Genomic DNA, 54398 nt, shown 5'->3' with positions numbered 1-54398 from the left:
TGCAGCGAGGCATCGCCCGCCATGGCGCGCAAGAGCGGCCCGCCCCAGGCCTCCATGCGCGCCAGCGAAGGGGATGCCTCAGCAGGCATGGGCGGGCTCGTCGCGCAGCGCCAGTTCCTGGCCGAAGCAGCGCTGGAAATACTCGGCCACGATGGCCCGCTCGGCCGGCTCGCACTTGTTGAGGAAGGACAGCTCGAAGGCCAGCCGCAGGTCGTGGAAGATCTGCGCGTTCTCGGCCCAGGTGATGACGGTGCGCGGCGACATCAGCAGCGACAGGTCGCCCACCGCAAAGCCCTTGCGCGTGAGCGCGGCCAGCGCCACCATGGCGGCCACCTGCTCGCGCCCCTGCGGCGTGGCCAACTGCGGCACGCGCGCCAGCACGATGGCGGCTTCCTCGGCCGGCGCCAGGTAGTCCAGGCTGGTGACCAGGTTCCAGCGGTCGAGCTGGGCGTGGTTGAGCATCTGCGTGCCGTGGTACAGGCCGCTGAGGTTGCCCTGGCCCAGGGTGTTCATGGTGGCGAAGAGGCGGAACTGCGCATGCGGCTGGAGCACGCGCTTTTGGTCCAGCAGGGTGAAGCTGCCCTCGCGTTCGAGCACGCGCTGGATGACGAACATCACGTCGGGCCGGCCCGCGTCGTATTCATCGAAGACCAGGGCCACGGGCCGCTGCAGCGCCCAGGGCAGGATGCCTTCCTGGAACTGCGTGACCTGGCGGCCCTCCTGCAGCACGATGGCGTCCTTGCCCACCAGGTCCAGCCGGCTGATGTGGCCGTCGAGGTTGACGCGCACGCAGGGCCAGTTCAGTCGCGCCGCCACCTGCTCGATATGGGTGGACTTGCCCGTGCCGTGCAGCCCCTGGATGACCACGCGCCGGTTGTGCGCAAAGCCGGCCAGGATGGCCAGCGTGGCCTGCGGGTTGAAGCGGTAGGCCGGGTCCACGGCCGGCACATGCTCGCTGCGCTCGGCAAAGGCCGGCACCTGCATGTCGGTGTCCAGGCCGAAGGTCTCGCGCACGCCAAGTGTGCGCGTGGGATGCATCAGGGTCAGCTCAGTCATCGTCAGGGGCTCCCGGGGGGACTTCGTCGTTGATGCGCGCAATCGCCTCGGCCGCCGCGCGCAGTTGGGGAAGAAAGGACAGCGCCCGCTCGCGGGTGAAACGCATGATGGGCGCCTGCACGGCCAGCCCCATGTTCGAGGGGCCGCCCTGGATGGAGGGCACGAGCACGCCCAGGCACAGCAGGCCGGGCAGGAATTCCTCGTTGTCGAAGGCATGGCCCTGGGCGCGCACCTGGTCCAGTTCGGCGTCCAGCGCGTCGAAGGCCGTCAGCGTGTTGGCCGTGAAGCCCTCCAGCGGCACGGCCGACAGCAGCCGCCTGCGCTGCGCGGGCGCCATCTGGCTCAGGAACAGCTTGCCCGTGGCCGAGCAATGGGCCGGCACGCGCGAGCCCGGGTGCAGATAAAAGCGCAGCGGCGCGGGCGTCTCCACCCGGTCCAGGTAGAGCACCTCGCTGCCCGAGAAGGCGGTGATGTTGCAGCTCTCGCCGATGTCGCGCACCAGCTGGGCCAGCACCGCATGGCGTGCGCCATGCGTGGTGTTGTTGAGCAGCACGCTCTCGGCCAGCCGCATCAGCCGCCGGCCCGTGCCGTAGTGCCGGCCATTGCCCTCGCGCTGCAGGATGCCCGCGCCCTCGAGCTGCTGGAGCATGCGGTGCATGGTGGGCTTGGGCAGGCCTGTCTCCTCGACCATGGTCTGCAGCGTGAAGGGCTCGTTCTTCTGCGCAATCGCCTCCAGCAGCGCGAACAGCCGCAGGTTGGGCGTGTCGCCATCGATACGGGCAGGGATGGGGTCACGGGTGTTCATGGTGTTGGTCATCATATGTTCTTCAATTTTTCGAGTCAATTTGTTCCGAAAAAAGAAATTTGTTTGACATCCGGGCGAACTCAGTCCTAGACTTGCGCCGTGATTTCTTTTTTCGGAACTAAAAGTTCCATTTTCAAGGAGACAACATGACTGCAGCCAACAATCGTACGGTGGTCGAAGGCGTCCAGAAGATGACCCCTTCCGAAGCCTTTGTGGAGACCTGTGTGGCCAACGGCGTCACGGAGATGTTCGGCATCATGGGCTCGGCCTTCATGGATGCCATGGACATCTTCGCGCCCGCCGGCATCCGCCTGATCCCCGTGGTGCACGAGCAGGGCGCGGCCCACATGGCCGATGGCTATGCGCGCGTCTCGGGCCGCCATGGCGTGGTGATCGGGCAGAACGGCCCCGGCATCAGCAACTGCGTGACCGCCATCGCGGCCGCCTACTGGGCCCACAGCCCCGTGGTCATGATCACGCCCGAGACCGGCACCATGGGCATGGGCCTGGGGGGCTTTCAGGAAGCCAACCAGCTGCCCATGTTCCAGGAGTTCACCAAGTACCAGGGCCATGTCTGCAACCCCAAGCGCATGGCCGAGTTCACGGCCCGCTGCTTTGACCGCGCCATCTCCGAGATGGGCCCCACCCAGCTGAACATTCCGCGCGACTACTTCTACGGCGAAGTGCAGTGCGAAATCCCCAAGCCCATGCGCGTGGAGCGCGGCTCGGGCGGCGAAAACAGCCTGCAGGCCGCCACGGAACTGCTGGCCACGGCCAAGTTCCCCGTGATCCTGGCCGGCGGCGGCGTGGTCATGGGCGATGCGGTCGAGGAATGCAGGCAGCTGGCCGAGCGCCTGGGCGCACCCGTGGTCACGGGCTATCTGCGCAATGACGCCTTCCCCGCCAAGCACCCGCTGTGGGCCGGCCCGCTGGGCTACCAGGGCTCCAAGGCCGCGATGAAGCTCATCGCCCAGGCCGACGTGGTGATCGCGCTGGGCTCGCGCATGGGCCCCTTCGGCACCCTGCCCCAGCACGGCATGGACTACTGGCCCAAGAACGCCAGGATCATCCAGGTCGAGGCCGACCACACCAACCTGGGCCTGGTCAAGAAGATCTCGGTCGGCATCCACGGCGACGCCAAGGCCGTGGCGCGCGAGCTGGGCCGCCGCCTGCAGGGCCAGACCCTGGCCTGCGACGCCACCAAGGCCGCGCGCGCCGACACCATCGCCACCGAGAAGGCGGCCTGGGAGAAGGAGCTGGACGAGTGGACGCATGAGCGCGACCCCTACAGCCTGGACATGATCGAAGAGGCCAAGGGCGAGCGCACGCCCACGGGCGGCCAGTACCTGCACCCGCGCCAGGTGCTGCGCGAGCTGGAAAAGGCCATGCCGCCGCGTGTGATGGTCTCCACCGACATCGGCAACATCAACTCCGTGGCCAACAGCTACCTGCGCTTCGACGAGCCGCGCAGCTTCTTCGCGCCCATGAGCTTCGGCAACTGCGGCTATGCCCTGCCCACCATCATCGGCGCCAAGTGCGCGGCGCCCGACCGCCCGGCCATCGCCTACGCCGGCGACGGCGCCTGGGGCATGAGCATGGTGGAGATCATGACCGCCGTGCGCCATGACATTCCCGTCACGGCCGTGGTCTTCCACAACCGCCAGTGGGGCGCGGAGAAGAAGAACCAGGTGGATTTCTACAACCGCCGCTTCGTGGCCGGCGAGCTGGAAAGCGAGAGCTTCGCGGCGATTGCCAGCGCCATGGGTGCCGAGAGCATCGTGGTCGACCAGATCGAGGACGTGGGCCCGGCGCTGCAAAAGGCCATCGACCTGCAGATGAACCACGGCAAGACCTGCGTGATCGAGGTGATGTGCACGCGCGAACTGGGCGACCCGTTCCGCCGCGATGCGCTGGCCAAGCCCGTGCGCTTCCTGGAAAAGTACAAAGATTTCGTCTGAAGCTGTCTGACACCCCCTGAGGCGCTGCGCGCCTTCCCCCTCTCTACCCGCTGCGCGGGGGAGGGGGACGACACCCTCGGTGCGGGGCGGCCCTTCCTCGGTGTCCCTGGGATGGGCCGCGCCGGTTTCATGCGCCTGGGTGAAGCGCAAGGCCCTCGAAAGCCGATTCCCAGATTCCCTGCGTTGCTCGCGCCGGGCCCTGTACTTTCCCGCAGGAGCTTTCATGGTCCCCCCACTTTCACTCGCCGTGGCCGCCGATGATGCGCCCGCCACGCCCCGTCCCCATCTCCAGCACTTGCTGGACCAGGCCAAGGCGCAAGGCCCCATTCCGGTGGCCGTGGCCTATCCCTGCGATGCAGGCTCGCTGCAGGCGGCCATGCAGGCCGCGCAGGCGGGCCTGATCACGCCGCTGCTGGTGGGCCCCGAGGCACGCATCCGGGCGGCGGCCCAGGCAGCCGGGCTGGATCTGGCGGGAGCGTCCATCCACTCCACAGCCGACGACCCACGCGCGGCGGCGGCCCAAGCGGCGGCGCTGTGCGGCAGCGGCCAGGCCCGCGCGCTGATGAAGGGCAGCCTGCACAGTGACGAATTGCTGGGCGCCGCCGTGGCGCGCGAGGCCGGCCTGCGCGGCAGCCGCCGCGCCAGCCATGTGTTCGTGATGGACCTGCCGGGCTTCGAGCGCCCGCTGCTGATGACCGACTGCGTGGTCAACATCTTCCCCTCGCTGATGGACAAGCGCGACATTGCGCAGAACGCCATCGACCTGGCCCGTGCCATCGGCATTGCCCGGCCGCGCGTGGCCGTGCTCTCGGCGGTGGAGACGGTCAATCCCGCCATCCCCGGCACCATCGACGCGGCCGCGCTGTGCAAGATGGCCGACCGGGGGCAGATCAGCGGCGCCATCCTCGACGGGCCGCTGGCCTACGACAACGCCATCTCGCTGCGCTCGGCGCATCACAAGGGCATCGTCTCCGATGTGGCCGGCCAGCCCGACGTGCTGCTGGTGCCCAGCCTGGAGGCAGGCAACATGATCTACAAGCAGCTGGTCTACATGGCCGACGCCGAATGCGCGGGCCTGGTGCTGGGCATGCGCGTGCCCATCGTGCTGACCAGCCGTTCGGACTCGGTGGCCAGCCGCATCGCCTCCTGCGCGCTGGCCGTGCTGGCCGATGCGGCGGGCGGCAAGGAGCAGCCATGAGCCAGGTCCAAGCCCCTTTGGCAGCACAGCCGTCCGTGCCGCGCATGCTGCAATGGCTGAAGCTCCTGCCCGGCACGGGCCTGTCGGGCGTGATTGCGCTGGCAGCCACCTTCGTCTCCACCCTGCACGGCGGGCCGCAGCTGCTGTTCGCGCTGTTCTTCGGCGTGGCCTTCCACTTCCTGAGCCAGGACGCGCGCGCCAAGCCCGGCATCGAGTTCTGCGCACGCGGCGTGCTGCGCCTGGGCGTGGGCCTGCTGGGCGCGCGCATCACAGCCACGCAGATCGCGGGCCTGGGCTGGACCACGGCGCTGATCGTCATCGCCGCCGTGGTCACCACGCTGCTGTGCGGCACGCTGCTGGGCCGGCGCCTGGGCCTGACGCGCCCGCAGGGCGTGCTGTCGGGCGGCGCGGTGGCCATCTGCGGCGCCTCGGCCGCGCTGGCCATCTCCTCGGTGCTGCCGCGCGACAAGGACAGCGACCGCTTCACGCTCACCGTGGTGGTCACGGTCACGGTGCTGTCCACGGCCGCCATGGTGCTGTACCCGCTGGTGGCGCGCGCCCTGCACCTGCCGCCCGAGCTGGCGGGCCTGTTCATCGGCGGCACCATCCACGACGTGGCCCAGGTGGTGGGCGCGGGCTACACCATCGACCAGGCCACGGGCGACTACGCCACCATCGTCAAGCTGTTCCGCGTGTCCATGCTGGCCGTGGTGGTGGTCATGGTCTCGGCCCTGTTCAAGCGCCAGCGCGAGGCTGCGGCCGAGCAGCACCACGGCAAGAAGCCGGGCCTGGTGCCCTGGTTCCTGTGGGTGTTCGTCGCGCTGGTGGCCATCAACTCGCTGGGCTGGGTGCCGCCAGGCCTGCAGCACCAGTTGAGCGACCTCTCGCGCAACTGCCTGGTGCTGGCCATTGCGGCCCTGGGCCTGAAGACCTCGTTCCAGCAACTGGCGCAGGCCGGCTGGCGGCCTTTTGCACTGCTGGTGGTGGAGACGCTGTGGATGGCGGCCTTTGTGCTGATCGCCATCGAGATCGAGATGCGCTGACGCCTGCACAGGCCCTCGCTGGTAGAGGCCCGCCTTGCGCGGGCCTTTGTCATGGCGCCGCCACACATCGCTTGATGGGCATGCACCAGGATGATACATTCGCACACAAATTTTTGATCCACCTCAACGACCCACCGCGCCGTGAACGTTTTTCGCAAGCAAGCCGGCAGATTCCGCAGGCTTACCGCCACCCAAGTCCTCACCCTTCTGCGCAGGCAGCAACCCCGGCAAGCCGCCTTGCTGCGGCTGCTGCCCTGCCTGGTGATGCTGGCCGTGTGCGCGGTGCTGCTGGATTCCCTGCTGCCCATTCCGCTGTGGGCCGTCGTCAGCCTGACCGTGGTCATGGCCGCCTACACCGCCCACAACTGCCAGGCCTTTGTCGCCACCCAGCGCAGAAAGTCCACGCTGCGCCATCTCGCTCGCTCCTGCCTGCTGCACGCCGGCTGAACACAAGTTCCCCTGGGTGCCGCGCGTCAGGCACCGCCTCTGGCATAGGCCGTCAGCGCCTGGGCCACAGCCTTGAAGACCACGGCGCAGCGCTCGCTCTTGCGCAGGTCCTCATGCATGGCCACCCAGGTATCGAGCTTCCATGAGAATGCCTGCGGCAGCACCCGCACCAGGCCCGGGTCCCTGGCCGCCAGCGCCGACTGGCAGATGCCGATGCCAAAGCCGGCGCGGATGGCGCCCAGCTGTGCCAGGTCGCTGTCCGAGCGCAGCGCCATGGCCTCGCGCGTGAACATCGGAAACTGCTGCTGAAACCTGCGGATGAAGGCGTTCTCATGGTCGAAGCCGATGAGCGAATGCCCGGCCAGGTCCTCCAGCGAATCCGGCACGCCATGTCTGGCCAGATAGCTCTCATGGGCATGCAGCCCCAGCTCGATGGCCCCGATATGGCGTGCCACCAGCGCCTCCTGCTGCGGCCGGAACATGCGCACGGCCACATCGGCCTCGCGGCGCAGCAGGTCGTCCACCGCGTTGGACAGCACCAGTTCGATGGCCAGCTCAGGGTGCGCCGCGCGCAATTGCGCAAGCACAGGCGGCAGCACCTCCACCCCCACCACCTCGCTGGCCGTCAGCCGCACCGTGCCACGCACGCCCGAGCCATGGCTGGCCGCCACGCGGCGCAGCGCGGCCGCCGTCGCTGCCATGCTGGCGGCATAGGGCTGAAGCTCGTAGGCCGCTTCCGTGGGCGCGAAGCCATCGGACGAACGGGTGAACAGTTGCAGGCCCAGCGCCGACTCCAGCCCGTCAATGTGCCGGCCCACGGTAGGCTGCGCCAAGCCCATGGCCCGGCCCGCCGCCGACAGCGACCCGGACTCCAGCACCTGCAAAAAGCTGCGATACCACTCCCAGTGGGGTTCCGACATCTCTGATCCATTCATTTATGCATGGACACCAGAAGATTCTAGGCAATTTTCCTTTTGCAGCGTGTTGCGGACACTGGCGTGGTCACCACAGGACCCGCCCCATGCCATCCATTGCACTTTTCGGCGCTGCAGGCGCCATCGGCCAGAGCCTGGCCGCCGCGCTCAGACAACAGGGCCGCGCCTATCGCGTGGTCGGCCGCAACGCAGCCAGCCTGCGCCAGACCTTCGGCGCCGATCCCCTGGCCGAGATCGCCACCTGGAACCCGGACAGCGCCGGCTCCATCGAGGCTGCCGCCCACGGCGTGGACACGCTGGTCTACCTGGTGGGCGTGAACTACTGGCAGTTTGAATTGCATCCCGAGCTGATGCGCAAGACGCTGGAAGGCGCCATTGCCGCGGGCGTGCGCCGCGTCGTGCTGATCGGCACCGTCTATCCCTACGGCAAGGCCCGCACCCTTGCCGTGGAAGAAGACCATCCGCGCGAGCCCCATACCTTCAAGGGCCGCATGCGCAAAGCCCAGGAGGACCTGCTGCTGCAGGCCCATGCGCAGGGCCGCATCGAGGCCACCGTGTTGCGCCTGCCCGACTTCTACGGCCCCGGAGTGCACAACAGCCTGCTGCACGGCGCCTTCGAGGCGGCGGCCCACGGCGGCCGGGCCGACATGATCGGCCCGCTGGACCGGCCGCACGAGTTTGTCTACGTGCCTGATGTGGGCCCCGTCGTCGCGCGCATCATCGACACGCCGCAGGCATTCGGCAGGGTCTGGCACCTGGCTGGCGCGGGGGTGACCACGCAGCGCGACATCGTCTTGGAGATCGAACGCCTGAGCGGCAGGCCGCTGAAACTGCGCGTCGCGGGAAGGACCGCGCTGCGCCTGGCCGGCCTGTTCAGCCCCTTGATGCGCGAACTGGCCGAGATGCACTACCTGCTGACCGATCCGCTGATCATGGACGACTCGGCCCTGCACGCCCTGCTGGGCCCCATCGCCAAGACGCCCTACGCCCAGGGCATACGCGCCACGCTGGACGCCGCCATGGCGGGTGCGGGCTCAGGTGTGAACGCCAGCCCGCAGCAGGCCACGGCCTGAAAACAAAAAGGCCCTGACAGCAGAACTGTCAGGGCCTTTGTCTATCTGGCAGGGGAGGAAGGACTCGAACCCTCGCATGCCGGAATCAAAATCCGGTGCCTTTACCAACTTGGCGACTCCCCTAGAAGACGTAAATTCTAATACGTTTTTTTGGCCCGAAATCCAAAACTCCAAAAATTTCGACTCAGCCAAAGATGTCTTCATTGCGCAGCCAGGGCTCCCTCAAGACAGCGAAGTATCGCCTCCCGCCCCATCGCCGTGAAACAACCGATGAAGACGAACACGGACTCCGAGACCCCGGCCCCAGGCAGGCTGGCAATGCGCAAGCGCCCACCCACCACGTGGATTTCCTGGGCGCTGTCCTGCCCGCCCAGCCGCACGATGCCCTTGGCCCTCAACAGCGGGACAGGCAGCGTACGCAGAGCCTGCCGCAATCGCTGCCGGTCAAAGCAGCCACGCGTTGCGTAGGAAAAGCTGCCCACATCGGCCAAGCCGGCCGTATCCCCGGCCTGGCTTTTCCAGGAGCCCCCCGCTTGCAGCAGGCCTTGCGGGCGGCGTGGCGCGGCAGCCGCATCAAGGAACACGGCCAGGGGTATCTGGCCATGGCGGGCCGCCAGCACCACGGCACCGGGCGCCATGCCAGCCACGCGCGCGGCCACCTTTTCGGTGGCATATGCGCCGGCCAGATCCGTCTTGGTCAGCACCAGCGCCGTCGCACCGGAGATCTGGCGGCGAACCATGTCTCCGACCAGCGGGTCGCGCAGTTGCTCATCGAGGCCCTGGGCATCCACGACCACCAGGATGGCGTTGAGCTGCAGCGCGGGGTCGAGCATGCCGACCTGGGCGATGCGCACGGGATCGGAGACGCCGCTGCACTCGATGACCAGCAGGTCCGGGCGGTCGGGCCGCGCGCCCACGGCGGCCAGGGCCTCGGCCAGCCGCCCGCCGATGGAGCAGCAGATGCAGCCGTTCTCCAGCTGCAGCACGTCGCTGCTGCGCGTGCGGATCAGGGCGGCGTCGATGTTGATCTCGCCGAAGTCGTTGACCAGCACGGCCACGCGCAGGCCATCGGCGCGCTCCAGCAGCCGGTTGAGCAAGGTGGTCTTGCCTGCGCCCAGGTAGCCGCCCACGACGACCATGGGAATGGGCGCCCGCTGCGCCGCGGCGGCCGGCGTGCTCATGGCCGGGACCCGGGCGCGGGGAAGATGCGCCCGCCCAGCACGGTGCCCCAGACCTTCACGTCCTTGAGGGCGGCGGGCGCCACCGCGCGGGGATCGTCCTCCAGCACGGCGAAGTCCGCCAGCTTGCCGGGCTCGATGCTGCCCACGCGCTGCTCCTGCCTGAGGGTGCGCGCCGCGCCCATGGTGATGGCGTGCAAGGCATCGTCCACCGAAAGGCGCTCGGCCTCGCCCAGCACGCGGCCTGAAGCGGTTTCGCGCTGCACGGCGCACCAGGCGGTGAACAAGGGATTGATGGGGGTGATGGGCGCATCGGAATGCATGGAAAAGTCCATGCCCAGGCGCCGTGCCGTGCCCGCCGCATTCATGCGTGACGCCCACTCGATGCCCACGGTCTGCCCGGCATGGGCATCGCCCCAGTAATAGAGATGGTTGGAGAAGAAGTTGACGCACAGCCCCAGGCGCGCAGCGCGTTCCAGCTGGGCGCTGTCGGCCAGCTGGCAGTGCTGCAGGGTGTGGCGATGGTCGGCGCGCGGGTGCCTGGCCAGCAGGTCCTCGATCACATCCAGCACCACCTCGGTGGCCTCGTCTCCGTTGGTGTGGATATGCAGTTGCAGCCCGGCCAGGTGGAAGGGCTCGAACAGCGCGGGCAGCTGCGACGGCGGAATCAGCCACAGGCCGTTGGGCTGCCCGCCCGCGTAGCCGGGGGCGCGCAGGCGCGCGGTGAAGCCCTGGATGGAGCCGTCCACGATGAACTTGACGGGGCCGAACTGCAGCTTGTCGCTGGCCGTCGATGCGGCAGCGGCGTGCACGCGCGCGGCGCCGCCTTCCGGGTTGCGCTGCGGCGCAAAGGCCGGGACGATGCGCAGCGGATAGGCCGCGTCGCCCGTCACCTCGCGCAGCGCGGCCAGGCCCCGGGGAGAGAGATCGCTGACCAGGTCGGTGGCCGTGGTCACGCCCGCGAGCTGGGCCACGCGGCCGAACTTCCAGATCGCCTCGCGCTGCTCGGCTGCGGCCAGGGAGAGCGCGCTGCCGATCACCTTCTGCACGGGGTACATGGCGGCAAACTCCTGAAGCTCGCCCGTGGGCTGGCCTTCGGCGTCCCTGTGGATGCCGTCGATGTCGGTGTCCTCGTCGATGCCGGCCAGGGCCAGCATGGCCGAGTTCACGTTCATCAGGTGCACGCTGGCATGCAGGATGACGATGGGCCGCCTGCGCGAGACGCGGTCCAGCTCGCGCACCGACAGCCGGGCGCTGCCGAAGAGGATGGGATCGAACCCCCAGGCCAGCAGCGTGGCCTGCGCATCGGGCAGCGCGCGCTCGGCCTCGGCCAGGCGGGCCAGCACGGCCTCCAGCGTGCGCAGGCCGGGCCACAGGCGGCCGTCGGGATCGCGGCGGTCAAAGTAGCCCAGGTAGACCGCATCCCACATGGCGCCTTCCATCAGGTGGCTGTGGGCCTCGATCAGGCCGGGCATGAGCACCTTGCCGCGCAGGCGGTCGATGCGTTCGGCATCGGGCCAGGCGGCCATCTCGGCCTCCCCGCCCACCGCCAGCACCGTGCTGCCCCGCACGGCCACGTGGGTGGCCTGCGGCCGGGCCGGGTCCATGGTAAGGATGGTGCGCGCCGCGAAGATGCGCACGCGCCCGCTGGTTTCGTGGTTCATGGGGATGCTTCCCTCAGGCGGTCTTGACGTGTGCCGCACGCGGCAGGCAGTGGACGATGGCCGTGACCAGCAGGTTCAGCGCCAGGCTGATGAAGCCCAGGTTGATGCCACCGAAGTCCGGTTGCTGCAGGTACAGCACGATGGCCAGCGCCTGCCCGCAGACGATGCCCAGGGCAATGGCCAGGGGCCGGATGCGCCAGCCAAACAGGATGGCCATCATTCCCGGGAAGAACTGCGTCACGCCGTAGTAGGTGGTGTTGATCAGGGTCAGCATCAGGTTGGGGGTGAGCAGCGTCATCACGATGGACAGCACCAGGTAGATGACGATCACCACCTTGGCGCCCTGCTTTTGCTTGGCCTCGGGCAGGCCGGGCAGCAGGTTGCGCGCCACGATGGGGCCGATGGCCAGACAGATGCCCGCCAGCACCAGCAGGCCCGACAGCGCGGCGCCGGCCGCCACCAGGCCCAGCAGCCAGTCGGGCAGCAGGCGCACGGCAGCGGCGAAGAAGGCCTCGTTGGGCGATGCCAGTTCCAGGTTCTGGCTGATGGCGTAGTACGAGGCCAGCACCAGGAACGGGTACATCAGCATGTACAGCGGCATGGCGATCTGGGTGCGGCGGATGGTGTGCGAACTCTTGGCCGTGAAGAAGTTCTGCACGGCGAACGGCATCATGTAGAAGCCCAGCGCCTGGAACAGCATGGTGCTCATGGAAAAGCGCAGCTGCGTATCGGTCATGTGGTTGCTGACCTTGGCGCTGGCGGCGGCGAACACATCGCCCACCCCGGCGTGCCAGCCCACGGCCACGCCCGTGGCGATGATGGCCACCACCATGAGGATGTCCTTGAGGATGGCGATGTAGGCCGAGGCACGCACGCCCGAGATGGCGATGTAGGTGAAGGCCAGGCCCGCCGAGATCAGCAGCAGGTGCAGCGGCTGGAAGTTCCAGCCCAGCCCCTTGAGCGCCGCCACCAGCCCCGTGAACTGCAGCTGGCCCCAGGGCAGCAGGAACAGGATGGCCGAGCCGGCCACGATCAGCTCCAGCGCGCGGCTGCCGAAGTGGCCCTTGAACAGGTCCGGCAGGGTGATGGCGTTGTGGCGCAGGCCTGCCTTCCAGATCATGGGGCCCAGGAAGTAGCCCAGCGGATAGGCCAGCAGGATGTAGCCCAGGAACCAGACGCCATAGGTCGGCCCCTTGGCGTAGATGCCGCCCGGAAAGCCGACCATGGTGCCGATGCTGTAGATCTCGCCGGCAGCCAGGAAGAACACCAGGTAGGCGCCGAACTGGCGAGAGGCGACGAAGAAGTCATGCACGCTTTGCGCACCCTTGCCCGTGCGCGAGCGGATGGCCAGGTACAGCGACAGTGCGATGAAGCCCAGAAAGACTGCGGTGGTCATGGCAGCGCTCCCTTCAGGCCGACTGCACGTCGTCGGCTTCGTGGCGGTCGAACACCAGCCAGCACACGAGCATGCACAACGAGGTCAGCACGAACCACACGAAGATCCACAGGTAGATGAAGGGCACGCCGAGCAGATGGCGATCGACCGACGCGACCCAGGGAAGCAGGCCGATCACCGCGATGTACGGGATGCCTATGCCGATGAACAGCTTGAGCATGGTTTGTCTCCTTTTGCTCCGATGAAAGAGTTGGCGGTTGCGGCCGCTCTATAGGACGTTTCAATGTCCATGGATGCGATCTTAGGAAACGCCTACCTATAATTCAAATGAGAAATCTGTCAACAAACCATGAGGACTGCGCATGGATACCCAGAAGCTGCGGCACTTGCTGGCCATCGTCGAGCACGGCACTTTTTCGGACGCGGCGCGCGCCGTGCACCTGACCCAGCCGGCGCTGAGCCGCAGCATCCGCGCGCTGGAAGACGAGCTCCGGGCACAGCTGTTCGACCGGGGGGCGCGGCGCGCCCGGCTGACGGTCTTCGGCGAACTGGTGGCCGAGCGCGCACGCCGCATGCGGCTGGAGGAAACCCAGCTGCGGCGCGACCTGGAGCTGCTGCGCGGCGGCCAGGAGGGCGCACTGGCCATTGGCGTGGCGCCGGCCCCGGCAGCGCTGCTGCTCAAGCCCTTTCTGATCCACATGGCGCAGGCGCATCCGCGCATCAAGGTGCGCACCGAGATGGGCGCCACCAGCGCGCTGCTGGAGTTGCTGCGCAATGAGTCGATAGACGCCATCGTCGGCGACGCCTATGTGCTGCGCGCCGCCGATGACGTGGACATGGAGCTGCTGGGCGAGCTGCCCGCCGGCCTGGTCTGCCGCGCGGGCCACCCCGTGCTGCAAAACCCCCGCATGGACGAGATCCTCCGCTACCCCCTGGCCACCACCACGCTGAGCACGGCCATGGCGCGGCAGCTGGCCGAGCTGTGGGACCAGGGCGCCGAGCCCGACAAGCTGTTCACCCTGCACTGCAACGACCTGGAACTGCTGCGCAGCGTGACCCTGGCCACGGACACCTTGCTGTTCGGCGTGCTGTCCATCACGCGCCAGGAGCGCGCCAGCGGCGCCATGGCCGAAGTGCCCCTGCCCGCCGATCCCCGGCGCTGCGGCCGCTACGCCATGGCGCGCATGGGCGCGCGCAGCCTGTCACCGGCGCTGGAAACCGTCTATGCATTCACCCGCACGCACTGGCGGGAGCTGTCAGAGCACGATCAGTGAGGCCGGGCAGGCTGAAGTCAGGCATCGGCCTGCGCCAGCGGCAATGTCTGCGTGCGCAGCCAGTCCAGCACCAGGGCGAAGCGGGCCTCGTCATGCACCGGCCTGGGTGACATGAGCACGTAGTGAGAGCCGTCTGCCACAAAGCCGCGCGGCGCGCACAGGGTGCCGCTGGCCAGATCGTCGGCCACCAGCGCCCGTGGCCCGATGGCAATGCCCGCCCCGGCAACGGCGGCCTGCAGGCTCAGGTAGAAATGCTCGAAGCGGGCCTCGCGCCTGGGCTGCAGCGGCACGCCGGTCAGCTCGCTCCAATGCCGCCATGCGTCCGGGCGCGATCCTGTGTGCAGCAGCACGCCGCCCAGCGGCCCGGAGCGTGCCAGCGTCTTCGCAAGTGCAGGCCGGCAGACGGGACCCACGTGCTCCTGCAGAAAGGGCTCGGCCAGCACATCGCTGCCCATGTCGAAATCCGCGCGGCGTATGGCCAGATCGATGCCCTCGCGCGCAAAGGGCACCGAGCCGCCGGCCGATACCAGGCGCAGCTCGCGCTGCGTGCCGATCGCTTCCTGCAAACCACCCAGGCGGGGAATCAGCCAGCGCATCAGAAAGGTGGGCTCGCAGGACAGCACCAGCGGCCGGTCCGGCCCGGCGGCCTGCCGCGCGCGGCCCAGCGCGCCGCGCAGGCGCTCCAGCGCCAGGGCCACCTCCTCGGCCAGCACACGCGCCGTGGGGGAGGCAATGATGCTGCGGTTGCTGCGCTGGAACAGCGCAAAGCCCAGCGCCTCTTCCATGTCGCGCACGGCGCGGCTCACGGCGCCGTCGGTCAGGTGCAGCTCGCGCGCGGCCTTGGAAACGCTGCCGTGGCGCACCGTGGCCTCGAAGGCACGCAGGGCGGACAGCGGCGGCATACGGGTGGGTGGTGGCATGGGACGGGAGGGCGACATCGGGGAAAGGGAGTGAGGAGAGTTTTCAATTGACTTTTGATCAACCTAATACTGAATCCATATCGATTTTTTGCAATGCAATTTTCATGCAAAGTACCTCTATCGATTGAGCTTTCAGCAATGACCATGAACGAAGCCCCCGCCATCGCCACCGCCCCCCTGGCCATCACCATGGGCGATCCCGCGGGCATAGGCCCCGAGATCATCGTCAAACTGGCCATGGACCCTGACCGGCCCCATGCACCTTTTTTCGTCATCGGCGACACGGGGCAACTGCAGCGGGCCGCCGACATCCTGGGCGTGCAGCCGCGCATCCACGCCATCGATACGCCGGCCCAGGTTCCCTCCACCGTGCCACCCGCCACCCTCTTCGTGCTCCAGACCGGGGACCGGCTGCCCACGGACCTGGCCCGGGGCCGCATCGATGCGCGCGCCGGGGCCGCCTGCCATGCCTACATACAGCGCGGCATCGACCTGGCCCTGGCCGGCGAAGTCGCAGGCCTGGTGACCGCCCCCATCCACAAGGAGGCGCTGCGCGCCGCGGGCTGCCCCCATCCCGGCCACACCGAGATGCTGGCAGAGCGTTCGGGCACGCGCGACTTCGCCATGATGCTCGCCAATGACGAGCTGCGGGTGCTGCTGGTCTCCATCCATGTGCCGCTGCAGCAGGCCATTGCCGCAGTCACACCGGACAACGAACTGCGTGCCATCCGCCTTGCGCACCGGGCCTGCCGGGCGTTCGGCATCGCCCGGCCCCGCGTGGCCGTGGCGGGCCTCAATCCGCATGCCGGCGAGAACGGGCTGTTCGGGGACGAGGACCGCTCGGTCATCATCCCCGCCATTGCGGCCGCACGGGCCGAAGGCATAGACGCCAACGGCCCCTGGCCGGGCGACACGGTCTTCATGCGGGCACGCCGGGGCGAGTTCGACGTGGTGGTCGCCCAATACCATGACCAGGGGCTGATTCCCGTGAAGTACCTGGGCGTCGAGCAGGGCGTGAACATTACCGTGGGCCTGCCCTTCGTGCGCACCTCGGTGGACCACGGCACGGCCTTCGACATCGCCGGCACGGGCCGTGCGGACCATGCCAGCCTGGCCTGCGCGCTGCGCCAGGCAGCGGCCCTGGTGCAGGCGGGCCGCTCCGGCGTCTGCGGGCAGGCTCAGCGCCCGGACTTCATCTTCATGCTCACGCAGCAGGACAAGACCATTGCCGATGCGCGCGAGCGGCTGCGCGAAGTGCTGGCCCAGGGCGTGCGCCATGTGGGCTTCAAGGATATAGGCCTGCCCCTGCCCCAGCTGCGCGAGCTGGCCCGGGACATCCGCGCGGGCGGTGCCAGGGTCTATCTGGAAGTCGTCAGCCTGGACGAGGCCAGCGAGGTGGCTTCGGCCCGCGCGGCGGTCGAGCTCGGGGTGGACGTTCTCATGGGCGGCACGCGCCCCGAGGTGGTGCTGCCCGTGCTGCGCGGCAGCGGCATTGCCTACTATCCGTTCCCCGGCAGGATCAGCGGGCATCCGAGCGTGCTTTCAGGGCCGGCCGAGGACATCGTGGCCAGCGCGCGCCGCATCGCGGGGCTGGAAGGCGTTCATGGCCTGGACCTGCTGGCCTACCGATTCCGGGGCGACGTGCCGGCCCTGATCAAGGCGGTCTGCGATGCGGTGGACAAACCCGTGGTCGTGGCCGGCTCCATTGATCGCAGCGAACGCATCGCGGCCGTGCTTGCCAGCGGTGCCGCGGGTTTCACGGTAGGCACCGCCGCCTTCGAGGAGACTTTTCCAGCCGCGCGGCCCGGGCTGGCGGCGCAGTTGCAGGCCATACAGGCGCTGCTGGACTGAGGCTGGCCCGGCCAGCACGCGCGTGCCTCGCACGGCATCCCGCGCCAGCAGCATTTGCTGCCGTTCGGCCTCGGCCAGACGGTGCGTTTTCAGCCGCTGCAACACATGGAATTGGCGCTTCTTGGCCATGAACAACGCGCCGCCCGCAACGCCATCCACGCGGCAGCCCTGCGCCTGCAAACGCTGCGGCCCGCTGCAGGCATGCAGGCCCGCCACCAAGGCCACGACGGCAGCCAAAGCCATCGCAGCGAGCGCCCGCCAGGATGCTCGGTATCTGCGTCGGCCTTGCCCGCGATGCGCCGGAGAGTTCATGAAGACAGGACAAATGATTCCGGCCCCTTGCATTGGCGCAGTGCTGCAGCCTGCGTCAATGAATCCACCCGGATGCCTACCCAAAAAATCAATCAGAACCTGGCGCAATCCACTTGCGCCATTCCTTGATTTTCCCCGGAAAGCAATCGCATGAATACCCAGGTTTTCCAATAGCCGGCAGGTTTTGACAGCGCTTGGAGCAAATGATTTTTTTCTATCGATAGAAAATACAAAACACCATCAATATCAAGAAAATTCCTGGTTGCATGCCCTGATGGCCGCCATCCCGGCAATTCGAGAACTCCAGACAGCAACCAGGCCGCGCCAAGGCTTCTGTACGCTCCGCAAGCGTGCCAGCCCTACTGGCCAATCATGTCGTCTGGTGAACGATGACATTCATCCTGAATGCCCCACCGCAGCCAGCGCTCCATTGGCATGTGGAAAGCCTTCAATGGCGCCGCTTGCATTTTCAGAGTCGAATGAATGGCTGCATGGAGCCAGCCATTTCCGAAGTCTTTTGATCAGTTGTTTTGGCCAGTTGGCTTGGCATCCGATGAATAAAGCCGGCCACGGCCGCCAGCGCGCCAGCGAAATCGACCAGCGCCTGGACTGCCGGCGCGAGACGCTGAACTACGGCGAGTTCGCCCCGAGCGCCCTCACAGGCCGAAGTACAACGCAAGCAGCGAGGCGGCGGCCGGCACCGCCTGCACCCAGAGGATCTTGCGGCTGGCCGTGGCGGCGCCATACAGGCCAGCCACCAGCACGCAAAGAAGAAAGAAGTATTTGAAGGCCAGGCCATCGGCGCCCTGCGCCAGGCCCCAGATCAGCCCGGCGGCGAGAAAGCCGTTGTACAGGCCCTGATTGGCGGCCAGCGTCCGGGTCTGTTGCGCAAATTCCGGCGTCAGTGCAAAGGCCTTCCGGCCAGCCGGCCTGTCCCAGAGAAACATCTCCAGCACGAGGATGTAGACATGGATTGCGGCGACGATGCCTATGAGAACGTTGGCCATCTGGGGTGAGAAGAAAGTGGACAGGCCCCTGTATACGGGATGCGCCCGCCGCCGTCCATGGCCGTCGCGCCACACACGGCCTGCCACCTCCCGCACCTGTCACCCGGAAGACTTGCTGTCGGGTGGCACGGGCTTTTGCGCGCTCTCTGCCGGTGCCACGGCACCTGCGGCCGCACCGCCCAGCGCACCGGCCACGCTGCCCACGGTACCGCCCACCACCACGCCCACCGGTCCGGCGATGACCGCACCGGCGGCAGCGCCGGCAGCGGCACCGGCCAGTACGCCACCGCCGATGAACACCGAGCGCGACTCGCGCTGCGCATCCTCTGGCGACAGTTGGTACTGGGCAGCTGCATCGGGGTCCTGGGAAGGTACTCCGTGGCCCGGTCTTGCCTGTTCGGCCAGGTCTTCGTCCTCCACCGCGTCTGCAGACACCGGCGGGATGGATGGCTTGTTGCTTGCATTCATGGGACTCTCCTTCGGGGATGGAACGTGGATGCGGGACTGCATCCGCCGCATCCCTCTTGCAACCTTGTTGTACGCCTGTGCCCGCCAGGCCGACGCCGGTCCAGGCTGCGCCGCCGCGTCAGCCAAGGGCCGCAGCTGCGCAGACCATGACTACAAGGCCTCGTAGGACCTGGCCTCCGACGCCCAAGGACCTTCCTACGCCGGTCGCGGCGCACCGACTACCCGGAGCACGCCATTGCGGTCCTAAGCTGGAACCCAGAAGCACACAGGCTTCGACCTCGCCAGGCGATGCACAGGTTTTCGAAGGTCCGCGTCCCGCGCCTTTTTCAACGTCGCATCGCCCAGCCGCCAGACGCATCGCGTCGGCGTGCCAGCACAAACCCACTCACCGGAGAACATCATGGTCACACCCAACACCGCATCGAGCGTCATTTCTTCCGAAACCGTCAGCGGCACCAATGTCTACAACCCCGCAGGCGACAAGCTGGGCAGCATAGACACGCTGATGATCGACAAGCTGTCCGGCAAGGTGCGCTACGCCGTCATGGAATTCGGCGGCTTCCTGGGCATCGGCACGGAACGCTATCCCCTGCCCTGGGAATCCCTCAAGTACGAGCCCAACATGAACGGCTACGTGGTGTCGCTGACGCGTGAGCAGCTGGACAACGCTCCACGCTACGAGCGCGATACCGCCCCGGACTACACCGATGAATATGGCCGCCGCGTGAACGACTACTACGGCGTGCCCTACCTGTAAATCCAGGCCTTGCGGTCTTTGACACGGCCCCGTTCGCGGGGCGTTTTCTTTGGTGCGGATAGCTGCCGACGAATGGCCATGGAAGAACGCCCTGCGCGACTTCACCCCCTCATTCCTGGAGAACTGCCATGAATACCACCACCCTACCTGCCATCGACTACAAGGCCTGCATGGACGCCTGCCAGGCCTGCGTCATTGCCTGCGATACCTGCGCGGCCGCCTGCCTGAAGGAAACAGACGTCCGGATGATGGCCGCCTGCATTGCCCAGGACCTGGAGTGCGCCCGGATCTGCGAACTGGCCGTGGCCGCAATGGCGCGCCAGAGTCCGCATGCGCCTGCCATCTGCCGCCTGTGCGCCCAGATCTGCCAGGCCTGCGCCGATGAATGCAGCAAGCATTCCCACGACCATTGCCAGACCTGCGCGGCGGCCTGTCAGCAATGCGCCATGTCGTGCAATCTCATGGGCATGCAGTCGCACTGACGCCACGCGTCGTTGTCACGACAGGCGGCCAGGCAGAAATCCTGCAAACACGCAGGAAAAAACGCCACCGGCGCTGTCGCCAAACGCCGCGCCTTCGCAGAACCGGGCCTGCCTACACTTTGATGCATATCCAGGCACACAGGAGGCAAGCATGGCACTCGAAATCAGCGCAGAGGAACGGTTCGTCAACCTGCTGAACCAGTTGAAGCACATGCCTCCCTGCTCATCCCGCCAGGAGGCACACGACATGCTGTTGCTGCTCTGGATGCGCATCTGCGAAGGCGCCGGCGCTCGCCGGGAATTGCTCAACCGCATGCGGCAACGCACGCTGTGTGCAGAACATGGCTGGAAAAACCTGGACAAAAGCCCTTGCCATCTGGATTCGGACACCCTGCCGGGCATCCGCATCTATCTGCATGCCAACGGCACCATCGTCATTCAAAGACAGGGGGGAGCGCAGGATTCCGAAATCCTGCACTTCAGCGCCAGGCGCGAATTTGCCGAGGCATAGGCCCGATTCGCGCCCAGCGCATGGGGACAGGCGGCGCAGAGGCTAGGTGCAAACACCAACGATGTCCCACCTGCGACATCAGCCTTGTCTCCATAGAATGCGTCATTGTGTAGCACACTATCCATGAGGAATACATGACAGCAGATTACAAAACCCTCCTCCAGCAAAAGGCCGAGCTTGAGGCAAAGATCGCCGCAACCCTGAAGGCGGAAAAAGGCGGAGTCATCTCCACGGTCCGCGGACTCGTCGAGGAGTTCGGATTGACCCAGGATGACATCTTCGGCGCTGGCAAGGCCAAATCCGCCAGCATTGGCGTGCCCAAATACCGCGACCCCGCCACCGGCGCCACCTGGACCGGCCGGGGCAAACCGCCGCGCTGGATTGAAGGCAAGGACCGCAAGGCCCTCGAGATCTGAGCACGGCCCGCCAATGCGGGCCTTTTTTATGGCCGCAACGCCCTGCTGCCTCAGCACAGGCCGGAGTTGCACCACCGTTCTGCAAAGGCAGCAGAGCCTCGAGCAGCTCAGAGGGCCGTTGGCAAAATCCTCCTGCCAGGAGTCCACGCCGAAAGCCAGGAGGCCACTGCCCATTGGCCCAGTGGGCGGCGACTCGGGCCACAAGCCTCGGCGGCATTGAGCGGGACTGCCATGCACCACAACTGCTGAAACCATGCATTTGCTGGTATGGTAAGCAGCCTTTGTGGTTTCAAGAGGCAGATTCCTCTGAATGCATTGGTGATGAACCCCAGAATTGAGAATGCCTTTGCGCAGCAGATCTGATCTCATGCAACTTGGCCCACGTCGCGCGGCTTCAGCGATCATTATGAATACTGCACCAAAGAAACATCATGTTTGACGGATCAAAAACACTGGTGATGATCGCTTTATTTTGGATGACCATGGTCCATGGTGCCCCAGGGCAGAACATCCAATCACCGATCATGCTTCACGAAAGAACATCGCCCAATGCTTTTCCAGTCGCCATTTATCGTGGCATCAAGGTGGATGATTTCAGAAAACTGGTGATCAGTTCTTTTGAACGCGCCCGGTTCTCCCATACGGCCATTGAAAAATCGAAGGATGGAACAGCGCAATACAAATTCTTCTACTCCTTGGCGACGGGAGGAAAAATTCAGCGCATTGATGTGGTGCTACGCGTGGACGAGAACCTCGACAAGAGCAGGAGGTGCGCCAACTGCTTCTTGCGGTTGACCATGATTCCCGATCTCCCCAGCCTTCAATCTTCTTCGTGGATGCTTCAGTACGACCTGAGTCGCCAGGTATTTTCGGCCATCGATCAAGCCTATGCCGACATTCACGATCTCGGGCGAAAATCCATGGACGCGGAGTTTGGATTCAACTACCAGAACCGTTGGCGAGGAGAAAGAAACCTATACGACAACTCATTTGTCGGCATTGAACCGTCAAGTCTGAAGACTACGATCATCGACGCATACAGCGCTGCCGGATTCAAGCTTGCAAGCGATACGACGAAGGATTCCATATTTTCCGAATTGACCTTCACCTTTCCCATCGCTCCAGATCAAACCGAAGGCGTTGTCTACAAAATTTCTGTGGCAAGCCAACTCGACGCAGGCAATCGCTGCTACCCCTGCGAGATCAGTGAGGTCTATGACCCTTACCAGCGCCTGCCGGCAACGGGCCTGTCTGGCATGTCAAGCCGGCTGACGCTCGAGTCACGCTTCGCCGCTGCCCGCATGCAGGCGCTTGACAGGCTCAAGGATGGCACCGAGCGCTATTTGCGCCCGGAAACCGTTTTCACCATCCCGCCAAAGCCCGCACCGCTCGGGTCGCCCCGGCCGCAGATCCGGCCACCCATCGTCACATGACTCCCCTGCCACACGCAAACGCCATGCGTGCCGGCCTGCTGGCACGGCATCCAGGATTCGACAGCCTGTTCATTGCCGGCACGCTGGCAGTGGCCCTCGGCATGGCGGCCATGGCTTCGATATCGCCTGCCATGCTGCTCGCCATCGTGCTGGTGGATACCTGGCTTCTGGCCAATCCTCATGTCATGGCCACCTTTACCCGGATCGGAGCCAGCATGGCCGATATCCGGCGCCATCGCTTCCTGATCTTTGGCCTGCCCGTGATCGTGCTCGGGGGTGTGGTGGCGACCGTGCTGGCATTCGAGGTCGCCGGGCTGTTCACGCTATATTTCTGCGCGCAAAGCTATCACGTGGCGAGGCAGTCCTTCGGCATCGCCAGGGCCTATCGGCGTTCAGGGATGCATCCCTTGCGACCGGACAGGCTCGCCGAAGCCCTCATCTACCTCATTGCCGCGTGGGGGCTGCTTGCCCGCTGCGCCCAGGCGCCCGAGACCTTTCTGGGCTACCCCATCCAACTGCCCGCCGTACCTGCCCAGGCGGCCAATGCGATGGGCGTTGCGGCCATCGCTTGCAGCGCGTGCTGGCTATGGCGACAGGCTCGCCTGGCTCTGACGGGAAACATCGATTGGCGTCACGATGGCTTTGTGGTCTCGCATGCATTCACCTGCTTCTTGGCCTACATCTGGATCACCGACATCACGCTCGGTTGGCTCCTGATCAATCTGTGGCACAACCTGCAATACCTGCTATTCGTCTGGGTGCAGAACATCCGCCGCGAACGACACGCACAAGCCGACAAGGCTTCGGAGACCGGCCTGTGGAAGAACGCTGCCCGATATGGTGGTGTGTGCGTGGCACTGGGCTCGATGCTCTACCTGGCCATCGACTGGGCAGGCACGCAACTGCTCTGGCTGGGGCTGCCTGCCGTGCTGATAGCGCACTTCACCCTTGCTTTTCACCACTACCTAGTGGACGGGGTGATTTGGAAGCGGCGTGCGGCCTGAGCGGAGCATGGCGCACTTGCCAGGCACGAATGCAAGCAAGCAACCGGGCAGGGCCTTCCCATTGCAGGCGGCCACCGGCACGCCAGAAACAGAAAAACCCAGTGCCGCTTTCACAGCACTGGGTTTCATGTTTCTGGCGGAGAGGGAGGGATTCGAACCCTCGGTACGTTCGCACGTACGCCTGATTTCGAGTCAGGTACAATCGACCACTCTGCCACCTCTCCGCAGCGTCGAAGCTGAAATTATAGCCTAAAAATTCAGGCCTTCAGCAAAGCCTGTCCGCCCATGTAAGGACGCAGCGCCTCGGGGATGGTCACCGAACCATCGGCGTTCTGGTAGTTCTCCAGCACAGCCACCAGCGTGCGGCCCACGGCCAGGCCGGAACCGTTGAGGGTGTGCACCAGCTCGTTCTTGCCCTGGGCGTTCTTGAAGCGTGCCTGCAGGCGGCGTGCCTGGAAGGCCTCGCAGTTGGAGACCGAGCTGATCTCGCGGTAGGTGTTCTGCGCAGGCAGCCAGACTTCCAGGTCATAGGTCTTGGCCGCGCCAAAGCCCATGTCGCCCGTGCACAGGCTCATCACGCGGTAGGGCAGGCCCAGCTTCTGCAGCACGGCCTCGGCATGGCCGGTCATCTCTTCCAGCGCCTCGTAGCTCTTTTCCGGATGCACGATCTGCACCATCTCGACCTTGTCGAACTGGTGCTGGCGGATCATGCCGCGCGTGTCGCGGCCATAGCTGCCGGCCTCGGAGCGGAAGCAGGGGCTGTGGGCCGTGAGCTTGATGGGCAGCTGGTCCTCGGCCACGACCACGTCGCGCACGAAGTTGGTCAGCGGCACCTCGGCCGTGGGAATCAGGTAGAGCGCCGCGTTGTCGGGCACGGGTTCGCCGTCCTGGCCGCCCTTCTTGGCGGCGAACAGGTCGCCCTCGAACTTGGGCAACTGGCCCGTGCCCTTGAGCGAGTCGGCATTGACGGCGTAGGGCACATAGCACTCGGTGTAGCCATGCGAGTCGGTCTGCAGGTCGATCATGAACTGCGCCAGGGCGCGGTGCAGGCGGGCGATCGGGCCCTTCATCACGGTGAAGCGCGAGCCCGACAGCTTGACGCCCATGTCGAAGTCCAGGCCCAGCGGCTGGCCCACATCCACATGGTCCTTGACCTCGAAATCAAAGGCCCTGGGCGTGCCCCAGCGGCGCGCCTCCACATTGCCGCTTTCGTCCGCACCGACGGGCACGCTGTCGTGCGGCAGGTTGGGCACGGCCAGAAGCATGGTCTGCAGCTCGCCCTGGATCTGCTCCAGGCGCGTGGCCGACTGGTCCAGCTCGGTCTTGAGGCTGCCGACTTCGGCCTTGGCGGCCTCGGCAGCGTCCTTCTCGCCCTTGCCCATCAGCATGCCGATCTGCTTGGACAGCTGGTTGCGCTTGGACTGCAGCTCCTCGGTCCGCGTCTGCAGGGACTTGCGCTCTGCTTCCAGGGACTGGAAGGCCTCCACATTCAGGAAGGCCTGGGGCTTTTTGCGGGTCTCCAGCCGTGCGACGGCCGAGTCAAGGTCTTTGCGAAGAAGAAGGATATCGAGCATAGCCGGCAATTTTAGGCGGTATCGCCATGGCAGCGCCCGCCCCTGGGCGTTGGGGGTCTTGCCGCTACAGAAATCCCGCGCCAGCGCCGATACTTCCAATATGCCGCCCACAGCGGTTTGCGCACCCGGGAGCACCCATGTTTTTTGTCTTCGGTCCCAACGGACAGATGTTTCGCGGTCCCGCCGAGCGGCTGGGCCAGGTGGCGCCCGTGCGCCGCGTGCAGCGGCCGCAGGCCCTGCGCACACGCTCGGCCGATGTGATGGCGGGCGACGCCGCCGCCTCGTTCCCCGCCATCCTGGCCGACCTCGCGGGCCAGCCGGCCAGCGCGCCGGAGCCGGCCCCGCGCAGCCGCGGCGCCGTCGATGCCTACCTTTCCACGGAAAAAGGCCCCAGCCAGCCACGCCAGCCCCTGCAGACCGTGGCCGACGTGATGAGCCACGAGGCCGTGACGGTATCGCCCGAGGCCGGTGTCAACGACGCCTGGCGCGTGCTGGCCGAGCATGGCGTGGCCCAGGCGCCCGTGCTGGATGCCGGTGGCCGCGTGGTCGGACTGCTGCTGCGTGCCGACATGGCGCCGCTGGACCTGCTGCCCGAGCCCGGTGCGATCAAGGACGCCATTGCCCTGGCGCGCCGGCCCGTGAACGAGGTCATGATCTCCCCCATCCCCACGGTGGCCACCACCACCGACCTGCGCCGCGTGGCCGGCGTGCTGCTGGAGACCGGCCTGCCGGGCCTGCCCGTGACCGATGAACAAGGCCTGCTGGCAGGCTTCATCAGCCGCACCGACATCCTGCGCGCCGTGGCCTCCGATCCTCCGCTGGATCTGTGGAGCTGAGGCTTTCGGCCCCACCATGCAAAACGGGCGCCCGGCGCCCGTTTGCTTTTGGCCAATGTCCGCTGCGCCTGCGGTTCAGCCGCCCGTCTCGGGCTGCTTGCCCACGGAGATCTCCAGGCCCGTGGCCGCGTCGATCTTCAGGCCCTTGGGCAGCGGGAACTTGACCGTCTCCTCGATGCCATCCATCTTGCGCACCGACAGCGCACCCAGCTGGCGCAGGCGCTGTATGACCTCGTCCACCAGCACCTCGGGGGCGGAGGCGCCGGCCGTCAGGCCCACGCGCCCGGCATTGGCAAACCATTCCTCGCGCAGCTCGCCCGCGTTGTCCACCATGTAGGCGGGGGTTCCCAGGCGCGCGGCCAGCTCGCGCAGGCGGTTGCTGTTGGAGCTGGTGGGGCTGCCCACGACGATGAGCACATCCACCTGCGGCGCCAGCACCTTGACGGCGTCCTGCCGGTTTTGCGTGGCATAGCAGATGTCCTGCTGCTTGGGCTCGCGCACCTGCGGAAAGCGGGCGCGGATGGCCGCCGTGATGCCTGCGGCATCGTCCACCGACAGCGTGGTCTGCGTGACCACGGCCAGCTTCTCGGTCTGGCGGGGGTTGACGCGGGCCACATCGGCCTCGTCCTCGACCAAGTGGATGCCCTCGGACAGCTGGCCCATGGTGCCCTCGACCTCGGGATGCCCCTTGTGGCCGATCATCAGGAACTCGTAGCCTTCCTTGGCGAGCTTGGCCACTTCCACATGCACCTTGGTCACCAGCGGACAGGTGGCGTCGAAGATGGAGAAACCGCGCCGCCGCGCCTCGTCCTGCACCGCCCGGCTCACGCCGTGGGCGCTGAACACCAGGGTGGAGCCGGGCGGAACGTCGTCCAGCTCCTCGATGAAGATCGCGCCCTTGGCCTTGAGATCGTTGACCACGAAGGTGTTGTGCACGATCTCGTGGCGCACGTAGATGGGCGCGCCGAACTTGGCCAGCGCACGCTCCACGATCTCGATGGCGCGGTCCACGCCGGCACAGAAGCCCCGGGGCTCGGCCAGCAGGATTTCCTGGGGCGAGGTCGAATCCAGCACCTCAGAGCACCCCGATGATCTGCACTTCGAAGGTCACCGGCTGGCCCGCCAGCGGGTGGTTGAAGTCGAACAGCACGGCGCCGTCCTCGCGCACCTGCACCACGGCACCCGCGTAGCTGCCCAGGCCGTCGGGCGTGGGGAACTGCACCACGTCGCCGGGCGCGTACTGCTCGTGCGGGTCGCCCAGCTCGTTCATCAGCTTGCGCGCCACCCACTGCATCATGTCGCCGTTGCGCTCGCCAAAGGCTTCGCCGGCCGGCATCTCGAACGTGGTGCGCGTGCCTTCGGCAAGGCCCAGCAGCCGTTGCTCGACGGCGGGCGACAGCTCGCCCGCGCCCAGGGACAGCGTGGCGGGCTTGTCGTTGAAGGTGTTGATCACATCGCCTGCAGGACCGGACAGGCGGTAGTGCAGCGTGAGGAACGAGCCGGTCTGGACCGTGGGGAGGGCCGAGGAAGAAGCGCTAGAGGTCATGGAAGTCCCGATAAACTGGCCCGTATTGTAGAAAAACATCCATGCCCCCACGCCCCGTGCAACGGTGTCCCTGCGGCGCCCCCCACCTGGCTGAACCATGGCTCTCAAAGACCTGCCCGCCCAGGCCCAGCCGCGCGAAAAGCTCGCGGCACACGGCCCCTCGGCGCTTTCCGACATCGAACTGCTGGCCATCGTGCTGCGCACCGGCATGGCCGGCAAGGGCGTGCTGCAACTGGCCCAGGAACTGCTGCAGCTGCCCGGCCGGGCCGGCCTGTCCGGGCTGCTGCAGGCCGGGCACGCGGACCTGAGGGCCATCAAGGGGCTGGGGCCTTCCAAGTGCGCGCAACTCCTGGCCGTGCTCGAACTGGCGCGCCGCGCCATGGCCGAGCAACTGCGCGAGCGCCCGGCCCTGGCCTCGCCCGAGGCCGTGGCGCGCTACCTGCAGCTGCACCTGGCGGCGCGCCAGCATGAGGTCTTCGCCGTGCTGTTCCTGGACAACCAGCACCGGCTGATCGCGCTGGAGGAAATGTTCCGGGGCACGCTCACGCGCACCAGCGTCTACCCCCGGGAGGTGGTGCTGCGCGCCCTGCACCACCATGCGGGCGCCGTCATCCTGGCCCACAACCATCCCAGCGGCCATGTCCAGGCCAGCGCCGCGGACAGGGCCGTCACGCAGAGCCTGCAGGCCGCCCTGGGCCTGGTGGACATCCAGGTGCTGGACCATGTGATCGTGGCGCCCGGTGCCTCGCTGTCCATGGCCGGCGAGGGGCTGCTGTAGGCAGACTCTGTAAAATGAGAAAAATTCTCATTTGCAAAGCCGCTGCACCATGCCCTCCCCGTCCACCGCCGACCCGGTGCACACGCTCTACGTCGCCCACCATGACTGGCTGCACGGCTGGCTGCGGCGCAAGCTGGGCAATTCCCACCAGGCCGAGGACCTGGCGCATGACACCTTCGAGCGCGTGGTGGCGTCCCGGCAGGCCCATGCCATCCAGGAGCCGCGCGCCTACCTGACCACGCTGGCCCAGCGGGTGCTCTACAACTTCTGGCGCAGGCGCGAGCTGGAGCAGGCCTGGCTCGATGCGCTGGCCACGCTGCCCGAGGAAGTGGCGCCCTCGCCCGAGGACTACGCCCTGGTGCGCGAAGCCATCGAGGCCCTGGACCAATGGCTGGACGGCCTGCCCCCGAAGGTGCGGCAGGCCTTCTTGCTGCGCCGGCTCGACGGCCTCAAGCATGCCGAGATCGCCGAAGCCATGGGCGTGTCCATTGCCACGGTGGAGCGCTACATGAAGCAGGCCCTGGTGCACCTGTACCTCTCGCCGCAGGCCTGCCCCGGCTGATCGCCTGCATGGATGCCGCCACCGATCAGGCCATCGACTGGCTGGTGCGCCTGGACTCAGGCCACGCCAGCGATGACGACCGCCGCGCCTTCGCCCACTGGCTGCGCCAGTCGCCCGCCCATGCCCGGGCCTGGGCCATGGTGCGGCAGCGCCTGTCCGCCGGGGTGGAGCCCGCCCTTGTGCAGTTGCGCCGGCAGGGCGGGGGCACGGCGGCCCTGGGCCTGCAGGCGCTGGTGGCGCCCATCCCGAAGGCCGCGCGCAGGCGCGGCCTGTTGCGCGGTGGGTTGGCCGCCCTGCTGGCCAGCACTGCCACGGCCTGGCTGGTGCACCGGCAAACACCGCTGACCACGCTGGCCGCCGACCTGCGCACGGGCACCGGCCAGCGCAGCCACCACCGGCTGCCGGACGGCAGCGAGATCGAACTGGATGCCCGCTCGGCCGCCGACATTGCCTACAGCGACACCCGCCGCCTGGTGCGCCTGCGCGAAGGCGCGCTGCTGGCGCAGGTGGCTGCCAGCGCGCCGGGCCAGCCGCTGCGCCCGTTCGTCGTGCAAAGCGCCCAGGGCACGGCCCAGGCGCTGGGCACGCGCTTCATGGTGCGCCAGGCAGAAGGCAGCACCCTGGTGCATGTGCTGGAGCACAGCGTGCTGCTCACCAGCCTGAACGGCCGGCAGCACCGGCTGCAGGAGGGCCGCAGCGCCTGGATCGACGCCGACGGCATCCGCACGCAGGACACCGCCCACCTGGCGCCGGCCGCCTGGGCCGACGGCGTCATCGACGTGCGCGACCAGCCGCTGGGCGAGGTGATCGAAGCGCTGCGGCCCTACCAGGCCGGCATCATCCGCATCAGCCCCGAGGCCGCGCGCCTGCGGATCTTCGGCGTGTTCCAGCTGGCCCGGCCCGACCAGGTGCTGCAGGACCTGGTGGACACCCATCCCGTCAGCGTGCGCCGCTGGGGGGACTGGCTGACGGTGATCGACGTGCGAGACCGGTCCGCTTGAATCTTTTTTTGCGCCGCGTGAGGGGTTTTGCCGCCCTTGTCGCACATACGGAATGAAAGCCCTTCATTTCCACCGCAACGACAAGGACCTCCGACTCCATGGCCTCCGCACGCCGCCCTCTCCGTATCCCGCAGCCCGGCAGCACGCCCGCAAACCGCAGGCCGAGCCCGCCGTCGCTGCTGCTGCCCGTGGCCGCCGCGCTGGCCTGGTCGCTGTCCGCACCGCCGCAGGCCTGGGCACAGCCGGCGGCGGCCAGCCCATCGCAGGCAGCCGCCACGCTGGAATGGAACCTGCCCGCCGGCGCGCTGGACGACTCGCTGGCGCGCATCGCCCGCCAGGCCCAGCGCAGCATCAGCGCCGATCCGGCCCTGCTGGCCGGCAAGCGCGCGCCCGCCATCCGGGGCAGCTACAGCGTGGAGCAGGCCGCCCAGCTGGCGCTGGCCGACAGCGGGCTGCGGCTGGCACGCACGCCCCAGGGCACGCTCACGGTGCTGGCCGCCCCCTCCGCGCCCGCAGCGTCATCGGCCACGGCAGTGCCGGGCCGCACCCAGGACCATGCGCTGGCCGAGGTCAAGGTGGTCGCCCAGGCCGACCGGCCGGGCACGACCGAAGGCACGGGCAGCTACACCGCCCGCGGCCCCAGCGGCGTGGCCACGGGCCTGGCGCTGAGCGTGCGCGACACGCCGCAGTCGGTCAGCGTGATGACCCAGCAGCGCATGGAGGACGAAAACCTCACCAGCATCAGCGACGTGCTGGCGCGCGCGCCGGGCATCTCCACCTCGGCTCTGGGCACCGAGCGCAGCAACGCCAATGCGCGCGGCTACCCCATCACCAACTACCAGCTCGACGGCGTCAGCACGCACACCGAATTCCTGGGCCTGGACGCCCTGCCCACGCAAAGCATTGCCGACATGGCGCTGTACGACCGCATCGAGGTGCTGCGCGGCGCCTCGGGCCTGACCACGGGAGCGGGCGATCCGTCCGGCATCGTCAACATGGTGCGCAAGAAGCCCACGGCGCAGTTCCAGGGCTCGGCCGAGGCCAGCGTGGGCTCCTGGGGCAACCGGCGCGGCGTGCTGGACCTGTCCTCGCCGCTCAACGCCTCGGGCAGCGTGCGCGGCCGCCTGGTCGCCGTGCACCAGGAGGGCGACAGCCACATCGACTTCTACAGCAGGAAAAAGGACGTGCTCTATGGCGTGATCGAGGCCGACCTGACCTCCACGCTCAAGCTCACCGCCGGGCTGGACCACCAGCGCGGCCGCTCGCGCGGCTCCATGGCCTACCTGGGCTTTCCGCTGTTCAGCAGCGACGGGCGGCAGACCGACTTCCCCGTCTCCTTCAACCCGGCCAGCCGCGACAACCGCTTCAACACCGACTCCACCAGCGCCTTCGTCACGCTGGAGCAGGCGCTGGCCAACCGGTGGCAGCTCAAGCTCTCGGCCAACTACCTGCGCTCCAACCAGCGCGAAGACGCGGTCTACCTGGCCGTCAACAACAGCCTGTTCGACCGGGAGACCGGCGATGGCCTGTCGCTCAACGCCGAGCGGCGCGACTACCGGCTGCGCAACAAATCCGTGGACATCAACCTGCGCGGCCCCTTCAACCTGGGCGGGCGCGAGCACGAGGCGGTGCTGGGCTTCGACTACACCGACTTCCAGAGCCTGACCGACGGCAGCTTCGACATCACGGGCCTGCGCAACAAGCCCGTCAACATCTACCAGTGGGACAGCAGCGGCAGCCCGGTGTTCGGCGACCGCTTCGTGGTCTTCGACAGCACGCGCCGCCAGACCAGCCTGTACGGCGCCGGCCGCTTCGCGCTGGCCGACGACCTCAAGCTCATCGTGGGCGGCAAGCTGTTCAACTACGACAGCGACTACCGCACCGACACCACGGACGGATACCACCAGACCTCGCCCTCGTCGGAGCGCCGCGTGTTCACGCCCTATGCAGGCCTGGTCTACACGCTGAACCCGCAGCACACGCTGTACGCCAGCTTTGCCACCATCTACAGCCCGCAGAACTCGCGCGACCGCAACGGCTTCTTCCTGGACCCGCAGGAAGGCAACACCTACGAGGCCGGCATCAAGAGCGAATTCCTGGACGGGCGCCTGGCCACCAGCGCCGCCGTCTACCTCATCCGCCAGGACAACCTGGCCGAGTCCGATCCCGGCCAGTTCATCCCGGGCACCACCACCACCGCGTCGCGCGCCATCAAGGGCGCCAAGACGCGGGGCCTGGACCTGGAAGTCAACGGCGCCATCAACCGCCAATGGTCGATTGCCGCTTCCTACAACTTCAGCAGCTCCGAAGACGCCACGGGCCAGCGCATCAACACCACCTTCCCGCGCCAGATGGCCCGCCTGTGGACCACCTACCGCATGCCCGGCGAATGGCGCAGGCTTACCGTAGGCGGTGGCGTCAACTGGAGCAGCGGCATCGAGTACAGCGGCGAAGCCTGGCAGGTCGGCAAGCAGGTCAGCGCACGCCAGGCCTCCTACGCCGTGGCCGGGCTCATGGCCCGCTATGACGTGAGCGACCAGCTGTCGCTGACGCTGAACGTCAACAACCTGTTCGACCGCAAGTACATCGCGGCCATGTCCGGCTGGTGGTACTCGGGCATGTACGGCGCGCCGCGCAATGTCCAGGTCAGCGCCCGCTATCGCTTCTAGACTCGCCAGCCATCGAGAGGGCGCCATGGCCGCCGGGGTGCCGAAATTGCGGTACAACCGGCGTCACCATGACTTTGAAAGCCACCAGCCTGCAGGACCTCGCGCCAGTGCGCCGCGCACTGGCCGAAGCCGCCGCCCAAGAGGCCCTGCTCCAGCAGCAGCGCGCCGAGGCGGCGCGCCGCCTCCTGGCCGAGCAAAAGCTGTTCGAAAACACCGTGGGCCCGGTGCATGCGCTCAAGTCCGCGCACGCCCGCCACCTCCATGCCCCCGAGCCCCCCGAGCCGCTGCCCCTGCAGCTGGAGCTGGACGAGCAGCGCGTGCTGCAGGAGGCCATGAGCGACGAGTTCGACGTCAGCACCCTGCTGGACACCGACGACCAGCTCAGCTTCCGGCGCCCCGGCATCGGCCTGGACGTGACCCACAAGCTGCGCGCCGGCCAGTGGAGCATCCAGCGCCAGCTGGACCTGCACGGCCTGCGCGTGGACGAGGCGCGCGAGGCGCTGGGCCAGTTCATCCGCCTGTCGCACCGCACCGGCATACGCTGCGTGCGCGTGGTGCACGGCAAGGGCCTGGGCTCGCCGGGCAAGACCCCCGTGCTCAAGGGCCGCGTGCTGCGCTGGCTGGTGCAGAAAAAGGAAGTGCTGGCCTTTGTGCAGGCCCGCCCGGCCGAAGGTGGCGCGGGCGCCCTGGTCGTCCTGCTGCAGCCGGGCAAGCGCCAGCTGTACTGAGGGCGTGGATGGCGTGAACGGTGATGGTGTTCAGGCCGCGGCCACCGCCGCCGCCTTGCGCGCCCGCCCTATCACCAGCGCCATCACCGCCGCCACCAGGCAGGCCAGGCCGGCCGCATACAGCGCGGGCGTATAGGTCAGCAGCAGGGTACGCGTCAGGCCCGCGCCCCAGGCAGCGGCGGCCGCGCCCAGCTGGTGGGCCGCGAAGATCCAGCCGAACACCAGCCCCACCTTCTGCGGCCCAAAATGCTGGGCCGTGAGCTTGACCGTGGGCGGCACCGTGGCGATCCAGTCCAGCCCGTAGAACATGGCGAACAGGCCCAGGCCGTAGAAGGTGAACTCCGAATGCGGCAGCCAGAACAGCGACAGGCCGCGCAGCCCGTAGTACCAGAACAGCAGCTTGCGGTTGTCGTAGCGGTCCGACAGCCAGCCCGACAGCACGGTGCCCACGAAGTCGAAGGCCCCCATCATGGCCAGCACCGACGCGGCGGGCACCGCACCCATGCCGTTGTCGCCGCACAGCGAGATGAAGTGCGTCTGCACCAGGCCGTTGGTGGACAGGCCGCAGATGAAGAAGGTGCCCGCCAGCAGCCAGAAGGTGCGGTTGCGCGCGGCCTCGGCCAGCACCTTGAACGGGGTGCCGAAGTTCATGGCCATGGCCGGCGGCGGCGGGGCCGATGCATCGCCGCCAAAGGGCACCAGGCCCAGGTCCGAAGGCCGGTCCCGCACGAAAAGCAGGGCCAGCACGGCAATCAAGGCGCTGGCCACGAACACCGGCACCGTGGCCGAGCGCCAGCCCCAGTGCTCGATCATCCAGGCGGCCAGCGGCAGGAAGGCCAGCTGCCCCGTGGCCGCACTGGCCGTGAGCACGCCGATGACCAGGCCGCGCCGCGCCGCAAACCAGCGGTTGGCCACCACGGCACCCAGCACCAGCGCCGTCAGGCCCGTGCCCATGCCCAGCAGCAGGCTCCACAGCAAAAACAGATGCCACAGCTGCGTGGCCTGCGTCACCAGCGCCATGGCGCCGCCCACCAGGGCCAGGCCCATGCACATCACGGCACGCAGGCCGAAGCGCTCCATCATCACGGCGGCAAACGGCCCCAGCAGGCCGAACAGCGCAAAGCGCAGCGCCAGGCTGCTCGATATCTGCTCCGTACTCCAGCCGAACTCGCGCGACAGCGGCTGCAGCATGGCGCCCGGCAGGCCCAGCGCCGCCGACATGGTCAGCATGGTGAGGAAGGTGATGGCCGCGACCAGCCAGCCGTAGTGGATGCCGCGCCGCTGCAGCCAGCGCGCCGTGGAGTTGGAGAGCATGGGAGTCTCTTCGGGGGTTGGGAATTCGGTAGGGCCTATGCCTGCGGGCCGCCTGCAGCGTTGCCATCGCCATCGCCATCGCCATCGCCATCGCCATTGCCGCCATCGAGCAGCACCAGGCATTCGTCGATCAGCGCATGCAGGGCCGCCACGCGCTCCAGGCCCACGCGGGCGTTGAGCTCGTTCTGTGCCGTCTTCCAGCTTTGCTTGGCCTCTTCGCGCTTGACCTGGCCCGCGTCGGTGATGTGCACCAGGCGGCTGCGCTGGTCCTCGCCCTGGCCCATGCGCACCCAGCCGGCGTCGATCAGCGGCTTGAGGTTGCGCGTCAGCGTCGAGGCGTCCATGCGCATGCGCCGCGCCAGGTCCGAGGGCCGCACCGGACTGGCGGCCAGCACATGGCTGAGCAGCGAGTACTGCGTGATGCGCAGCCCCGTCTCGCTCAGATGGGCGTCATACACCTGGCCCACGCTGCGCATGAGCTGGCGCACGCGGTGGTTGGTGCAGCCCTGGGGCACGGCGAGGATGTCTGGATTCACTGGCATGGCACATATTATTGCATATACAACTGTTGTAGGTACAATAATATCCATACCGCCATTCCAGACAGGCTGGCGCCCGCACTTTTCCCGATGAAAGAGAGACATTCCATGGACACGCGCACCCACGCCCCGGAGCAGGCCGCCCACAACGCAACCTCCAGCGTCACCTCCAGCGTCACCTCCAGCTCCAGCTCCATCTCCCCTGCCCTGCAAGCCTGGCTGGACGAGGAACAGGCGGTCTCCCTGCGGCTGGACGCCGGCCCCGGCGCAGGCGTGTCGCGCCCCGACCAGGTCGCAGGCCGCAACGGGCTGGAGCTGATGCAGGCCATGCTGCGCGGCGAGCTGCCCTACCCGCCCATTGCACGCACGCTGGACTTCATGCTGATCTCCGTGGGCGAAGGCAGCGCGGTCTTCCAGGGCCGCCCCGGCGCCAACCACCTCAACCCCATGGGCACGGTGCACGGCGGCTGGTTCGCCACCCTGCTGGACTCGGCACTGGGCTGCGCCGTCCACACCTGCATGCCACCGGGCCGGGGCTATACCACGGCCGAGCTGGGGGTGAACCTGGTCAAGGCACTGACCCCGCGCGTGCCGCGCGTGCGCGCCGAGGGCCGCGTGCTGCACTGCGGCCGCCAGCTGGCCACGGCCGAGGCGCGCCTGGTCGGCCCCGATGGCACGCTCTACGCCCATGCCACCACCACCTGCCTGGTCTTCGAGCTGCCTCCGGCACGCTGAACACGCGGAAAGCCGCCACCAATGCAAAAAGCCCCGTGCGCCTGGCACGGGGCTTTTTCTCGTTTTCTCGGTCAGTCCGGCTTACTTCGACAGATCCAGGCGGTACTTGGACGTGCCCTTGCCCGAGCCATCATCGGCCGCCACCAGCGAGATGTTGGCCAGGCCCGCCGCCTGCGCCACCGGCAGCGCGTTGGCGCCGGAGCTGAACACCACGTTGGCCGAGGTGGCCACCTTGGTGAAGCGCCAGCTCTTGGCCGCGCCATTGGCGGCACGCGTGATGCTGCCGTTCTTGCGCACGTAGCCGATCACCACGTCGCGGTTGGCGTCCGGCGAGGCCCAGATGGCGCTGGAGCCGTCGAGCTTGGCGATGAAGCTCTTGCCGCTGGTGGCGCGGTAGTTGTTCGTGGCGATCACGAACTCCTGCGCGGGGTCGATGGCCTTGCCCAGGTACTGCAGGTTCCTGATGCGGCTGCCCACGGGCTGGGTCACGTCGATCTCGTACTGCACATCGGCCGTGGTGAACATGTCGAAGTTGTAGCCCGGGAAGGTGCTGATCAGTTGCTGCTCGCCCGTCTTGGCCGGGTCGATCTGGTTGAAGCGCTTGGCAGCGGCCTCCAGCCAGTCCTTGATGTCGGCGCCGTTCACCTTCACCGCATACACGGTGTTGGGGTACAGGTACAGGTCGGCCGCGTTGTAGATGGCCAGCGGGCCCGCGGCCACGTCGGTGTAGTCGGCGCCGCCCTGGAAGCCCGACTTGAACGGCGCGCTCACCGACAGCACGGGCAGTTGCGCGTACTGCGGCAGGCTGGCCTTCACATAGTCGGCCACATAGTCGCGCTGCGCCTGGTTGACGATCTGGATGGCGCCCGGGTCGCCCACATCGGCGAACAGCGTGCTCATGCGGAAGTCCGTGCTGCCGATGGGCGTCTTCACGTACTGGATGGCTGCCTGGTGCTGGCTCTCGATCAGCGGTGCCACCGTCGGGTCCACGGCCACGTAGGTGGCCTTGCCTGCGGCGTCCTTGCCGGTCTGGATATTGCGCAGCTCGCTCTTGCCCGCGCTCTTGTCCACGCTCCACTGCTTGCCGTCCCACTTGAGCGCCAGCTGGATCACGCCCAGCGCCTTGCCCCAGGAACTGGCCATCACCGACTGCACGCCGTTGATGGTGCCGGCCTTGTTGTCCACGCCCGCCTGCGTGAAGGCCGGCGTGGCCGCCGCATCGGGGAACACGCTGTGCTGGTGGCCCATGACCATGGCGTCGATGCCGGCCACCTTGCTCAGGTGCAGGCCGGGGTTCTCCATCGTCGGCGAGTAGGCCGCGCCGTCCAGGCCGCCGTGCAGCATGGCCACCACCACGTCGGCGCCCTTGGCGCGCATCTCGGGCAGGTACTTCTGGGCGGACTCCACGGCGCCCTCGGTGTAGAGCTTGCCCTCCAGATAGCGCTTGTCCCAGTTCATGATGCCCGGCGTGGTGAAGCCGATCACGCCGATCTTGATGGGCAGCTCCACCGCCTTGCCATCCTTGTCCTTGGCCGCGATCTTGCGTTCCAGAATGACGTAGGGCTGCACCAGCGGCTGCTTGGTCTTGCTGCTGTAGACATTCGACAGCGCCATCGGAAAACCATTGCCCGCGCACTTGAGCGCCTTGTCCACGCCGTCCACGTCCAGGCCGCCGCCCAGCACCTGGTTCAGGAACGGCAGGCCGTAGTTGAACTCGTGGTTGCCCAGCGTGCCCGCATCGAAGCCCAGCGCGCCCATGGCCTTGTACATGGACAGTTGCTGCGTGCAGGGAATCCTGGCCACCTCGGCCTCGTAGTCGGCCAGGGCCGTGCCCTGGATGGTGTCGCCGTTGTCCACCAGCAGCGTATTGGCAAACTCCTTGCGCGCCGCACGCACCAGCGTGGCCGTGCGCTCGAAGCCGTAGGAGGCATCCTCCGCCAGCTTGAAATAGTCATAGCTGCGCACGTTGAAGTGCAGATCCGTGGTCTCCAGCACGGCCAGCGTGGCCGTCGCGGGCTGGCTGGCCACCGGGGGCGTCGTGCTGTCGTTGCTGTCGCTGCCACCGCAGGCGGCCACCAGCGCGGCGCTGGCCAGGACGCTCAGCGCTAGGCGGCGGGACAGGAGCAGGGATTGCAATGTGGGGAGTTTGCTCAGCGGCATGTGGTTTTTGTGGGGATGGTGAAGGGGGTGAGTGTGGTGGAGGGGGTTTACAGGGGTGTGACAGCTGGCGACCCGGCCTTCCCTTGCCATGCCAGGGTGCAGGCCCCAGGCCACCAGACGAAGCCATGCTGCCCGCAACGCGTGCGACGAACTTCCTGCCAAGGCCGGTGTTCGGCGGTGATGCCTGCACGGACAGGGCTGCTACATTTCTCCCATGCGCGTCCCTCTCTTGGCCCTCGCCGTGATCGCAACCACCATGCAGGCCTGTGTGCCCCGTGCCGAGCCACTGCCTCCTGAATGCGTGGATGCAATGCAGAAGATGGAAAAGCTGGGCGGCACTCTCAAAGCCAACGGTTCCATACCGGACGACTACATCAAGGCCCAGGAAAAGGACTACGCCACGCTCAAGGCCAACGCGCCCAAGGTGGATGCCACACAGCGGCCGGGCTTTTGCCGCTTCTATGGCAGAGGAGCCGAAAGGGTTCAGCAAATTCTGGATCGGGACAGCCGAGGGATGGACCAGGAAATCCGGGAGATGAAGGACAAGGGCTTTTTGAAGGGACCCATGTAGAAAAAGCGGGCTCCACGATGGAGCCCGCATCGGCATACGCGGTGTTGGCGGCCGGTGCCGCGCTCGACCCTCTGCGTTCTTGTTTCAGCGGCCCAGGCTGGTTCGCGTGGCGGGTGCCAGCTGCGCCGCAAACTCGCGCGCCGCTGCGCTGTAGCTGGCACCGCGACGCCATAGAAGGCCTGCCGTGCGGATGAGCTGGGGGGCGACCAGGTGGATGGCCACCATGTCCGTGGCCTGCTGGGCAGCGCGCTCGGGGACGATGGTGGCCATGTCGCCCCAGCGGCACAGCGCGATCAGTGACTCCACCGAGCCCATTTCCGCGCGCAGCAAGGGCGTGACCCCTGCGGTGCGCAGCCCGTCCTCGATCAGGCTGCGCGTATGGAACGTGCGCGGCAGCAAGGCCAGCGGCACGCCGGCCAGCGACTTGACGGACAGGGTGCGGCGCCCGGCCAGCGGATGCGATGGGTTGACCAGCAGCATCATGCGTTCGTCGAACAGCGGCAGCGCGTCCAGCTCGGCGCGCTGGGGCGGGTGAAAGCTCACGCCCAGGTCCAGGCTGCCGTCCAGCAATCCCTGCTCCACGGGCGGCGCCAGCAGCTCGATCACCACTACGTTGACCTTGGGATAGGCGCGCATGAAAGCTGCCACGGCCGGGGCGACCAGGGTGTTGAGGAAGGTGGGAATCACGCCGATGGTCAGCGTGCCGGTCTGCAGCTCGCTGAGGTCGGCCAGCGCCATGCGCCCGGCCTCCACCTCATGCAGCGCACGCTCCGCATAGTTGCGGAACACCACGCCCGCCTGCGACAGCTTCAGCCCCCGGCCAATGCGCTCGAACAACGCCATGCCCAGCTCCTCTTCCAGCTGGCGCAGCCCATGCGAGAGAGTGGACTGCGTGACATAGAGGTTCCTGGCCGATGTCGTCAGGTGCTCGGTCTTGGCGATATCGACAAAGTAGCGCAGCTGACGCAGTTCCATGGGTGCAGGCAAGGGAGGGAGTACGGCGGGCCAGTTTCTCACAGAGAGACGGGCCCGCCAGGGCCGCTCATGCGTCGTCGCTGTCGTCCACGAAATCCATCAGCCCGGGCAGTATTTCAATCTGATGGATGGATTCGGGTCGTCTTTCTTTGGCCTGCGTTTCTTCAGCCGGCGTACCGTTGACGACTCAAAGAAAGCAGGTCGGCCGCCGGACCGAAACCCGGCCTCGAAAAACACCTCCCCGGCAGGGTCAAAAACAAGCTCAATGCAGAGGCAAGCTCACTGCAAGGCAGGCCGCTGCCTCTCAGGCACCCGAGCCCCCAACGCAGCAGGCACATAAGCCGCATCGAAACTGCACCCCACCCCAAACCTGGCCTCATTCCCCACACAGGCCGCAGCAATCCCCGCCGCAGTCGGCTTCACCCCCGCCTCCACCCACTGCATCAACGCAGTCATCAAAGTGGGATAGGTCGCATCGCTGATATAGCTGTGCGTCCCCTGCCGCGTAAAGGTCTGCACCAGCCGGTCACCGCTGCCGCCCTGCTGCATCACCGCACGAAAGCGCGCATCCAGCTCCACGAAGGCCGTGGGGTCGCTGATCCACTTGGCCGAGAGAACCGGCACGGCAATCTTGCCCACAGGGTCGGTGTCATCGGCGAACTTGCGGTAGGCCGCAGGGTCGGCGCGGTAGCGCAGCACGCCGGCATTGAGCGCGGCATCGTCGGTCGATCCCGAATAGACCGCGCCCTCGTTGCCGAAGGGGCTGGCGCCGCCCGTGCGCTTGGCAGAGATGTCCTGGAAGTGCATGGTTCCCCAGTTCATGTGCGATTGGATGGCGCTCTCGGGGATCTTGATGACCTTGGTGATGGTGTCGATCTTCGCCTGCTGCGCGGCCGTGCGCTGGGCGGCGGGCTTGTCCAGCGCCAGGCATTCGTTCACGCGCAGGGCCACGTCGGCCTGGCGCATCTTGGCGTCTGCGGGCAGGCCCAGGTTGAGCGCGTACTGCGGCTCATTGGGGCGCGGGTGGTTGGCGCACAGGTACTGGTAGACCACGCGCAGGTCGGTGCGGAAGTCATAGGCATGGGTGCCGCCGCCCAGCACGCCGCTGGTCAGCAGCACGCCGTCGTAGGGGCGCTCGCCCACGGTCTGCTCGTTGAACATTTCCGCGCCCTTGGCCGCCACGCCCGCACCCCAGGACTGGCCGTGCAGGATGGTGCGCTGCGGCCTGGCCACATGCTGGCGGAAGATGCCGCGCAGGCGCTCCGTGTCCTCGGCGGCGGCGCGCACTTCCACGCCGCCCTGGCGGTAGGTGGAGCCGGCCCAGGCGTAGCCTGCGCGCACCATGATGGACCAGCGCACCAGGTCTTCGGCCGCACGGTCGGCGGTGGGCGCGGCCAGGTCGGGGCCGCCATGGGCGTGCAGCACCAGGGTGCCGTTCCACTGCGCGGGCTTGGCGATCAGGTAGTAGGCGCCCTTGGAGTCCTGCCCGGCCCAGCAGCTGACGCCCGCAGGAATCTCGGCGGGGCAGGCCGTGCTCTTGGGCGCGGTCTCGATGGAGGTGACCGGCCCGTGCAGCACGGCCGAGCCGCCGCCGCAGCCGGCCAGGGCGAGCGCGGCCAGCAGCGAGGCGCTGGCGGGACGCAGGGGGAAATACGCGGATGCTTGCATGTCTTGTCTCCTGTCTTGGCTTCTTGTTGGATGTCACCTGCCGCGCCTCGGCAAGCGGTCGCATCGGTGACTGGATGGGATTCTGTAGAGGCTTGTCCAATATTTCAAAGATTTTTAGGATATCGGCTGGATACTTTTCACATATATGGAACTGCGCCATCTCCGTTACTTCCTGGCCGTGGCCGATACCGGCCACATCACGCGCGCGGCCGAGCTGCTGGGCATGCAGCAGCCGCCGCTGTCGCAGCAGATCCGCGCGCTGGAGGAGGAGCTGGGCATTGCCCTGTTCCGGCGCCACCCCAAGGGCGTGGACCTGACCGACGCGGGCCTGGAGCTGCAGGGCGAGGCCGCGCGGCTGCTGGCCGACTTCACTGCCATGCGCGACCGCATGCAGGCCTTTGCGCGCGGCGAGCGCGGGCGCATCCATGTGGGCTTCACCAGCTCGGCGGCGGCCCATGCCTTCACGCCCGAGGTGCTGCGCCTGTGCCGGGGCCGACATCCCGACCTTGCGCTCGATGTGAGCGAGAACAACGCCGCCGAGATCACCGAGGCCGTGCAGGCCGGTCGCATGCACTGCGGCTTTCTGCGCGTGCCGGTGGCACGGCCCGAGGGCCTGGTGTTCGAGACGCTGCTGCAGGAGCCCGCGCTGCTGGCCATACCCGTGGACCACCGCCTGGCGCGCGATGCATCGCGGCCCGTGGCGCTCAGGCAGCTCGACGGCGAGCGCCTGATCCTTGTGCGCCGCACGGGCGCGCCGGGTCTGTATGCCAATCTGCTGGCGCTGTGCGCCCGGCACAGGGTGCATGTGGAGGTGGCCGCCGAGGTGGAACGCATGATGACCAATGTGAACCTGGTGGCGGCGGGCGTGGGCCTGTCCATCGTGCCGGCCTCGGTGCGCGGCGCCCATCCCGAGGCCGTGGTCTACCGCGCCTTCGAGCCCACCGTGCGGCTGGGTGCGCCGCTCACCCTGGTGCACCGCGAGGCCGGCTCGGAAGCAGGCGGCGCAGGTCCCGTGGGCACCTTCATCGCCCTGGCGCGCGAGTTGGCGCAGCGCCACCAGGCACCGGGCGGCTGAGGCATGCGGACACTGCAAGGCACCGATACCGGCCGGCGCGCCCTGCTGGCGGCGGGTGCCTGCGCGCTGGCCTGGCCCGCCCAGGCGTCACCGGCCCGGCCCGCCCGGCAGGGCGCCAGCCTGCGGATCGTGGTGGCCTACCCCGCAGGCGGTGTCAGCGACATGGTGGCCCGCGCCCTGGCCGAGCAACTGGCGCAGCAATGGGGCACGGCCGTGATCGTGGACAACCGCCCCGGCGCCAGCGGCACCGTGGCGCTGGAGCTGCTGGCGCGCAGCGCGCCCGACGGACGCACCCTGGTCTTTGCCGCCGCCACCGCCGTGGGCCTGGCCGCAGCCTCCGTGACGCCCGTGGCCGGCGTGATGCGCACGCCCATGCTGCTGGTGGGCACACCGGCGCTGAAGGCGACAGATTTCGAAGGCATGCTGGCCGAGGCGCGCGGCATGCCCGGCGGCATACGCTGGGCCACCACGGGCGAGGGCACGACGGGGCACGCGGTGCTGCAGCGCATAGAGCAGGCCACGCGCATTCCTATCGTGCATGTGCCCTACAAGGGCGGGGGCCAGCAGCTCAACGATGCGCTGGCCGGGCATTTCGAGCTGCTGTCCACCAATGTGGCACCGCTGCAGCTGCAGGCGCTACGCGCGGGCCGCCTCAAGGCCCTGGCCGTGGGCGCGCCGCAGCGGCTGGCGGCCCTGCCCGAGGTGCCCACGCTGGCGCAGCTGGGCCATGCGCAAGCCAACCTGGATTCGCTGTTCGGCCTGTTCGCGCCACCGCAGATGGCGCCAGCACTGGTCCAGCGCCTCAACGCCTGGGTGGCGCAGGCGCTGCGCGCGCCGTCCATCCGCAGCCGGCTGGAGGCGGCCAGCAACCAGCCGTTCGAGGGTTCGGCCGCAGAGTTCGCGCAGCAGGTGATGCGCGAGGCCGGGCGCTAGCGCCACGTCGCACTCACTGTCCCGTACCCGCCCCCAACCTGCCCGGCTCAGTGCGCGTACTTCTTCGCCCCGGCCACGCAGACCACGGCGGCCATGGTGACCAGCACCATGCCCCAGCTCACCTGCTCATGCAGCAGCACGGCCGCCAGGCCCAGGCCCATGAAGGGCTGCAGCAGCTGGATCTGGCCCACGGCCGCAATGCCGCCCTGTGCCAGGCCCCGGTACCAGAACACGAATCCGATGAGCATGCTGAACAGCGAGACATAGGCCAGGCCCAGCCATGCGGGCCGGCCCACATCGGCCAGCGATGCCGGCATGCTGAGCAGGGCGGCCGGCAGCATGACGGGCAGGGCCAGCACCAGTGACCAGCTGATGACCTGCCAGCCGCCCAGCGTGCGCGACAGGCGCGCGCCCTCGGCATAGCCCAGGCCGCAGACGATGATGGCGGCCAGCATCAGCAGGTCGCCGCGCAGCGAGCCCCCGACCCCGCCCACGGCCGCATAGCCGGCCACGAAGGCCGCGCCCGCCAGCGAGAACAGCCAGAACGCCGGGCGCGGGCGCTCGCCGCCGCGCAACACGGCAAACACGGCCGTGGACAGGGGCAGCAGGCCCACGAAGACGATGGAATGCGCCGAGGTGACGTACTGCAGCGCCAGCGCGGTGAGCAGCGGAAAGCCCACCACGCCGCCCAGCGCGCTCAGCGCCAGCGAAGGCATGTCGGCCCGCGCAGGCCGCGGCTGGCGCAGCACCAGCAGCAAGGCAAGGGCCAGCAATGCCGCGATGCTGGCGCGCGCGCAGGTCAGGAAGGTGGGGTCCAGGTCGGCGACCGCCACGCGGGTGGCCGGCAGCGATCCCGCGAAGATCGCCACGCCGATGAATCCGTTGATCCACCCGCTGCTTGTTCTGTCCATCGAAAAACTCCTTGTTGGCAGCCGGCAGTGGACCAGTGCGCAGGCGGTTCATCCATAGACAGTCCAATACAATTCAAAAGAACTGTTATGCACACAAAACCACTACAGAAGAGAGAACAGCCATGCGCAGCGGCACACGCATCCAGGCGGTGATGGAAGAGATCCAGTCGCGCATCGCCTCGCGCACCTACCTGCCCGGCACGCGCCTGCCCTCGGTGCGCGCGCAGGCACAGGCCATGCAGGTGTCGGTCTCCACCGTGGTGGAGGCCTACGAACGGCTGGCGGCCGAGGGGGTGATCGCCTCGCGCCCCGGCTCGGGCTTTTATGTGGCGGGGCCGGTGGCGCCGCTGGCGCTGGGCGGTATCGGGCCGCGCGTGGACAGGGAGGTCGACCCCCTGTGGCTGGCCCGCCAGTCGCTGCAGGCAGATGCCCACGCGCTCAAGCCGGGCTGCGGCTGGCTGCCTCCTTCATGGCTGTACGAGGAGGGCGTGCGCCGCGCGCTGCGCTCCCTGGCGCGCTCGGGCACGCTGGAGCTGACGGAGTACGCAACGCCGCTGGGCCACCCGGCACTGCGCCGCCTGCTGGCGCGGCGCATGGCCGCCATGGGGCTGGAGGCCTCGCCCGAGCAGATCCTGCTGACGGAGTCGGGCACGCACTCCATCGACCTGGTCTGCCGTTTCCTGCTGGAGCCCGGCGATACGGTGCTGATCGACGACCCCTGCTATTTCAATTTCCATGCGCTGCTCAAGGCGCACCGCGTGCAGGCCGTGAGCGTGCCCTACACGCCGCAGGGGCCCGACGTGGCCCGGTTCGCCGCCGCGCTGCAGGCGCATTCGCCACGCCTGTACATCACCAACTCGGCCATCCACAACCCGACCGGCGCCACGCTGTCGCCACTGGTGGCGCACCGCATCCTGAAGCTGGCCGACAGCTCGGACCTGGTGATCGTGGAGGACGACATCTTCTGCGACCTGGAGACCCATGCGGCGCCCCGGCTGGCGGCCTTCGACGGCCTGTCGCGCGTGATCCAGATCGGCAGCTTCTCCAAGACGGTGTCGGCCTCGCTGCGCTGCGGCTTCATCGCGGCGCGGCCCGACTGGACGCAGGACCTGGCGGACCTGAAGATCGCCACCAACTTCGGGGGCGGGCGCATGGCCGCCGACATCGTGCTGCGCACGCTGACCGACAGCGGCTACCGCAGGCATATGGAGTCCGTGCGGCTGCGGCTGGCGCAGGAAATGGAACGCACGGCCGCGCGGCTGCAGGCCCTGGGCATGAAGCCCTGGCTGGTGCCGCAGGCCGGCATGTTCCTGTGGTGCCAGTTGCCCGGGGGCATGGATGCCACGGCGCTTGCGCGCACCTGCCTGGAGGATGGCGTGGTACTGGCACCCGGCAATGCCTTCAGCCAGTCGCAGAGCGCAGGCGATTTCCTGCGCTTCAATGTGGCGCAGTGCTCGGATGCGCGGATCTTCGAGGTGCTGGCGCGCGCGCTGAAGGGCTAGGCCGTTTCAGCCTGCAGCAGGCCGCGCACCCGTGCCTGCACGTGCTCCAGGGACGGCGGCAGGTCGAACAGCACGCGGTAGACGATGGGCGCTGCCAGCGCGTCGATCAGGGTGTCCGCAGCGGGCATCGCCTCGCCACGCCGCGCCGCGCGCTCGCCGATCTGCGCCAGTTGCCCGCGCAGGATTTCCACGCAGGCGCAGGGCGTGTGCTCGTTGCCCGCTGCGGCGGCCATGTCGCGCAGCATGGTGCGGCCCAGGGGCGAGGCCGACTCCTCCAGGAACTGCTCTGCCCAGGCCAGCAGGTCGCCCTCCAGCGTGCCCGTGTCCAGTGGCGGCGCCGTGGGCCGGATGATTTCCACGGCCACATCGGCCAGCAGCTGCTGTATGTCGCCCCAGCGCCGGTAGAGGGTGGACGGCGTCACGCCCGCCTGGGCGGCGATGAGCGGAAAGCTCAGTTCCTCGCGCGGCATGGTTTCCAGCAGGCTTTTGACGGTCTGGTAGACCGTGGCCTGGATGCGCGCGCTGCGTCCGCCGGGACGGGCGGGACCGCCTGTTTTGGAAAGGGATGGGACTTGCGTGCTCATGGTTATTAAAGCTAAAAATTTGCATTAGCAGCGCACAAGCGCAGAATTCGCTAACGCAAAAACTTTGCATTAATTGTGCGACAAGCCTTTTAACCATGCCAGCCCTGCAACCATCCCCCACTTCCGTCCTGCGGCCTGGCCGCAGCCTGGCCGTCCTGGCCTTCGGCCTGGGCAGCTTCTTCGCGGCCTCCAGCGCGCCCACTCCGCTATACCGGCTCTACCAGCAGGACTGGGGCTTTTCCTCCGGCATGCTGACCCTGGTCTTCGCGGTCTATGCGCTGAGCCTGCTGCTGGCCCTGCTCACCACGGGCGCGCTGTCGGACCACCTGGGCCGCAAGCCCGTGATCCTGGCGGCGCTGGTGCTGGAGATCGTCTCGATGGCGGTGTTCGCCCGCGCGGGGGACGTGCAGGCCCTGGTGCTGGCGCGCGTGCTGCAGGGCTTTGCCACGGGCATGGCCAGTGCGGCCATGGGCGCGGCGCTGCTGGATCTGCACCGCGAGCGCGGCACGCTGGTGAGCACCATGGCGCCCATGGTCGGCATGGCGGCGGGCATTGTCGTGGCGGGCGAGTTCGCGCAGCTGTGGCGCCAGCAGCTGGGCCTGGTGTTCTGGCTCATGGCGCTGATCTTCGTGGCCGTGGCCGCCGCCATGGCGGTGCTGCCCGAGACAGGTGCGCGCCGCCCCGGCGCGCTGGCCGCCATGCGCCCGCGCGTGCGGATTCCGGGCCAGGCCCGGGCCGACTTCATGCGCGTGCTGCCCATGAGCATCACTGTGTGGGCGCTGGGGGGCTTTTACCTGTCGCTGGGCCCGTCGATGATCCGCTCGGTCACGGGCTCGGAGGTCGCGGCCAGCTTTGCCGTGTGCATCAACACGCTGAGCGCCGCCGCCGCCATCTGGACGCTGCGCAGCCGCGCGCCGCGCGCCATGCTGCAGTTCGGCGGCAGCGGCCTGCTGGCCGGCGTGGCCCTGCTGCTGGTCGGCGCCCATCTGCAAAGCCTGCCCCTGGTGCTGGGTGCCTCGGTGGTGGCGGGCGCAGGCTTCGGCGTGGGCTTCCAGGGCGCGCTGCGCAGCGTGATCCCGCTGGCCGAGCCGCACGAGCGCGGCGCCCTGATCTCGGCCATCTATATCGCCAGCTACCTGGCGTTCAGCACGCCGGCCATCGCGGCGGGCATGGCGGCTGCGCACTTCGGCCTGTTGCCGGTCACCTATGGCTACGGCCTGATGCTGATGCTGTTCGCCGGGCTGGCGCTGGCGGGGACTCGGTTGCCAAGGACCGCGGCTGCGTCTTGATGCGTTGGCCGGCGTGCGCCCTCGGGGGCTGCAGTGCTGGGGACAACGCCGCTGCGGGCTGCAACGGCGCCGGACTGCGCGTCAGCCGCGCCGGGGCCGCTGGCCCGCGCCTTCCAGCATTCCCAGCAGGGCCGCGCCCAGTTGCCGCCAGGCATCGGCGGCGCGCGGCCAGTCGCTGGCCAGGCAGGCCTGCTCCAGCGCCTGCGCCAGGCCGCTGGACTGCTCCTGCCCCAGCAGGCGCAGCACGCTTTTGAGGCTGTGCGCCAGCCGGCGCAGCGCCGCGGCGTCGCGCGCGGCCAGCAGGTTTTCGCCCAGCGCCACATCGGCGGGCAGCTGCTCAAGACAGCTGGCGCGGTAGCTGTGGAACAGGGCGGCATCGCCGCCGAAGTAGGTGGCGACGGCAGCCGCTCCGCCATCCGCCGGCATATCCGCATCCGTATCGGCGGCTTGCACGCTGGCCGGCCCGGCCGACCCGGCCGGTTGCGCCGCCAGCACCGCTTCCACGCAGTCCACCAGTTGCGCCACCGACACGGGCTTGCGCAGCACGCCCCAGACCTGCAGTTGCTCCAGCCGCAGCGCCACGTCGGCCCGCACGCCGGCGCTGAAGACCACGGCGCTGCAGCCGGCCTGCGGGGAGCAGCGCAGCCATTCGATGAGCTCGACCCCGGAGGCGCCGGGCAGCATCAGGTCGGTGATCAGCAGGGCAAAGGGCTGGCTCTGCAGCAGCTGCTGCGCCTGCTCCGCACTCGTGCAGGACACCAGCGTGAGGGGCATGCCCTCCAGCGCCAGCGTGACGAATCGCGCAATCGAGGCATCGTCCTCCACCAGCAGGACCGCAGGATGGGTCGGGTTCACGCTGCCTGCCCGCCCAGCAGCTCGCCCAGCGCCTCGGGCAGTTCCTGCACGAGCTGGGGCTTGTGGATCACGCGCACGCCGCCCAGGGCAAAGGTATAGGCCTCGCGCTCTGCCGCATCCAGCGAAGTGACCACCAGCAGCTTGCAGCGCGCGAACTGCTCATGCGTGCGCAAGGTGGTGATGAGGGCCGCGCCGTCGATGTCGGGCAGCAGGATGTCCACCAGCAGCACATCGGGCTGGATCTGCCCGTACAGCGCCATGCCGGTGATCCCGTCGTGCGCCACGTGCAGTTGCACCTCCGGGAAGTGGCGCTGCACCAGCAGACGCACCAGGTTCTGGAAATGCACGGAGTCCTCGATCAGCAGCACGCGCGGGCCCGTGCCGGCCTGCGCGGGAGCGGGCGCCGGGGCCGCCGCTGGCGTCCCGGACGCTGCCGGATCGCCCTGCCTGCCGCGCCAGCGCTCCACGGAAGCGCGCGTGATGCGCCGGTGCCCCCCGGGGGTTTTCCAGGCCTCCAGCTCGCCGCGATCGACCATGAGCTGAACCGACCGCACCGCCATGCCCAGCAGCTTGGCCACTTCGGCGGTTGTGTAGTGCGGGGTTTGGCCTGGTGGGGTGCTGTTCTCGGACATGGCAGCAATTTTGCATCAAATACGATTAAGAAATTCAATAGAAATTTGATGAATCTGATATTTATGATTCAATCCAGCGCAGACCCCTTCAACTGCGTTGCGAAAGGCCCGCCATGAAGAAGATACTGATCGCCGAAGACCAGGCCGACATCCGCAAGCTGTTGCGCATGACGCTGGAGTCCAGCGCATATGAAGTCATGGAGGCGCCGACCGGTGACGAAGCCTGGGCCCTGGCCCAGCGCAGCAAGCCCGATGTCGTGCTGCTGGACATGATGATGCCGGGCACGCTGGACGGCCTGGAGGTGTGCTGCCGCATCAAGACCTCCTACGATCTGCGGCACACGCGGGTGATCCTGTTGACAGCCCGGGGCAGTGCGCAGGACCGCGAGGCGGGCTTCAATGCCGGTGCCGACGAATACCTGCTCAAGCCTTTCAGCCCGAGCCGGCTGCTGGAGACCATGGCCAGTCTTTACAGGAGCGACTGATGACGATGCACACGCAGGCCGCCGCGGGCCGATGGCGGATACCGTCCGGGAACGCCGCGCGCCTGTACGCGCTGGTGCAGGCCGTCGTGCTGCCCGTTGTACAGGCGGTACTGCTGGCACTGGTGCCGGTCTGGGTCGCGGTGCTGGCCATGGGGCCTGGCACAGCACGGGCCGGCGAGGTGCTGGACCGCGTGGCGAGCAGCCACACGCTGAAGGTCTGCATCTGGCCCGACTACTACGGCATCACCTACCGTGACGCACGCACGGGCAGGCTCACGGGCATCGACGCGGAGCTCTCGGCAGAGCTGGCCAAGGACCTTGGCGCGCGGCTGCAGCATGTGGACTCGTCCTTCTCGCGGCTGGTGCCCGACCTGCTGGAGTCGCGCTGCGACGTGGCCATGTTCGCCGTCGGCATCCTGCCGCAGCGCCAGCAGCAGCTGCGCTTCACCCAACCCTACCTGAGCAGCGATATCTACGGCATCACCACCAAGAGCAATCCCGCCGTGCGCAGCTGGGCCGACATCGACCAGCCCGGCGTGCAGGTGGCCGTGCAGCGCGGCACCTTCATGGAGCCGGTGATGCGCGAGACGCTCAAGCATGCGCGCCTGATGCTGGTGGAGCCGCCGCAAACCCGCGAAAAGGAACTCATGGCCGGGCGCGTGGACGTGTTCATGACCGACTACCCGTACAGCCGCAAGCTGCTGGACAGCTCGGACTGGATGCAGCTGATCGCGCCGCCCAAGCCCTTCCATGTGCTGCCCTACGGCTATGCGGTCAGCCCTGCCGACGCCCAGTGGCTGGCGCGCCTGAACCAGTTCGTCTCGGACATCAAGCGCGACGGCCGCCTGGACAGGGCGGCGCGCCACAACGGCTTGACAGCCATCGTCGCGCCCTGAGACGTCCGATTTGAGCATCTTCATCATGTCTGAACGAGCTGCTGCGCATCATTTTCTGGGAGCCCGGCGCAGTGCCCACATCAAGGCACTGGTGCTGACCTTTGCGCTGTGCGTGCTCGCCGGACTGGTGCTCTTCGTCTGGAGCCAGCTGCATGTCGAGGCCGACCAGAGCAAGTCCCAGGCCGCGCTGCTGGCCCGCGTGCTGGAGGACCAGACGGCCAAGACCTTCGAGAACACCGAAATGGCCCTGGCCAGCCTGGCGCACAACCCGGCCATCGTGGCCGCAGGCAGTGCGCGCGGCACGCGCGAGGCCGCCATGGCCCTGCTGATCGCCCAGTTGCCCTACCTGCGCAGCATGGCGCTGATCGACGACAAGGGCCTCATCCTGGCCAGCACCCAGGCCGGCGAGGCCGGCCAGCAGATCGACACGCAGGATCTGCTGCACGACAAGGCGGCCGTCCTCATCCCCGGCAAGCCCCAGCTGGGCCGGCTGGTGCCCGGCCGCAGCCTGTCGTCGCTGGCGCCACGGGCGCGCCCGACGCCGCGCGGCGTGTCCTTCCTGCCGCAGTTGCTGGCCTTTCACCAGGACAACGGCATGCCCGCCGTGCTGGTGGCCCTGATCAATCCGGACGCAGTGGCCAACTTCTACCAGGCCACGCTGGAGACCCTCAGCTACGAGGCCGTGCTGCTGACCTATGACGGCCGGCCCCTGGCCAGCACCAATGCGGGCACGGGCGTGCAGGCGGCCGCCGCGCTGCAGACGCCGCTGTTCCAGGAATGGCTGCCGCACAGCGAATTCGGCTCCTACATCGGCGCGGGCATGCTGGGCCGCCACCAGATCGTGTCCTTCCGCGCCGTGCGCAACTGGCCGCTGCTGCTGGTGGTGGAGGAGCCCTACGCGGCCATGGTGGCGCGCTGGCGGGACAACGCCTTTGCCTTCTTCGTGGCCGGCATGGCCCTGCTGGCCCTGGTGCTGGGCCTGAGCTGGTCGGTGCTCAAGACCCGCAGGGTCCAGAAGTCGGCGCTGCAGGCCATGGAGCAGGCACAGGCGCGCCTGGCGCGCAGCGAGCATGAGATGGCCGTGCTCATGCGCAGCGTGCAGGAACTCATCTTCCGAACCGACAGCAACGGCCGGCTGACCTTCGTGAACGCGCGCTGGGAACAACTGACCGGACAGCCCAGCGCCGAGGCCGTGGGCCAGCCGCTGGAGAGCATCGTGGACGGCCCGTACCTGGCGCAAATCAAGGCCCTGCTCGATCCCCTGGCACGGCTGGCACCGCGCAACTGCCAGGCCATGTTCCGCCTGCCGGGCAACCGGGAGATGCTCTGCGACATCGCCGTGGTGCCCCTGCTGCGCGATGGCCGGCTGGTGGGCTTTGCCGGCAGCGCCGTGGACGTGACCGCCCGCTGGAAGGCCCAGCAGGAGCTGCAGACCCAGCTGGCCTTCCAGCACCTGCTGTTCGAGACCACGCCCCTGCCCATGCTGGTCACCGACGCGGACCAGCGCGTGGCCCTGGTCAACAAGGCCTGGGAGGACTTCTTCGGCCGCGGCCGCTACGCCGTGCTCGGCCACGAGATCAAGGGCCTGCACTCGCTCGACGATGCCCTGCTGCAGATGCGCAGCAACCAGGTCGTGCTGCGCTCGGGCCAGCGCATGGTGCTGGAGGCCCGGCTGCCCCATGTGGACGGCAGCTACCGCGACGTGCAGATCTCCAAGGCGGCAGTCAAGGATGCCCAGGGCCGGATCACCGGCGTGCTCAGCATCTTTGTGGACGTGAGCGAATTCCGCGCGGCCGAGCATGCCACCCGCGAAGCCCGCGACGCGGCCGAAGAGGCCTTCCGCGTGAAATCGGAGTTCGTCGCCAACATGAGCCATGAGCTGCGCACCCCGCTGCAGTCCATCATGGGCTTTGCCGAGCTGGGCGCACTGCGCTCGCGCGGCAATGCCGCCATGGCCGACATGTTCAACGACATCCACGAGGCGGGCATACGCATGCTGGCCCTGGTCAACGACCTGCTGGATGTCGCCAAGCTGGAAAGCGCCGTGGGAACCATCCACGTGGAGCGCATCGACCTCAGGAGCCTGATCCGGCCCGTGGTGCGCGAGCTGGAGCCGCAGCAGCAGCAAAAGCTCATCGACCTGCGGCTGGAGCTCGACGAGGCGCCGCTGATCGCCAAGGCCGACCCCGTGCGCTTCCAGCAGGTGGTGCGCAATGTGCTGGCCAACGCCATCAAGTTCTCGCCCATTGGCGGGCGCATCGATGTGCAGGGCCGCATCGACGGACAGGGCGACATCTGCATCGCCGTCTCCGACCAGGGGCCGGGCATTCCGCCGCAGGAACTGGACAAGATCTTCCAGCCCTTCGTTCAGTCCAGCAAGACCAAGAACGGCTCGGGTGGAACGGGCCTGGGCCTGGCCATCTGCCGCAAGATCATCGACGCCATGGACGGCACCATCGCCGCCAGCAACCGCTCCGAAGGCGGATCGGTGTTTCGCATCACCCTGCCCTGCCGCAGCGGCGCACCGGAGACGCGCCCGGCGGAGTTGCTGTAGCGGCACCGCCGCGCGGAGCATGTGCGGTCGGCAAGCAACAGGCGACGAACAGGTGATGGCAAATGAGAAAAAGTCTCATTTAGAATGCCATCACTTCGCTCGCCCCTGCCTGCCCGCCTTCCCTCCCCGTTTGTATGACACGCCATCCGACTCCCGCAGCCTGGCTGGGCCTGGACCTGCGCTGGGCCTATGGCAGCCTGCTGCCCGCCATCTGGCGCAGCACGCGCTGCATCCACCGTGCGCAGGATGTGCTGCATGACGCCTTTGTGCGCTACGCCCTGAGCGGCCGGCATGAAGGCATCGCCCAGCCGCATGCCTACCTGCGCGTGGTGGCGCGCACCGTGCTGGCCGACCAGATGGCGCATGAACGCCGCTTCGTGCCACTGCCCGACCTGGCAGGCGAGCCGGACTCCACGGCCCCCGGCAGGTGCGCGGACGCCACCGCCCTGCAGGAAGCATTCACTGCGCCTTCCGCCGAGGTGCTGGCCGATCTGCAGCAGCGCCTGGCCGCCGCCCAGCGGGTCATCGAAGGGCTTCCACCGCGCTGCCGCGAGGTGTTCTGGCTGTGCAAGGTGGAAGGCCATTCCCAGCCCCAGATTGCCGCCATGCTGGGCATCAGCCTGAACATGGTGGAGCGCCACCTGATGCGCGCCCTGCTGGACCTGCGCGCCGCACGCGAGCTGCTCGCGCCATGAGCAAGCCGCGCGAGGAGGCAGCGCGCTGGTTCATACGCATGCACCGGGATGCGGGAGCGCAGGCGGGCGCCGCCGATGCCGCTGCCTGGCGCCGCTGGATGGATGCCGACCCGCGCCACGCCGCCGAATACGCCGCCTTCGAGGCGCTGTGGCAGGACTTCGACTCCACGCCCCGGGCCGAGGCCCTGGCCACGGCCGTGAACACCGCCGCACGCCAGCGCCGCGACACACGCCGCCACACCCGCCGCGCCGCCATCACCCGCGGCGTGCTGGGCATTGCCGGCCTGGGCACGGCGGGTGTGCTGGCCTTGCGCGGCTGGCATGCCTGGCAGGACTCCACCTTGTCCGCCCTGGCCCGCGACAGTGCGATTGGCGAGCGCATCGTGCTGCGCCTGCCCGACGCCAGCACGCTGACCCTGGGGCCGGCCAGCCGCATCGCCACGCGCTACTCCCGCCGACGGCGCGCCGTGGTGCTGGAGCAGGGCGAGGCCCTGTTCGACGTGGCCAGGGATGCAGACCGCCCCTTCACCATCGACGCAGGCCAGGCGCGCATCACCGTGCTGGGCACGCGCTTCACGGTCAACCGGCTGCCGGGCCTGGTGCGGGTGAGCGTGGAGCATGGAACGGTGCGCCTGGCGGGCGAAGGCGACGCGCAGGGCCATCAGGCGCTGCTGCTGCACGCCGGCGAAGTGGGAGAGATGCCGGATGCAGGCACCGATGGCGCGCACGATGCCGATGGCACTCTGCCCCGCCCCCGCCCCCGCCGCGTGCAGCGCGATGCGCGCGACAGCTTCTCGTCCATCGAACGCGGCCTCATCGTCTTCGACGGCGCCGGGCTGGGCGAGATCGCGGCCACGCTGTCGCGCTGGCGCCGCCAGCCCGTGCGTGCCGCACTGGCCGAAGGCACTGACGGAGGACCGCGCATCACCGCCGCCGTGCAGCGCGGCGATGTGGAAAGCTTCCTGGACGCGCTGCCGCGCATCGCCGCCGTGCGCGTGCAGGAACGCAACGGCGCCACCTGGCTGACCCCGCGCCACGTCGCGCCGGGCAAAAAACCAGAAAACTGAAAAAAAACGGCCAACGCACATCAGGGATCCGGCGGGCTGCTCCGTCATACAGGCGAGCACAACCGATATCCAGGAG

The 54398-nt window shown here is 67.9% G+C and carries 54 protein-coding genes and 2 tRNA genes (1 of these 56 running past the window's edge); 31 read left to right on the top strand and 25 right to left on the bottom strand.

The features are described 5' to 3' along the window. The 3 genes in view from A9976_RS09865 to A9976_RS09855 are tightly spaced (each overlapping or abutting the next) and all read right to left on the bottom strand, a layout consistent with a single transcriptional unit that may run on beyond the window. Positions 1-89 carry the start of a cobaltochelatase CobT-related protein gene (locus A9976_RS09865; RefSeq protein ID WP_183018857.1) on the bottom strand. 1603 nt of this gene lie to the left of the window's left edge, so 89 of the gene's 1692 nt are visible here — the first part of the coding sequence; the start codon lies at positions 87-89; its stop codon lies off the left edge, out of view. After that, entirely contained in the window at positions 79-1056 is a 978-nt protein-coding gene (locus tag A9976_RS09860) for an AAA family ATPase (RefSeq protein WP_013803829.1), read from the bottom strand. Before A9976_RS09860 ends, A9976_RS09865 begins: the two co-directional genes overlap by 11 nt. Next, positions 1049-1876 carry an IclR family transcriptional regulator gene (locus A9976_RS09855; protein WP_012203918.1) on the bottom strand — a complete coding sequence of 276 codons (828 nt, stop codon included), beginning with the start codon at positions 1874-1876 and terminating at the stop codon, positions 1049-1051. Before A9976_RS09855 ends, A9976_RS09860 begins: the two co-directional genes overlap by 8 nt. A gap of 131 nt (positions 1877-2007) precedes the next feature. On the opposite strand from A9976_RS09855, the gene xsc reads away from it, so the two are divergent. From xsc to A9976_RS09835, 4 genes are all read left to right on the top strand, one after another. Further along, complete coding sequence (xsc, locus tag A9976_RS09850) at positions 2008-3819, top strand: sulfoacetaldehyde acetyltransferase (RefSeq protein WP_183018856.1); 1812 nt, start codon at positions 2008-2010, stop codon at positions 3817-3819. A 223-nt stretch (positions 3820-4042) separates the two neighbouring features. Then, on the top strand, positions 4043-5017 hold the full coding sequence (locus A9976_RS09845) for a bifunctional enoyl-CoA hydratase/phosphate acetyltransferase (protein WP_183018855.1): 975 nt from the start codon (positions 4043-4045) through the stop codon (positions 5015-5017). Further along, positions 5014-6060 carry a YeiH family protein gene (locus tag A9976_RS09840; protein ID WP_183018854.1) on the top strand — a complete coding sequence of 349 codons (1047 nt, stop codon included), beginning with the start codon at positions 5014-5016 and terminating at the stop codon, positions 6058-6060. The genes A9976_RS09845 and A9976_RS09840 overlap by 4 nt, the downstream gene beginning before the upstream one ends. A gap of 237 nt (positions 6061-6297) precedes the next feature. Further along, positions 6298-6507, top strand: coding sequence for a hypothetical protein (locus A9976_RS09835; RefSeq protein ID WP_259649158.1), 210 nt, complete (start codon positions 6298-6300; stop codon positions 6505-6507). A 26-nt stretch (positions 6508-6533) separates the two neighbouring features. Here A9976_RS09835 and A9976_RS09830 read toward each other — a convergent pair whose 3' ends face one another. Continuing rightward, a complete protein-coding gene (locus A9976_RS09830; protein WP_183018852.1) occupies positions 6534-7427 on the bottom strand; it encodes a LysR family transcriptional regulator in 894 nt (297 codons plus the stop codon). A gap of 101 nt (positions 7428-7528) precedes the next feature. Between A9976_RS09830 and A9976_RS09825 the strand changes: the two genes are divergently transcribed. Next, positions 7529-8515, top strand: coding sequence for an NAD-dependent epimerase/dehydratase family protein (locus A9976_RS09825; RefSeq protein ID WP_183018851.1), 987 nt, complete (start codon positions 7529-7531; stop codon positions 8513-8515). A 46-nt stretch (positions 8516-8561) separates the two neighbouring features. Here the strand turns inward: A9976_RS09825 and A9976_RS09820 are convergent. From A9976_RS09820 to A9976_RS09800, 5 genes are all read right to left on the bottom strand, one after another. Beyond that, positions 8562-8638 (bottom strand) — tRNA-Gln (locus A9976_RS09820). A 77-nt stretch (positions 8639-8715) separates the two neighbouring features. Then, positions 8716-9696, bottom strand: coding sequence for a GTP-binding protein (locus tag A9976_RS09815; RefSeq protein WP_183018850.1), 981 nt, complete (start codon positions 9694-9696; stop codon positions 8716-8718). Next, positions 9693-11357, bottom strand: a complete 1665-nt coding sequence (locus A9976_RS09810) for an amidohydrolase (RefSeq protein WP_183018849.1) — start codon at positions 11355-11357, stop codon at positions 9693-9695. Before A9976_RS09810 ends, A9976_RS09815 begins: the two co-directional genes overlap by 4 nt. Before the next feature lie 13 nt (positions 11358-11370). Further along, positions 11371-12753, bottom strand: coding sequence for a sodium:solute symporter (locus tag A9976_RS09805; protein ID WP_183018848.1), 1383 nt, complete (start codon positions 12751-12753; stop codon positions 11371-11373). Positions 12754-12766: 13 nt separating this feature from the next. After that, positions 12767-12973 carry a DUF3311 domain-containing protein gene (locus A9976_RS09800; protein WP_183018847.1) on the bottom strand — a complete coding sequence of 69 codons (207 nt, stop codon included), beginning with the start codon at positions 12971-12973 and terminating at the stop codon, positions 12767-12769. A 142-nt stretch (positions 12974-13115) separates the two neighbouring features. Between A9976_RS09800 and A9976_RS09795 the strand changes: the two genes are divergently transcribed. Continuing rightward, positions 13116-14027, top strand: coding sequence for a LysR family transcriptional regulator (locus A9976_RS09795; RefSeq protein WP_183018846.1), 912 nt, complete (start codon positions 13116-13118; stop codon positions 14025-14027). Positions 14028-14044: 17 nt separating this feature from the next. Here the strand turns inward: A9976_RS09795 and A9976_RS09790 are convergent, their stop codons facing one another. Next, positions 14045-14947, bottom strand: coding sequence for a LysR family transcriptional regulator (locus A9976_RS09790; RefSeq protein ID WP_183018845.1), 903 nt, complete (start codon positions 14945-14947; stop codon positions 14045-14047). Positions 14948-15085: 138 nt separating this feature from the next. Here A9976_RS09790 and pdxA point away from each other — a divergent pair, with 138 nt between their 5' ends. Both pdxA and A9976_RS09780 read left to right on the top strand, forming a co-directional pair. Continuing rightward, the gene (gene pdxA, locus A9976_RS09785) at positions 15086-16798 is read left to right on the top strand and encodes a 4-hydroxythreonine-4-phosphate dehydrogenase PdxA (protein ID WP_183018844.1); all 1713 of its coding nucleotides are present in this window, start codon (positions 15086-15088) and stop codon (positions 16796-16798) included. A 54-nt stretch (positions 16799-16852) separates the two neighbouring features. Beyond that, on the top strand, positions 16853-17239 hold the full coding sequence (locus A9976_RS09780; RefSeq protein ID WP_183018843.1) for a hypothetical protein: 387 nt from the start codon (positions 16853-16855) through the stop codon (positions 17237-17239). Between the two features lie 527 nt (positions 17240-17766). Here A9976_RS09780 and A9976_RS09775 read toward each other — a convergent pair. Continuing rightward, positions 17767-18117, bottom strand: a complete 351-nt coding sequence (locus A9976_RS09775) for a DUF1304 domain-containing protein (RefSeq protein ID WP_183018842.1) — start codon at positions 18115-18117, stop codon at positions 17767-17769. A 99-nt stretch (positions 18118-18216) separates the two neighbouring features. Next, complete coding sequence (locus tag A9976_RS09770; protein WP_183018841.1) at positions 18217-18585, bottom strand: bacteriocin; 369 nt, start codon at positions 18583-18585, stop codon at positions 18217-18219. Between the two features lie 400 nt (positions 18586-18985). Between A9976_RS09770 and A9976_RS09765 the strand changes: the two genes are divergently transcribed. The 6 genes from A9976_RS09765 to A9976_RS09740 all read left to right on the top strand — a co-directional run bounded on the left by A9976_RS09765 (position 18986) and on the right by A9976_RS09740 (position 23188). Further along, complete coding sequence (locus tag A9976_RS09765; protein ID WP_183018840.1) at positions 18986-19342, top strand: PRC-barrel domain-containing protein; 357 nt, start codon at positions 18986-18988, stop codon at positions 19340-19342. Between the two features lie 128 nt (positions 19343-19470). Continuing rightward, entirely contained in the window at positions 19471-19824 is a 354-nt protein-coding gene (locus A9976_RS09760) for a four-helix bundle copper-binding protein (RefSeq protein ID WP_183018839.1), read from the top strand. A gap of 151 nt (positions 19825-19975) precedes the next feature. Beyond that, complete coding sequence (locus A9976_RS09755; RefSeq protein WP_183018838.1) at positions 19976-20335, top strand: hypothetical protein; 360 nt, start codon at positions 19976-19978, stop codon at positions 20333-20335. Between the two features lie 134 nt (positions 20336-20469). Then, on the top strand, positions 20470-20751 hold the full coding sequence (locus A9976_RS09750) for an H-NS family nucleoid-associated regulatory protein (protein ID WP_183018837.1): 282 nt from the start codon (positions 20470-20472) through the stop codon (positions 20749-20751). A 431-nt stretch (positions 20752-21182) separates the two neighbouring features. Beyond that, positions 21183-22184 (top strand): hypothetical protein, encoded by a 1002-nt coding sequence (locus A9976_RS09745; protein ID WP_183018836.1) that lies wholly within the window; start codon positions 21183-21185, stop codon positions 22182-22184. 23 nt (positions 22185-22207) lie between these two features. Further along, positions 22208-23188, top strand: coding sequence for a hypothetical protein (locus A9976_RS09740; protein ID WP_183018835.1), 981 nt, complete (start codon positions 22208-22210; stop codon positions 23186-23188). A 134-nt stretch (positions 23189-23322) separates the two neighbouring features. Here A9976_RS09740 and A9976_RS09735 read toward each other — a convergent pair. Further along, positions 23323-23412, bottom strand: a tRNA-Ser gene (locus A9976_RS09735). A gap of 33 nt (positions 23413-23445) precedes the next feature. Next, the gene (gene serS, locus A9976_RS09730; RefSeq protein WP_183018834.1) at positions 23446-24762 is read right to left on the bottom strand and encodes a serine--tRNA ligase; all 1317 of its coding nucleotides are present in this window, start codon (positions 24760-24762) and stop codon (positions 23446-23448) included. Positions 24763-24899: 137 nt separating this feature from the next. Here serS and A9976_RS09725 point away from each other — a divergent pair, with 137 nt between their 5' ends. After that, positions 24900-25598: an HPP family protein gene (locus A9976_RS09725; RefSeq protein ID WP_183018833.1), complete on the top strand. Its 699-nt coding sequence runs from the start codon at positions 24900-24902 to the stop codon at positions 25596-25598. Positions 25599-25673: 75 nt separating this feature from the next. Here the strand turns inward: A9976_RS09725 and ispH are convergent, their stop codons facing one another. After that, entirely contained in the window at positions 25674-26672 is a 999-nt protein-coding gene (ispH, locus tag A9976_RS09720) for a 4-hydroxy-3-methylbut-2-enyl diphosphate reductase (RefSeq protein ID WP_183018832.1), read from the bottom strand. Between the two features lies 1 nt (position 26673). Next, on the bottom strand, positions 26674-27144 hold the full coding sequence (locus tag A9976_RS09715) for a peptidylprolyl isomerase (protein WP_012203830.1): 471 nt from the start codon (positions 27142-27144) through the stop codon (positions 26674-26676). A gap of 97 nt (positions 27145-27241) precedes the next feature. Between A9976_RS09715 and radC the strand changes: the two genes are divergently transcribed. The 5 genes from radC to A9976_RS09690 all read left to right on the top strand — a co-directional run bounded on the left by radC (position 27242) and on the right by A9976_RS09690 (position 32882). Next, positions 27242-27922, top strand: coding sequence for a RadC family protein (radC, locus tag A9976_RS09710; RefSeq protein ID WP_183018831.1), 681 nt, complete (start codon positions 27242-27244; stop codon positions 27920-27922). A 49-nt stretch (positions 27923-27971) separates the two neighbouring features. Continuing rightward, entirely contained in the window at positions 27972-28484 is a 513-nt protein-coding gene (locus A9976_RS09705) for a sigma-70 family RNA polymerase sigma factor (RefSeq protein WP_183018830.1), read from the top strand. 8 nt (positions 28485-28492) lie between these two features. Beyond that, a complete protein-coding gene (locus tag A9976_RS09700; RefSeq protein ID WP_183018829.1) occupies positions 28493-29485 on the top strand; it encodes a FecR domain-containing protein in 993 nt (330 codons plus the stop codon). A 98-nt stretch (positions 29486-29583) separates the two neighbouring features. Next, positions 29584-32154 carry a TonB-dependent receptor gene (locus A9976_RS09695; RefSeq protein WP_183018828.1) on the top strand — a complete coding sequence of 857 codons (2571 nt, stop codon included), beginning with the start codon at positions 29584-29586 and terminating at the stop codon, positions 32152-32154. A 68-nt stretch (positions 32155-32222) separates the two neighbouring features. Then, positions 32223-32882: a Smr/MutS family protein gene (locus A9976_RS09690; RefSeq protein WP_013803859.1), complete on the top strand. Its 660-nt coding sequence runs from the start codon at positions 32223-32225 to the stop codon at positions 32880-32882. Positions 32883-32912: 30 nt separating this feature from the next. On the opposite strand, the gene A9976_RS09685 is transcribed toward A9976_RS09690, so the two are convergent. Then, positions 32913-34196 (bottom strand): MFS transporter, encoded by a 1284-nt coding sequence (locus tag A9976_RS09685; RefSeq protein ID WP_183018827.1) that lies wholly within the window; start codon positions 34194-34196, stop codon positions 32913-32915. A gap of 35 nt (positions 34197-34231) precedes the next feature. Beyond that, on the bottom strand, positions 34232-34738 hold the full coding sequence (locus tag A9976_RS09680) for a MarR family winged helix-turn-helix transcriptional regulator (RefSeq protein ID WP_183018826.1): 507 nt from the start codon (positions 34736-34738) through the stop codon (positions 34232-34234). A gap of 105 nt (positions 34739-34843) precedes the next feature. Here A9976_RS09680 and A9976_RS09675 point away from each other — a divergent pair, with 105 nt between their 5' ends. After that, positions 34844-35470 (top strand): PaaI family thioesterase, encoded by a 627-nt coding sequence (locus tag A9976_RS09675; protein WP_183018825.1) that lies wholly within the window; start codon positions 34844-34846, stop codon positions 35468-35470. An 81-nt stretch (positions 35471-35551) separates the two neighbouring features. On the opposite strand, the gene A9976_RS09670 is transcribed toward A9976_RS09675, so the two are convergent. After that, positions 35552-37630, bottom strand: a complete 2079-nt coding sequence (locus A9976_RS09670; protein WP_183018824.1) for a bifunctional 2',3'-cyclic-nucleotide 2'-phosphodiesterase/3'-nucleotidase — start codon at positions 37628-37630, stop codon at positions 35552-35554. A 214-nt stretch (positions 37631-37844) separates the two neighbouring features. Between A9976_RS09670 and A9976_RS09665 the strand changes: the two genes are divergently transcribed. Then, positions 37845-38201 carry a hypothetical protein gene (locus tag A9976_RS09665; RefSeq protein ID WP_183018823.1) on the top strand — a complete coding sequence of 119 codons (357 nt, stop codon included), beginning with the start codon at positions 37845-37847 and terminating at the stop codon, positions 38199-38201. A gap of 84 nt (positions 38202-38285) precedes the next feature. On the opposite strand, the gene A9976_RS09660 is transcribed toward A9976_RS09665, so the two are convergent. Beyond that, positions 38286-39176 carry a LysR substrate-binding domain-containing protein gene (locus A9976_RS09660; RefSeq protein ID WP_183018822.1) on the bottom strand — a complete coding sequence of 297 codons (891 nt, stop codon included), beginning with the start codon at positions 39174-39176 and terminating at the stop codon, positions 38286-38288. A 279-nt stretch (positions 39177-39455) separates the two neighbouring features. Beyond that, positions 39456-40844 carry a hypothetical protein gene (locus A9976_RS09655; RefSeq protein WP_183018821.1) on the bottom strand — a complete coding sequence of 463 codons (1389 nt, stop codon included), beginning with the start codon at positions 40842-40844 and terminating at the stop codon, positions 39456-39458. A 145-nt stretch (positions 40845-40989) separates the two neighbouring features. Between A9976_RS09655 and A9976_RS09650 the strand changes: the two genes are divergently transcribed. After that, the gene (locus tag A9976_RS09650) at positions 40990-41919 is read left to right on the top strand and encodes a LysR family transcriptional regulator (protein ID WP_183018820.1); all 930 of its coding nucleotides are present in this window, start codon (positions 40990-40992) and stop codon (positions 41917-41919) included. 3 nt (positions 41920-41922) lie between these two features. Then, the gene (locus A9976_RS09645) at positions 41923-42852 is read left to right on the top strand and encodes a tripartite tricarboxylate transporter substrate binding protein (RefSeq protein ID WP_183018819.1); all 930 of its coding nucleotides are present in this window, start codon (positions 41923-41925) and stop codon (positions 42850-42852) included. 47 nt (positions 42853-42899) lie between these two features. On the opposite strand, the gene A9976_RS09640 is transcribed toward A9976_RS09645, so the two are convergent. Further along, entirely contained in the window at positions 42900-43763 is an 864-nt protein-coding gene (locus A9976_RS09640) for a DMT family transporter (RefSeq protein ID WP_183018818.1), read from the bottom strand. A gap of 122 nt (positions 43764-43885) precedes the next feature. On the opposite strand from A9976_RS09640, the gene A9976_RS09635 reads away from it, so the two are divergent. Next, entirely contained in the window at positions 43886-45265 is a 1380-nt protein-coding gene (locus tag A9976_RS09635) for a PLP-dependent aminotransferase family protein (protein WP_183018817.1), read from the top strand. Here the strand turns inward: A9976_RS09635 and A9976_RS09630 are convergent. Continuing rightward, positions 45262-45849 (bottom strand): TetR/AcrR family transcriptional regulator, encoded by a 588-nt coding sequence (locus A9976_RS09630; protein WP_183018816.1) that lies wholly within the window; start codon positions 45847-45849, stop codon positions 45262-45264. The two genes, A9976_RS09635 and A9976_RS09630, sit on opposite strands and share 4 nt — an antisense overlap. 95 nt (positions 45850-45944) lie before the next feature. Here A9976_RS09630 and A9976_RS09625 point away from each other — a divergent pair, with 95 nt between their 5' ends. Further along, entirely contained in the window at positions 45945-47138 is a 1194-nt protein-coding gene (locus tag A9976_RS09625) for an MFS transporter (protein ID WP_183018815.1), read from the top strand. 81 nt (positions 47139-47219) lie between these two features. Here the strand turns inward: A9976_RS09625 and A9976_RS09620 are convergent, their stop codons facing one another. Together A9976_RS09620 and A9976_RS09615 are read right to left on the bottom strand one after the other, a co-directional pair. Next, positions 47220-47993 carry a response regulator gene (locus A9976_RS09620; RefSeq protein WP_183018814.1) on the bottom strand — a complete coding sequence of 258 codons (774 nt, stop codon included), beginning with the start codon at positions 47991-47993 and terminating at the stop codon, positions 47220-47222. Beyond that, positions 47990-48625, bottom strand: a complete 636-nt coding sequence (locus A9976_RS09615; RefSeq protein WP_183018813.1) for a response regulator — start codon at positions 48623-48625, stop codon at positions 47990-47992. The genes A9976_RS09620 and A9976_RS09615 overlap by 4 nt, the downstream gene beginning before the upstream one ends. Before the next feature lie 113 nt (positions 48626-48738). Here A9976_RS09615 and A9976_RS09610 point away from each other — a divergent pair, with 113 nt between their 5' ends. The 5 genes from A9976_RS09610 to A9976_RS09590 all read left to right on the top strand — a co-directional run bounded on the left by A9976_RS09610 (position 48739) and on the right by A9976_RS09590 (position 54322). Beyond that, positions 48739-49110, top strand: a complete 372-nt coding sequence (locus A9976_RS09610) for a response regulator transcription factor (protein WP_183018812.1) — start codon at positions 48739-48741, stop codon at positions 49108-49110. After that, complete coding sequence (locus tag A9976_RS09605) at positions 49110-50006, top strand: ABC transporter substrate-binding protein (RefSeq protein WP_183018811.1); 897 nt, start codon at positions 49110-49112, stop codon at positions 50004-50006. The genes A9976_RS09610 and A9976_RS09605 overlap by 1 nt, the downstream gene beginning before the upstream one ends. Before the next feature lie 25 nt (positions 50007-50031). Beyond that, positions 50032-52560, top strand: a complete 2529-nt coding sequence (locus tag A9976_RS09600; RefSeq protein WP_183018810.1) for an ATP-binding protein — start codon at positions 50032-50034, stop codon at positions 52558-52560. 134 nt (positions 52561-52694) lie between these two features. Next, entirely contained in the window at positions 52695-53255 is a 561-nt protein-coding gene (locus tag A9976_RS09595; protein WP_183018809.1) for an RNA polymerase sigma factor, read from the top strand. Beyond that, entirely contained in the window at positions 53252-54322 is a 1071-nt protein-coding gene (locus A9976_RS09590) for a FecR domain-containing protein (protein WP_183018808.1), read from the top strand. The genes A9976_RS09595 and A9976_RS09590 overlap by 4 nt, the downstream gene beginning before the upstream one ends. The last annotated feature ends 76 nt before the right edge of the window (positions 54323-54398 follow it).

The sequence above is a fragment of the Delftia sp. UME58 genome, from assembly GCF_014170385.1.
Lineage (GTDB): Bacteria > Pseudomonadota > Gammaproteobacteria > Burkholderiales > Burkholderiaceae_C > Comamonas > Comamonas acidovorans.
This window is presented reverse-complemented; position numbering and strand designations above follow the sequence as displayed.

What these genes read in the sequence shown, in the direction of transcription:
- A9976_RS09765 (WP_183018840.1), top strand. Translation starts at nt 18,986, where the DNA reads ATGGTCACACCCAACACCGCATCGAGCGTCATTTCTTCCGAAACCGTC.
- A9976_RS09770 (WP_183018841.1), bottom strand. Translation starts at nt 18,585, where the DNA reads ATGAATGCAAGCAACAAGCCATCCATCCCGCCGGTGTCTGCAGACGCG.
- A9976_RS09690 (WP_013803859.1), top strand. Translation starts at nt 32,223, where the DNA reads ATGACTTTGAAAGCCACCAGCCTGCAGGACCTCGCGCCAGTGCGCCGC.
- A9976_RS09840 (WP_183018854.1), top strand. Translation starts at nt 5,014, where the DNA reads ATGAGCCAGGTCCAAGCCCCTTTGGCAGCACAGCCGTCCGTGCCGCGC.
- A9976_RS09755 (WP_183018838.1), top strand. Translation starts at nt 19,976, where the DNA reads ATGGCACTCGAAATCAGCGCAGAGGAACGGTTCGTCAACCTGCTGAAC.
- A9976_RS09725 (WP_183018833.1), top strand. Translation starts at nt 24,900, where the DNA reads ATGTTTTTTGTCTTCGGTCCCAACGGACAGATGTTTCGCGGTCCCGCC.
- A9976_RS09680 (WP_183018826.1), bottom strand. Translation starts at nt 34,738, where the DNA reads ATGCCAGTGAATCCAGACATCCTCGCCGTGCCCCAGGGCTGCACCAAC.
- A9976_RS09630 (WP_183018816.1), bottom strand. Translation starts at nt 45,849, where the DNA reads ATGAGCACGCAAGTCCCATCCCTTTCCAAAACAGGCGGTCCCGCCCGT.
- A9976_RS09655 (WP_183018821.1), bottom strand. Translation starts at nt 40,844, where the DNA reads ATGCAAGCATCCGCGTATTTCCCCCTGCGTCCCGCCAGCGCCTCGCTG.
- A9976_RS09670 (WP_183018824.1), bottom strand. Translation starts at nt 37,630, where the DNA reads ATGCCGCTGAGCAAACTCCCCACATTGCAATCCCTGCTCCTGTCCCGC.
- A9976_RS09590 (WP_183018808.1), top strand. Translation starts at nt 53,252, where the DNA reads ATGAGCAAGCCGCGCGAGGAGGCAGCGCGCTGGTTCATACGCATGCAC.
- A9976_RS09605 (WP_183018811.1), top strand. Translation starts at nt 49,110, where the DNA reads ATGACGATGCACACGCAGGCCGCCGCGGGCCGATGGCGGATACCGTCC.
- A9976_RS09665 (WP_183018823.1), top strand. Translation starts at nt 37,845, where the DNA reads ATGCGCGTCCCTCTCTTGGCCCTCGCCGTGATCGCAACCACCATGCAG.
- A9976_RS09715 (WP_012203830.1), bottom strand. Translation starts at nt 27,144, where the DNA reads ATGACCTCTAGCGCTTCTTCCTCGGCCCTCCCCACGGTCCAGACCGGC.
- A9976_RS09650 (WP_183018820.1), top strand. Translation starts at nt 40,990, where the DNA reads ATGGAACTGCGCCATCTCCGTTACTTCCTGGCCGTGGCCGATACCGGC.
- A9976_RS09775 (WP_183018842.1), bottom strand. Translation starts at nt 18,117, where the DNA reads ATGGCCAACGTTCTCATAGGCATCGTCGCCGCAATCCATGTCTACATC.
- A9976_RS09615 (WP_183018813.1), bottom strand. Translation starts at nt 48,625, where the DNA reads ATGTCCGAGAACAGCACCCCACCAGGCCAAACCCCGCACTACACAACC.
- A9976_RS09810 (WP_183018849.1), bottom strand. Translation starts at nt 11,357, where the DNA reads ATGAACCACGAAACCAGCGGGCGCGTGCGCATCTTCGCGGCGCGCACC.
- A9976_RS09600 (WP_183018810.1), top strand. Translation starts at nt 50,032, where the DNA reads ATGTCTGAACGAGCTGCTGCGCATCATTTTCTGGGAGCCCGGCGCAGT.
- A9976_RS09685 (WP_183018827.1), bottom strand. Translation starts at nt 34,196, where the DNA reads ATGCTCTCCAACTCCACGGCGCGCTGGCTGCAGCGGCGCGGCATCCAC.
- A9976_RS09640 (WP_183018818.1), bottom strand. Translation starts at nt 43,763, where the DNA reads ATGGACAGAACAAGCAGCGGGTGGATCAACGGATTCATCGGCGTGGCG.
- xsc (WP_183018856.1), top strand. Translation starts at nt 2,008, where the DNA reads ATGACTGCAGCCAACAATCGTACGGTGGTCGAAGGCGTCCAGAAGATG.
- A9976_RS09750 (WP_183018837.1), top strand. Translation starts at nt 20,470, where the DNA reads ATGACAGCAGATTACAAAACCCTCCTCCAGCAAAAGGCCGAGCTTGAG.
- A9976_RS09675 (WP_183018825.1), top strand. Translation starts at nt 34,844, where the DNA reads ATGGACACGCGCACCCACGCCCCGGAGCAGGCCGCCCACAACGCAACC.
- A9976_RS09705 (WP_183018830.1), top strand. Translation starts at nt 27,972, where the DNA reads ATGCCCTCCCCGTCCACCGCCGACCCGGTGCACACGCTCTACGTCGCC.
- A9976_RS09760 (WP_183018839.1), top strand. Translation starts at nt 19,471, where the DNA reads ATGAATACCACCACCCTACCTGCCATCGACTACAAGGCCTGCATGGAC.
- A9976_RS09625 (WP_183018815.1), top strand. Translation starts at nt 45,945, where the DNA reads ATGCCAGCCCTGCAACCATCCCCCACTTCCGTCCTGCGGCCTGGCCGC.
- A9976_RS09745 (WP_183018836.1), top strand. Translation starts at nt 21,183, where the DNA reads ATGTTTGACGGATCAAAAACACTGGTGATGATCGCTTTATTTTGGATG.
- pdxA (WP_183018844.1), top strand. Translation starts at nt 15,086, where the DNA reads ATGACCATGAACGAAGCCCCCGCCATCGCCACCGCCCCCCTGGCCATC.
- radC (WP_183018831.1), top strand. Translation starts at nt 27,242, where the DNA reads ATGGCTCTCAAAGACCTGCCCGCCCAGGCCCAGCCGCGCGAAAAGCTC.
- A9976_RS09660 (WP_183018822.1), bottom strand. Translation starts at nt 39,176, where the DNA reads ATGGAACTGCGTCAGCTGCGCTACTTTGTCGATATCGCCAAGACCGAG.
- A9976_RS09805 (WP_183018848.1), bottom strand. Translation starts at nt 12,753, where the DNA reads ATGACCACCGCAGTCTTTCTGGGCTTCATCGCACTGTCGCTGTACCTG.
- A9976_RS09740 (WP_183018835.1), top strand. Translation starts at nt 22,208, where the DNA reads ATGCGTGCCGGCCTGCTGGCACGGCATCCAGGATTCGACAGCCTGTTC.
- A9976_RS09645 (WP_183018819.1), top strand. Translation starts at nt 41,923, where the DNA reads ATGCGGACACTGCAAGGCACCGATACCGGCCGGCGCGCCCTGCTGGCG.
- A9976_RS09790 (WP_183018845.1), bottom strand. Translation starts at nt 14,947, where the DNA reads ATGCCACCACCCACCCGTATGCCGCCGCTGTCCGCCCTGCGTGCCTTC.
- A9976_RS09825 (WP_183018851.1), top strand. Translation starts at nt 7,529, where the DNA reads ATGCCATCCATTGCACTTTTCGGCGCTGCAGGCGCCATCGGCCAGAGC.
- serS (WP_183018834.1), bottom strand. Translation starts at nt 24,762, where the DNA reads ATGCTCGATATCCTTCTTCTTCGCAAAGACCTTGACTCGGCCGTCGCA.
- A9976_RS09860 (WP_013803829.1), bottom strand. Translation starts at nt 1,056, where the DNA reads ATGACTGAGCTGACCCTGATGCATCCCACGCGCACACTTGGCGTGCGC.
- A9976_RS09700 (WP_183018829.1), top strand. Translation starts at nt 28,493, where the DNA reads ATGGATGCCGCCACCGATCAGGCCATCGACTGGCTGGTGCGCCTGGAC.
- A9976_RS09855 (WP_012203918.1), bottom strand. Translation starts at nt 1,876, where the DNA reads ATGATGACCAACACCATGAACACCCGTGACCCCATCCCTGCCCGTATC.
- A9976_RS09845 (WP_183018855.1), top strand. Translation starts at nt 4,043, where the DNA reads ATGGTCCCCCCACTTTCACTCGCCGTGGCCGCCGATGATGCGCCCGCC.
- A9976_RS09610 (WP_183018812.1), top strand. Translation starts at nt 48,739, where the DNA reads ATGAAGAAGATACTGATCGCCGAAGACCAGGCCGACATCCGCAAGCTG.
- A9976_RS09695 (WP_183018828.1), top strand. Translation starts at nt 29,584, where the DNA reads ATGGCCTCCGCACGCCGCCCTCTCCGTATCCCGCAGCCCGGCAGCACG.
- A9976_RS09595 (WP_183018809.1), top strand. Translation starts at nt 52,695, where the DNA reads ATGACACGCCATCCGACTCCCGCAGCCTGGCTGGGCCTGGACCTGCGC.
- A9976_RS09800 (WP_183018847.1), bottom strand. Translation starts at nt 12,973, where the DNA reads ATGCTCAAGCTGTTCATCGGCATAGGCATCCCGTACATCGCGGTGATC.
- A9976_RS09815 (WP_183018850.1), bottom strand. Translation starts at nt 9,696, where the DNA reads ATGAGCACGCCGGCCGCCGCGGCGCAGCGGGCGCCCATTCCCATGGTC.
- A9976_RS09635 (WP_183018817.1), top strand. Translation starts at nt 43,886, where the DNA reads ATGCGCAGCGGCACACGCATCCAGGCGGTGATGGAAGAGATCCAGTCG.
- A9976_RS09795 (WP_183018846.1), top strand. Translation starts at nt 13,116, where the DNA reads ATGGATACCCAGAAGCTGCGGCACTTGCTGGCCATCGTCGAGCACGGC.
- A9976_RS09830 (WP_183018852.1), bottom strand. Translation starts at nt 7,427, where the DNA reads ATGTCGGAACCCCACTGGGAGTGGTATCGCAGCTTTTTGCAGGTGCTG.